At 51.6% G+C, this 55,641-nt stretch carries 65 protein-coding genes (2 of these 65 cut by a window edge); 41 read left to right on the forward strand and 24 right to left on the reverse strand.

The features are described 5' to 3' along the window. The 9 genes from ABJM21_RS04460 to ABJM21_RS04500 form a co-directional block, all read left to right on the forward strand. On the forward strand, positions 1–626 hold the 3' portion of the coding sequence (locus ABJM21_RS04460; RefSeq protein ID WP_348300184.1) for a hypothetical protein. It extends 211 nt beyond the left edge of the window; the window shows 626 of its 837 coding nt (coding positions 212–837); its start codon lies beyond the left edge, outside the window; the stop codon is at positions 624–626. A gap of 27 nt (positions 627–653) precedes the next feature. Next, positions 654–1,661, forward strand: coding sequence for an NAD(P)-dependent alcohol dehydrogenase (locus ABJM21_RS04465; protein WP_348300183.1), 1,008 nt, complete (start codon positions 654–656; stop codon positions 1,659–1,661). A gap of 78 nt (positions 1,662–1,739) precedes the next feature. Further along, complete coding sequence (locus ABJM21_RS04470) at positions 1,740–2,456, forward strand: endonuclease III (RefSeq protein WP_348300182.1); 717 nt, start codon at positions 1,740–1,742, stop codon at positions 2,454–2,456. 2 nt (positions 2,457–2,458) lie between these two features. Further along, the gene (locus ABJM21_RS04475; RefSeq protein ID WP_348300181.1) at positions 2,459–2,875 is read left to right on the forward strand and encodes a GNAT family acetyltransferase; all 417 of its coding nucleotides are present in this window, start codon (positions 2,459–2,461) and stop codon (positions 2,873–2,875) included. 78 nt (positions 2,876–2,953) lie between these two features. Beyond that, positions 2,954–3,442, forward strand: coding sequence for an AAC(3)-I family aminoglycoside N-acetyltransferase (locus tag ABJM21_RS04480; RefSeq protein ID WP_348300180.1), 489 nt, complete (start codon positions 2,954–2,956; stop codon positions 3,440–3,442). A 111-nt stretch (positions 3,443–3,553) separates the two neighbouring features. Next, positions 3,554–3,922: an ArsC family reductase gene (locus tag ABJM21_RS04485; protein WP_348300179.1), complete on the forward strand. Its 369-nt coding sequence runs from the start codon at positions 3,554–3,556 to the stop codon at positions 3,920–3,922. A 24-nt stretch (positions 3,923–3,946) separates the two neighbouring features. Then, a complete protein-coding gene (locus tag ABJM21_RS04490; protein WP_348300178.1) occupies positions 3,947–4,486 on the forward strand; it encodes a metal-dependent hydrolase in 540 nt (179 codons plus the stop codon). Next, positions 4,456–4,740 (forward strand): DUF427 domain-containing protein, encoded by a 285-nt coding sequence (locus ABJM21_RS04495; protein ID WP_348300177.1) that lies wholly within the window; start codon positions 4,456–4,458, stop codon positions 4,738–4,740. The genes ABJM21_RS04490 and ABJM21_RS04495 overlap by 31 nt, the downstream gene beginning before the upstream one ends. Further along, positions 4,740–5,843 carry a glycerophosphodiester phosphodiesterase gene (locus ABJM21_RS04500; protein ID WP_348300176.1) on the forward strand — a complete coding sequence of 368 codons (1,104 nt, stop codon included), beginning with the start codon at positions 4,740–4,742 and terminating at the stop codon, positions 5,841–5,843. Before ABJM21_RS04495 ends, ABJM21_RS04500 begins: the two co-directional genes overlap by 1 nt. Here the strand turns inward: ABJM21_RS04500 and ABJM21_RS04505 are convergent. Further along, positions 5,825–7,051: a TCR/Tet family MFS transporter gene (locus ABJM21_RS04505; RefSeq protein ID WP_348300175.1), complete on the reverse strand. Its 1,227-nt coding sequence runs from the start codon at positions 7,049–7,051 to the stop codon at positions 5,825–5,827. The genes ABJM21_RS04500 and ABJM21_RS04505 overlap by 19 nt on opposite strands. A 124-nt stretch (positions 7,052–7,175) precedes the next feature. Here ABJM21_RS04505 and panB point away from each other — a divergent pair, with 124 nt between their 5' ends. The 5 genes from panB (at position 7,176) to ABJM21_RS04530 (ending at position 12,326) form a co-directional block, all read left to right on the forward strand. After that, the gene (gene panB, locus ABJM21_RS04510) at positions 7,176–8,048 is read left to right on the forward strand and encodes a 3-methyl-2-oxobutanoate hydroxymethyltransferase (protein ID WP_348300174.1); all 873 of its coding nucleotides are present in this window, start codon (positions 7,176–7,178) and stop codon (positions 8,046–8,048) included. Between the two features lie 153 nt (positions 8,049–8,201). After that, positions 8,202–8,990 (forward strand): tetratricopeptide repeat protein, encoded by a 789-nt coding sequence (locus ABJM21_RS04515; protein WP_348300173.1) that lies wholly within the window; start codon positions 8,202–8,204, stop codon positions 8,988–8,990. After that, positions 8,987–10,333 (forward strand): PQQ-binding-like beta-propeller repeat protein, encoded by a 1,347-nt coding sequence (locus tag ABJM21_RS04520; RefSeq protein ID WP_348300172.1) that lies wholly within the window; start codon positions 8,987–8,989, stop codon positions 10,331–10,333. Before ABJM21_RS04515 ends, ABJM21_RS04520 begins: the two co-directional genes overlap by 4 nt. Positions 10,334–10,363: 30 nt before the next feature. Beyond that, a complete protein-coding gene (gene der / locus ABJM21_RS04525) occupies positions 10,364–11,755 on the forward strand; it encodes a ribosome biogenesis GTPase Der (RefSeq protein WP_348300171.1) in 1,392 nt (463 codons plus the stop codon). Between the two features lie 133 nt (positions 11,756–11,888). Continuing rightward, complete coding sequence (locus tag ABJM21_RS04530; RefSeq protein WP_348300170.1) at positions 11,889–12,326, forward strand: Hpt domain-containing protein; 438 nt, start codon at positions 11,889–11,891, stop codon at positions 12,324–12,326. 5 nt (positions 12,327–12,331) lie between these two features. Here the strand turns inward: ABJM21_RS04530 and bfr are convergent, their stop codons facing one another. From bfr to ABJM21_RS04550, 4 genes are all read right to left on the reverse strand, one after another. After that, positions 12,332–12,808, reverse strand: a complete 477-nt coding sequence (gene bfr / locus ABJM21_RS04535) for a bacterioferritin (RefSeq protein ID WP_348300169.1) — start codon at positions 12,806–12,808, stop codon at positions 12,332–12,334. Between the two features lie 117 nt (positions 12,809–12,925). Continuing rightward, positions 12,926–13,096: a (2Fe-2S)-binding protein gene (locus ABJM21_RS04540; RefSeq protein ID WP_348300168.1), complete on the reverse strand. Its 171-nt coding sequence runs from the start codon at positions 13,094–13,096 to the stop codon at positions 12,926–12,928. A 70-nt stretch (positions 13,097–13,166) separates the two neighbouring features. Further along, on the reverse strand, positions 13,167–14,414 hold the full coding sequence (locus tag ABJM21_RS04545) for a DUF418 domain-containing protein (protein ID WP_348300167.1): 1,248 nt from the start codon (positions 14,412–14,414) through the stop codon (positions 13,167–13,169). A gap of 39 nt (positions 14,415–14,453) precedes the next feature. After that, a complete protein-coding gene (locus ABJM21_RS04550; protein WP_348300166.1) occupies positions 14,454–15,128 on the reverse strand; it encodes a nitroreductase family protein in 675 nt (224 codons plus the stop codon). Positions 15,129–15,363: 235 nt separating this feature from the next. On the opposite strand from ABJM21_RS04550, the gene ABJM21_RS04555 reads away from it, so the two are divergent. After that, entirely contained in the window at positions 15,364–16,167 is an 804-nt protein-coding gene (locus tag ABJM21_RS04555) for a Coq4 family protein (RefSeq protein WP_348300165.1), read from the forward strand. A gap of 14 nt (positions 16,168–16,181) precedes the next feature. Here ABJM21_RS04555 and ABJM21_RS04560 read toward each other — a convergent pair whose 3' ends face one another. Beyond that, on the reverse strand, positions 16,182–16,604 hold the full coding sequence (locus ABJM21_RS04560; protein WP_348300164.1) for a hypothetical protein: 423 nt from the start codon (positions 16,602–16,604) through the stop codon (positions 16,182–16,184). A gap of 51 nt (positions 16,605–16,655) precedes the next feature. After that, on the reverse strand, positions 16,656–17,075 hold the full coding sequence (locus ABJM21_RS04565) for a hypothetical protein (protein WP_348300163.1): 420 nt from the start codon (positions 17,073–17,075) through the stop codon (positions 16,656–16,658). Between the two features lie 178 nt (positions 17,076–17,253). Between ABJM21_RS04565 and ABJM21_RS04570 the strand changes: the two genes are divergently transcribed. Further along, positions 17,254–17,565 (forward strand): hypothetical protein, encoded by a 312-nt coding sequence (locus ABJM21_RS04570; RefSeq protein ID WP_348300162.1) that lies wholly within the window; start codon positions 17,254–17,256, stop codon positions 17,563–17,565. A gap of 29 nt (positions 17,566–17,594) precedes the next feature. Beyond that, complete coding sequence (locus ABJM21_RS04575; protein WP_348300161.1) at positions 17,595–19,124, forward strand: hypothetical protein; 1,530 nt, start codon at positions 17,595–17,597, stop codon at positions 19,122–19,124. A 4-nt stretch (positions 19,125–19,128) separates the two neighbouring features. Here the strand turns inward: ABJM21_RS04575 and purL are convergent, their stop codons facing one another. Next, the gene (gene purL / locus ABJM21_RS04580; RefSeq protein WP_348300160.1) at positions 19,129–21,372 is read right to left on the reverse strand and encodes a phosphoribosylformylglycinamidine synthase subunit PurL; all 2,244 of its coding nucleotides are present in this window, start codon (positions 21,370–21,372) and stop codon (positions 19,129–19,131) included. Positions 21,373–21,503: 131 nt separating this feature from the next. Between purL and ABJM21_RS04585 the strand changes: the two genes are divergently transcribed. Both ABJM21_RS04585 and ABJM21_RS04590 read left to right on the forward strand, forming a co-directional pair. Continuing rightward, positions 21,504–22,226, forward strand: a complete 723-nt coding sequence (locus ABJM21_RS04585; RefSeq protein ID WP_348300159.1) for an SDR family oxidoreductase — start codon at positions 21,504–21,506, stop codon at positions 22,224–22,226. A 42-nt stretch (positions 22,227–22,268) separates the two neighbouring features. Continuing rightward, positions 22,269–22,868 (forward strand): 2-hydroxychromene-2-carboxylate isomerase, encoded by a 600-nt coding sequence (locus tag ABJM21_RS04590; protein WP_348300158.1) that lies wholly within the window; start codon positions 22,269–22,271, stop codon positions 22,866–22,868. 28 nt (positions 22,869–22,896) lie between these two features. Here the strand turns inward: ABJM21_RS04590 and ABJM21_RS04595 are convergent, their stop codons facing one another. Further along, positions 22,897–23,931 (reverse strand): NADP-dependent oxidoreductase, encoded by a 1,035-nt coding sequence (locus tag ABJM21_RS04595; RefSeq protein WP_348300157.1) that lies wholly within the window; start codon positions 23,929–23,931, stop codon positions 22,897–22,899. Positions 23,932–24,074: 143 nt separating this feature from the next. On the opposite strand from ABJM21_RS04595, the gene ABJM21_RS04600 reads away from it, so the two are divergent. After that, positions 24,075–24,284, forward strand: a complete 210-nt coding sequence (locus ABJM21_RS04600) for a DUF1289 domain-containing protein (RefSeq protein WP_348300156.1) — start codon at positions 24,075–24,077, stop codon at positions 24,282–24,284. On the opposite strand, the gene ABJM21_RS04605 is transcribed toward ABJM21_RS04600, so the two are convergent. Continuing rightward, the gene (locus ABJM21_RS04605; protein ID WP_348300155.1) at positions 24,259–25,161 is read right to left on the reverse strand and encodes a LysR family transcriptional regulator; all 903 of its coding nucleotides are present in this window, start codon (positions 25,159–25,161) and stop codon (positions 24,259–24,261) included. The genes ABJM21_RS04600 and ABJM21_RS04605 overlap by 26 nt on opposite strands. Positions 25,162–25,438: 277 nt before the next feature. Here ABJM21_RS04605 and ABJM21_RS04610 point away from each other — a divergent pair, with 277 nt between their 5' ends. After that, complete coding sequence (locus tag ABJM21_RS04610; protein WP_348300154.1) at positions 25,439–25,810, forward strand: DUF983 domain-containing protein; 372 nt, start codon at positions 25,439–25,441, stop codon at positions 25,808–25,810. A gap of 43 nt (positions 25,811–25,853) precedes the next feature. On the opposite strand, the gene ABJM21_RS04615 is transcribed toward ABJM21_RS04610, so the two are convergent. Both ABJM21_RS04615 and ABJM21_RS04620 read right to left on the reverse strand, forming a co-directional pair. After that, positions 25,854–26,261, reverse strand: coding sequence for a DUF2177 family protein (locus ABJM21_RS04615; protein WP_348300153.1), 408 nt, complete (start codon positions 26,259–26,261; stop codon positions 25,854–25,856). A gap of 28 nt (positions 26,262–26,289) precedes the next feature. After that, on the reverse strand, positions 26,290–26,949 hold the full coding sequence (locus ABJM21_RS04620; protein ID WP_348300152.1) for a hypothetical protein: 660 nt from the start codon (positions 26,947–26,949) through the stop codon (positions 26,290–26,292). 135 nt (positions 26,950–27,084) lie between these two features. Here ABJM21_RS04620 and ABJM21_RS04625 point away from each other — a divergent pair, with 135 nt between their 5' ends. The 6 genes from ABJM21_RS04625 (at position 27,085) to ABJM21_RS04650 (ending at position 31,292) form a co-directional block, all read left to right on the forward strand. Continuing rightward, positions 27,085–27,345 carry an exodeoxyribonuclease VII small subunit gene (locus tag ABJM21_RS04625; RefSeq protein ID WP_348300151.1) on the forward strand — a complete coding sequence of 87 codons (261 nt, stop codon included), beginning with the start codon at positions 27,085–27,087 and terminating at the stop codon, positions 27,343–27,345. Positions 27,346–27,365: 20 nt separating this feature from the next. Next, entirely contained in the window at positions 27,366–28,250 is an 885-nt protein-coding gene (locus ABJM21_RS04630; protein WP_348300189.1) for a polyprenyl synthetase family protein, read from the forward strand. 36 nt (positions 28,251–28,286) lie between these two features. Further along, positions 28,287–28,790, forward strand: coding sequence for a pantetheine-phosphate adenylyltransferase (gene coaD, locus ABJM21_RS04635; protein WP_348300150.1), 504 nt, complete (start codon positions 28,287–28,289; stop codon positions 28,788–28,790). A 121-nt stretch (positions 28,791–28,911) separates the two neighbouring features. Then, on the forward strand, positions 28,912–29,565 hold the full coding sequence (locus ABJM21_RS04640) for a peptidylprolyl isomerase (RefSeq protein ID WP_348300149.1): 654 nt from the start codon (positions 28,912–28,914) through the stop codon (positions 29,563–29,565). Between the two features lie 9 nt (positions 29,566–29,574). After that, positions 29,575–30,603, forward strand: a complete 1,029-nt coding sequence (gene queA / locus ABJM21_RS04645) for a tRNA preQ1(34) S-adenosylmethionine ribosyltransferase-isomerase QueA (protein ID WP_348300148.1) — start codon at positions 29,575–29,577, stop codon at positions 30,601–30,603. Between the two features lie 53 nt (positions 30,604–30,656). Next, positions 30,657–31,292, forward strand: coding sequence for a hemolysin III family protein (locus ABJM21_RS04650; RefSeq protein WP_348300147.1), 636 nt, complete (start codon positions 30,657–30,659; stop codon positions 31,290–31,292). Positions 31,293–31,382: 90 nt separating this feature from the next. Here ABJM21_RS04650 and ABJM21_RS04655 read toward each other — a convergent pair whose 3' ends face one another. Further along, complete coding sequence (locus ABJM21_RS04655; RefSeq protein WP_348300146.1) at positions 31,383–31,730, reverse strand: DUF2282 domain-containing protein; 348 nt, start codon at positions 31,728–31,730, stop codon at positions 31,383–31,385. A 152-nt stretch (positions 31,731–31,882) separates the two neighbouring features. Between ABJM21_RS04655 and tgt the strand changes: the two genes are divergently transcribed. The 8 genes from tgt (at position 31,883) to ABJM21_RS04695 (ending at position 39,963) form a co-directional block, all read left to right on the forward strand. Continuing rightward, the gene (gene tgt, locus ABJM21_RS04660) at positions 31,883–33,013 is read left to right on the forward strand and encodes a tRNA guanosine(34) transglycosylase Tgt (protein ID WP_348300145.1); all 1,131 of its coding nucleotides are present in this window, start codon (positions 31,883–31,885) and stop codon (positions 33,011–33,013) included. Further along, positions 33,010–35,736: a bifunctional [glutamate--ammonia ligase]-adenylyl-L-tyrosine phosphorylase/[glutamate--ammonia-ligase] adenylyltransferase gene (glnE, locus tag ABJM21_RS04665; RefSeq protein ID WP_348300144.1), complete on the forward strand. Its 2,727-nt coding sequence runs from the start codon at positions 33,010–33,012 to the stop codon at positions 35,734–35,736. Before tgt ends, glnE begins: the two co-directional genes overlap by 4 nt. After that, on the forward strand, positions 35,733–36,194 hold the full coding sequence (locus ABJM21_RS04670; RefSeq protein WP_348300143.1) for a peroxiredoxin: 462 nt from the start codon (positions 35,733–35,735) through the stop codon (positions 36,192–36,194). Before glnE ends, ABJM21_RS04670 begins: the two co-directional genes overlap by 4 nt. Positions 36,195–36,263: 69 nt before the next feature. Next, positions 36,264–37,016, forward strand: a complete 753-nt coding sequence (locus ABJM21_RS04675; RefSeq protein WP_348300142.1) for a ferritin-like domain-containing protein — start codon at positions 36,264–36,266, stop codon at positions 37,014–37,016. Positions 37,017–37,126: 110 nt separating this feature from the next. Then, positions 37,127–37,825, forward strand: coding sequence for a M23 family metallopeptidase (locus ABJM21_RS04680; protein WP_348300141.1), 699 nt, complete (start codon positions 37,127–37,129; stop codon positions 37,823–37,825). A 157-nt stretch (positions 37,826–37,982) separates the two neighbouring features. Further along, on the forward strand, positions 37,983–38,345 hold the full coding sequence (erpA, locus tag ABJM21_RS04685; RefSeq protein WP_348300140.1) for an iron-sulfur cluster insertion protein ErpA: 363 nt from the start codon (positions 37,983–37,985) through the stop codon (positions 38,343–38,345). 11 nt (positions 38,346–38,356) lie between these two features. After that, the gene (xth, locus tag ABJM21_RS04690) at positions 38,357–39,145 is read left to right on the forward strand and encodes an exodeoxyribonuclease III (protein WP_348300139.1); all 789 of its coding nucleotides are present in this window, start codon (positions 38,357–38,359) and stop codon (positions 39,143–39,145) included. Next, the gene (locus ABJM21_RS04695) at positions 39,145–39,963 is read left to right on the forward strand and encodes an alpha/beta hydrolase (RefSeq protein ID WP_348300138.1); all 819 of its coding nucleotides are present in this window, start codon (positions 39,145–39,147) and stop codon (positions 39,961–39,963) included. The genes xth and ABJM21_RS04695 overlap by 1 nt, the downstream gene beginning before the upstream one ends. Before the next feature lie 6 nt (positions 39,964–39,969). Here the strand turns inward: ABJM21_RS04695 and ABJM21_RS04700 are convergent, their stop codons facing one another. Then, positions 39,970–41,022, reverse strand: coding sequence for a serine hydrolase domain-containing protein (locus ABJM21_RS04700; RefSeq protein WP_348377231.1), 1,053 nt, complete (start codon positions 41,020–41,022; stop codon positions 39,970–39,972). A gap of 185 nt (positions 41,023–41,207) precedes the next feature. Then, positions 41,208–42,362: an N-acetyltransferase gene (locus ABJM21_RS04705; protein WP_348300136.1), complete on the reverse strand. Its 1,155-nt coding sequence runs from the start codon at positions 42,360–42,362 to the stop codon at positions 41,208–41,210. A gap of 190 nt (positions 42,363–42,552) precedes the next feature. On the opposite strand from ABJM21_RS04705, the gene ABJM21_RS04710 reads away from it, so the two are divergent. Next, positions 42,553–43,680 (forward strand): fatty acid desaturase, encoded by a 1,128-nt coding sequence (locus ABJM21_RS04710; protein ID WP_348300135.1) that lies wholly within the window; start codon positions 42,553–42,555, stop codon positions 43,678–43,680. Between the two features lie 2 nt (positions 43,681–43,682). On the opposite strand, the gene lptG is transcribed toward ABJM21_RS04710, so the two are convergent. Then, positions 43,683–44,771, reverse strand: a complete 1,089-nt coding sequence (gene lptG, locus ABJM21_RS04715; protein ID WP_348300134.1) for an LPS export ABC transporter permease LptG — start codon at positions 44,769–44,771, stop codon at positions 43,683–43,685. Positions 44,772–44,810: 39 nt separating this feature from the next. Then, positions 44,811–46,022, reverse strand: coding sequence for an LPS export ABC transporter permease LptF (gene lptF, locus ABJM21_RS04720; RefSeq protein ID WP_348300133.1), 1,212 nt, complete (start codon positions 46,020–46,022; stop codon positions 44,811–44,813). Positions 46,023–46,145: 123 nt separating this feature from the next. Here lptF and ABJM21_RS04725 point away from each other — a divergent pair, with 123 nt between their 5' ends. The 4 genes from ABJM21_RS04725 to ABJM21_RS04740 are packed head-to-tail and all read left to right on the forward strand — an operon-like array spanning position 46,146 to position 48,989. Beyond that, on the forward strand, positions 46,146–46,628 hold the full coding sequence (locus ABJM21_RS04725; RefSeq protein ID WP_348300132.1) for a DUF2141 domain-containing protein: 483 nt from the start codon (positions 46,146–46,148) through the stop codon (positions 46,626–46,628). A gap of 35 nt (positions 46,629–46,663) precedes the next feature. After that, positions 46,664–47,638 (forward strand): diacylglycerol kinase family protein, encoded by a 975-nt coding sequence (locus ABJM21_RS04730; protein ID WP_348300131.1) that lies wholly within the window; start codon positions 46,664–46,666, stop codon positions 47,636–47,638. A 15-nt stretch (positions 47,639–47,653) separates the two neighbouring features. Continuing rightward, positions 47,654–48,556, forward strand: coding sequence for a hypothetical protein (locus ABJM21_RS04735; protein WP_348300130.1), 903 nt, complete (start codon positions 47,654–47,656; stop codon positions 48,554–48,556). 37 nt (positions 48,557–48,593) lie between these two features. Next, complete coding sequence (locus ABJM21_RS04740; RefSeq protein ID WP_348300129.1) at positions 48,594–48,989, forward strand: cupin domain-containing protein; 396 nt, start codon at positions 48,594–48,596, stop codon at positions 48,987–48,989. A gap of 9 nt (positions 48,990–48,998) precedes the next feature. Here the strand turns inward: ABJM21_RS04740 and ABJM21_RS04745 are convergent, their stop codons facing one another. The 3 genes from ABJM21_RS04745 to ABJM21_RS04755 form a co-directional block, all read right to left on the reverse strand. Further along, positions 48,999–49,793 (reverse strand): enoyl-CoA hydratase-related protein, encoded by a 795-nt coding sequence (locus ABJM21_RS04745; protein ID WP_348300128.1) that lies wholly within the window; start codon positions 49,791–49,793, stop codon positions 48,999–49,001. A 21-nt stretch (positions 49,794–49,814) separates the two neighbouring features. Then, positions 49,815–51,014 carry an aminotransferase class I/II-fold pyridoxal phosphate-dependent enzyme gene (locus ABJM21_RS04750; protein ID WP_348300127.1) on the reverse strand — a complete coding sequence of 400 codons (1,200 nt, stop codon included), beginning with the start codon at positions 51,012–51,014 and terminating at the stop codon, positions 49,815–49,817. A gap of 63 nt (positions 51,015–51,077) precedes the next feature. Then, positions 51,078–51,323: an acyl carrier protein gene (locus tag ABJM21_RS04755; protein ID WP_348300126.1), complete on the reverse strand. Its 246-nt coding sequence runs from the start codon at positions 51,321–51,323 to the stop codon at positions 51,078–51,080. Positions 51,324–51,510: 187 nt separating this feature from the next. Here ABJM21_RS04755 and ABJM21_RS04760 point away from each other — a divergent pair, with 187 nt between their 5' ends. Beyond that, positions 51,511–52,029 carry a Pycsar system effector family protein gene (locus tag ABJM21_RS04760; protein WP_348300125.1) on the forward strand — a complete coding sequence of 173 codons (519 nt, stop codon included), beginning with the start codon at positions 51,511–51,513 and terminating at the stop codon, positions 52,027–52,029. A gap of 8 nt (positions 52,030–52,037) precedes the next feature. Here ABJM21_RS04760 and ABJM21_RS04765 read toward each other — a convergent pair whose 3' ends face one another. From ABJM21_RS04765 to obgE, 4 genes are all read right to left on the reverse strand, one after another. Further along, positions 52,038–53,228: a cytochrome P450 gene (locus tag ABJM21_RS04765; protein WP_348300124.1), complete on the reverse strand. Its 1,191-nt coding sequence runs from the start codon at positions 53,226–53,228 to the stop codon at positions 52,038–52,040. A gap of 69 nt (positions 53,229–53,297) precedes the next feature. Beyond that, a complete protein-coding gene (locus ABJM21_RS04770; RefSeq protein WP_348300123.1) occupies positions 53,298–54,224 on the reverse strand; it encodes an NAD(P)H-binding protein in 927 nt (308 codons plus the stop codon). Between the two features lie 24 nt (positions 54,225–54,248). Next, positions 54,249–55,358 (reverse strand): glutamate 5-kinase, encoded by a 1,110-nt coding sequence (gene proB / locus ABJM21_RS04775; protein WP_348300122.1) that lies wholly within the window; start codon positions 55,356–55,358, stop codon positions 54,249–54,251. After that, positions 55,355–55,641: the 3' end of a GTPase ObgE gene (obgE, locus tag ABJM21_RS04780; RefSeq protein ID WP_348300121.1), read on the reverse strand. It continues 787 nt past the right edge of the window; only the last 287 of its 1,074 coding nucleotides appear in the window; the start codon falls outside the window, past its right edge — the gene reads right to left on this strand; its stop codon occupies positions 55,355–55,357. Before obgE ends, proB begins: the two co-directional genes overlap by 4 nt.

The following is a 55,641-nucleotide window of genomic DNA, read 5'->3' on the forward strand; positions in this document are numbered from 1 at the left end:
CCAAAGCTGATGGTTCTGGGGAGATCACGATATGTCTCCATGGTTGGTTCATAGTTGCGGAGGCCGGGGACGCTGAAAGTCTTCAGCCCAATGTTGTTGGACAACAAATCAAACCCGCTTCGATCCGGCGTGACGCTGAGAGCGCATGTGCTGGAGGTTTAACAGTACCCTATGCTTTCCAGATGGCCGACGTAGCGCTAAAATTGCTTCCGGAATGTCAATCCATAGAAAAAGAAAGCGTCCGCAATGTACCGAAGCTTCTGGCGCGCTGTAATTTAATGCGTGGTGATCGACTGGCGGCTGCCGATGCGATGCAGATAGTAGCAAAAATCGAAGCGGTAGATGAAAATCGCTCTGACCAACAACTGAAGTGGTTATTGGCGGCGAGTGCAAGAGAACTTGCCCCAGACTTTATTAAGATGCTGAAAAGCGGCAAACTATATCTCGGAGTGCCTGTCGGGAAAGGCCCTGACCATGCATCGGTCGATGGCGTGATTGTTCAACGAGAAAGAAGCAATGATGAATCGAGTATGGTCGCGGATATTTCGATTGAGTTTATTCGCCAGACTGGTGAGTTTTTGGTTCAGTCCTATAAACTTTCAGAATTTCGTGAGAATGAAGAATAAGAACGAGGCACAATTAGGAAAGAAACCATGAAAGCCATTCAACTCCAAGCACCAGCATCACTCGACAATCTTAAGTTTGTCGATCTGCCCGACCCAACAGCCCCCGGCCCCGGTGAAATCGCGGTCCGGCTGCGTGCGTCGTCGCTCAACTATCACGACTATGCGGTGGTCAAAGGCATGCTGCCAACCGCTGAAAATCGGATACCGATGTCCGATGGCGCTGGCGAAGTATTGGCCGTGGGCGAGGGTGTCACCGTGTTTGAAACCGGCGACGCAGTGGTTTCGACCTTCTTCCCTGACTGGATTGACGGTGCGCCGCCCGAAGGCGGTTTTCAGCGCGTGCCCGGTGACGGAATTGACGGCTATGCCTGTGAACAGGCGGTTGGACTAGCGACGTCTTGGACCCATGCACCAAAAGGCTACAGCGCGGCGGAAGCGGCGACCCTGACTTGCGCGGGCCTGACCGCTTGGCGGGCGCTGTTTGTCGATGGTTGCGTAAAGCCCGGTGATACGGTGCTAGTGCAAGGTACGGGCGGCGTGTCGATATTCGCATTGCAATTTGCCAAGGCGGCTGGTGCGACAGTCATCGCAACCTCCTCCTCCAACGACAAGCTGGATCGGCTCAAGACAATGGGCGCGGACCATTTGATCAACTATAAAGAGATCGAAGCCTGGGGACCGAAAGTGCTTGAGTTGACCGGAGGAGCGGGTGTCGATTGCGTAGTGGAAATTGGCGGCCCCGGAACGCTCGATCAGTCGATGATGGCGACGCGTATTGGCGGACATATTGCACTTATTGGCGTGCTCACCGGTTTCGCTGGACCGGTTCAAACCGCGATGCTGATGGCGAAAAACTTGCGTGTCCAGGGTTTGACCGTCGGCAGCCGCGCGCAGCAGATCGAGATGATCGCGGCGATTGAGGCTAATGGTATCAAGCCTGTGCTCGACAAACATTTCCCGCTCGCAGAACTGGCTGACGCCTTTCGTCATCAGGAATCCGGTGCGCATTTCGGCAAGATTATCGTCGATATTTGACCGCTATCTCGGGATGTCCATGATTTATTGGGCGCAATGTTCTTGTCATGTTCGATATCTCAGGGCATCCTCCAAGCCATGCAAGTTACCTTTGATTTTGATTCCCGGTCGGTCTTGCTGGACCGGATCCAGCAGCAGCTGATTGCACATTTCGGGCGGATCGTGCGTCCTGCGAACAAGCGGCGTGATCCGGTCTGGACGCTGGTGCAAGGGGTCATCGGTGCACGATCGAAGACGGCGGTGTCCAATGCCTCGACGGACCGGTTATTGGCAGATTACGGCCGTTGGGAAGCGGTAGCAGAGGGGCCTCTGGAAGCGCTGATCAAATATCTCGCAAGTCAAACTTTTCCAGACCTTTCGGCAAGTCGTTTAAAGGACTGCCTGTCAGAAATTATCAATCGTCGCGGGGCCGTTGACCTTTCGCACCTCGAGGAAATAAGCACCGCAGAAGCAATGATATGGCTTGAATCGCTGCCGGGCGTCGCGCGCAAGATAAGTGCAGGTGTGATGAGCAACAGCACGCTCAAGCGCAAGGCGCTGGTGATCGACACGCATCATCGCAGGGTGGTACAACGCATCGGGCTAGTTCCGCCCAAAGCGGATACGACGCGTGCTTATGATATCCTGATGCCGGTCCTGCCGCCTGACTGGTCTGCGGCGGATATTGATGAGCATCATCTTCTGATGAAAAGGCTGGGCCAGACCCATTGTCGGCCATCTCGGCCCGATTGTGGATCCTGTCCGGTGCGCGGCGATTGTCAGATGGGGCGGGCGGCCGGGAAGCAGAGGTTGTGAATATGGGATCCGTAACGCGGCGAGCTGGCGTAGGCGATTGCGATGCGGTACTATCGCTTTGGGAGACTTGCGGTCTGACACGACCATGGAATGATGCATCCGCTGATTTCCGGCGCGCCATGGATGGTGCGACATCCGATGTTCTTTGTCTTGAAAGGGACGGGAATTTGGTGGCAACAATCATGGTTGGCGATGACGGCCATCGCGGTTGGGTATATTATCTCGGGGTCTTGCCGGATAGGCGCCGAGAGGGCCTTGGACGGATAATGATGGAAGCTGCCGAGCGCTGGCTGCGTGAACGAAACGCACCAAAAATCCAGTTGATGGTGCGCGATGATAACGAGCAAGCCATCGGATTTTATAAAGCACTGGGATATGATGTGCAGCCGGTTGTAACCATTGGCCGCCGGCTCGATTGAAGGTCTCTAGCCACGCGAACTGGAGTTGACGCGCTTCCTTCATTTTTGATCTTCAACGTTTGTGCTATAAAAATAGCTATGAATGACGATCCGCTATCCGCTGTTATCCAACAATTATGTCCCTCGGACAGAGCGCTTGCTTGCGATCTGCTCGATGTTTTTGGGGCGGCGTTTGAGGATGAAACGACCTATGATGGCAAGGCTTCCAGTGATGCTTACCTTGCAAAATTGTTGGCCCGAGAACATTTCATAGCTTTGGTTGCGCTGGTGAAAGGGAAGGTCGTTGGCGGGCTCGCCGCTTATGAAATGGAAAAACTGGAGCAGGAACGCTCTGAAATCTATATTTATGATCTGGCGGTATTAGAAAGCCATCGCAGACAGCAAATCGCGACAAAACTGATCAACGCCTTACGTAAAATTGCATCTGAGCGCGGCGCCTGGGTAGTGTTTGTGCAAGCGGACCACGGCGATGATCCAGCTATTGCATTATATACTGGCCTTGGAACCCGTGAGGATGTGCTCCATTTTGATATTGCTGTTGAAGATGATGGGGAGCGCACAGACTAATCCCGACGCGATTGGCTCTTGCGCGGCGTCGATTTCTGGCTAATCCCTTTTTGGGAACGCATTGTTGATCCAAAAATCGAGCAATGTCAGAAAAACAGGATGAGTAAAGTCATGGCTAACGAAACAAAAATGTATGGTATTTCCAATTGCGACACGATCAAGAAAGCGCGCAACTGGATGGAACGAAACGGCATAAATTATGTCTTCCACGACTATAAAAAATCCGGGATTACCAAAGATATGCTGGAGCTTTGGGTGATGCAGGTGGGCTGGGAACCGTTGCTCAATAAGCGTGGCACGACCTTCAAGAAGCTGCCTGACATGATGAAAGAAAATATAGACGAGAATACGGCCATCATGCTGATGGTGGAAAATCCGAGTATGATCAAACGACCGGTGCTGGAGCATGGTGAAGAGTTGGTTGTAGGCTTCAAAGCGTCCGATTATGAAGCGGCCGGACTAACAGCGCGCAACAGCTAGAGCGCAGCCGATATGCCGACAATCATGTCTCACGCAGCGGTTCCGATTGCCGGAGCGCTGTTGTTGGGTCGTAGTCGGTTGCCGGTTCCAGTGATCGCAACAGGCATTGTCTTTGCGATGCTGCCTGATGCGGATGTTATCGGCTTTGGCTTTGGGATTGACTATGCCGATAGCTGGGGTCATCGAGGCGCAAGCCATTCGCTTTTATTTGCGGCTATTGCTGCTTTGCTGGCGGTCGCGCTGATACGGCCGCAACGCTATGTCACCGCGGGCTTATTCCTGTTTGCCGCTATGGCTTCACACGGGTTGCTCGATACATTGACCAATGGGGGATTGGGCGCCGCCCTGTTCTGGCCATGGGACGAGACCCGCCATTTTGCACCCGCAACCCCGATTGCCGTATCGCCGATAGGTATATCGGATTTTATGTCGATGCGTGGCATGAAAGTGTTACAATCGGAAGCTATGTGGATCTGGACACCGCTGATTTTACTGGTTGGAATGATCCTCGGCTTAAAACAATGGAGAATGAGATGGTTACGGCAAAATGGAATGGCGCGATAATAGCTGAAAGCGACGATACTGTGATGGTGGAAGGCAATCATTATTTTCCGCGCGATGCCGTAATGGCGGATATTCTTACGAGTAGCGATAAAACCACTTTCTGTCCCTGGAAAGGGACAGCATCCTATCACACATTGATAGTTGATGGAGAGACCAACGCGGATGGGGCTTGGTATTATCCCGAGCCAAAGGATGCAGCCAGTGAGATTAAGGACCGGATCGCCTTTTGGAACGGTGTGGAAGTGTCGGATTGATGTTTGTCCGTGCTCTACTGACCCTATCATTGCTGGTTTTGGCCGGTGCTTGCAGTGCCCAAACAGAGGATGCCGAAATGGTCGTCAGGACAGCCCCAACATTGCATGGGGAATTACCCATAGTCATTGCGCATCGTGGATCCAGCGGAAATAGGGTCGAACATACGTTAGAGGCTTACCGCACTGGGATTAACTACGGCGCAGATTTCATCGAGCCTGATCTGGTGCTAACCAAGGATGGCATTCTGGTTGCCCGGCATGAAAATGAGATAAGCGGCACGACCGATGTCGCGGATAAACCAGAATTTGCCGATCGGAAAACGACAAAGATCATCGATGGCCAGGAATATAACGGCTGGTTTACTGAGGATTTTACGTTAGCTGAATTGAAGACATTACGAACCAAAGAAAGGCTGCCGGAGGTGCGGCCGGGAAATGCAGCTTGGGACGGACAGTGGGATATTCCGACCTTCGAAGAGGTGCTTCAACTGCTGAAAGAGCATGAAGCGAAAACGGGTGAACGCGTTGGCGTTTATCCTGAAACCAAGCATCCATCTTATTTCGCTTCTATTGGTCTGGCTCATGAAAAGCCGATGTTGGAATTGCTCGGAAAATATGGTTTTGATGGTGCGGACGATCCGGTATTTATCCAATCATTTGAAGTGGATAATTTGCAGAAACTGGCCAAGAAAACTAAAATCCGGCTGGTGCAATTGGTCGCCGATCAAGGTGGGCCGCCAGACCGGGGTGATTTGATATATGCAGATATGATCACGCCAACAGGATTGTCGGATATCGCCAAATATGCCAGCGGTTTGGGACCATCAAAATCGTTGATAATTGGCCGGGATGACCAAGGCCACCTCAAACAACCAACTAGCCTTGTCGCCGATGCTCATAAAGCAGGTCTTGTCGTACATCCGTGGACATTCCGCATCGAAAATGTCTTTCTGCCCACTGAGTTTCAGGGCGGTTATACAGCCTCTGCTATTGGCGATGTAAAGGCTGAGATGAAAGTCTATCTGGCGACTGGCATCGATGGACTATTCAGCGATAATCCGCGCGAAGCGACGATGGCGGTGGATCAGTTTGGAGCGGAATAATAGCGCCGGACAGTAACCGCATAGATGATCACCGATACGGCCATCAAGACGGTTCCGACTATGAACGGCGCACCCGGGAAGTAATATCCCTGCTTGTCTGCATAGGCACCAAATATGCCAGTCATCATGACCGGTCCGAATATTGATGTCAGGCTGATCATACTCGCTATGGCACCCTGTAACTCGCCCTGTGCATCCTCATCGATGCGTGTGCTCATCATTTGCTGCATAGCGGGAAAGGCAAAACCACTTGCTGCGCCAATCGCGATACCAAGATAGACAAACCCGCTCGATGGCGCAAAGGCGAAGCAGAGATAGGCCGGCATGCCGAACATGAGGCTGATCAAAGCAGTTCGTCTTTCTCCGAAACGAGATATAGCCGGACCGGTCAAAACCCCTTGGACGAGCGCCAGCAATATTCCGAAAAGTGCAACGCTGAGGCCAATCTGCAATTTGCTCCAGTCAAAACGTTCGATTAGCCAGTAAGCCCAAACCGCGATCTGGGCTTGCGCGGCCAGTTGCAGCACGAATATCGTAGACAGAAAACCAATGACCAGCGGCGTTTTGGACATTTGCATGATGCTACCCATTGGATTGGCGCGTGTTATCGAGAAACTTCTCCGCTTCTCAGGAGGCAATGTTTCTTTCAGGATCACGATGCCAATCACCGTGCCAATTAACGCCAATATTGATGCAGCAATAAATGGCAGGCGGTCTCCATATTCACCTAATACTCCGCCAAGGCCTGGCCCAATGACAAAGCCAAAAGCGCCTGCTCCTCCCAATATACCAAAAAATTTACCGCGTTCTTCCGGCTTTGCAACATCCGCCACACAGCTATTTGCCGCTGCCCAGCTCGCACCCATGATGCCGGAAATTATTCGGCCGATGAACAACCAGACAAGATCAGGCGCCCAAGCCATGATCGCATAGTCGAATCCCAGAAGAAACAATGTCGTCAGCAGGACGGGACGCCGACCGAAACGATCGCTCAAACCGCCGATCACCGGGGCAAACAGAAATTGCATCATCGCATAGGCGAATAACAACCATCCACCAATTTCGGCAGCGCGATCGATGGATGCACCAGTCAGATCGGTGATTAACGACGGCATGACCGGAAGTATCAAGCCAATGCCCATCATGTCGATAAACACAATGAACGCGACGAACAGCAATATGGACTGCGGCTTTCGGACCGATGTCATACAGAATTCCAATGAATTGGAGATAGAAATGTGAGGTTGAGTCGTGAGAGGCCTATTTGATGCCGCATTTTCCAATTAAACGCAACGCTAGCCTTATTGCTTTGTGGGAGTTATGTAATCCGTTATGTCTACAACATTCACACTCGACACTTCAACCAGCCGCGCTAATCCTACGCCAAAGCCTTTGAAAAGGTTGACCGTTCCGGCCATCCAGCGGCGTAAATTTGAAGGCAAAACGGAAGAGCCATTGGTGATGCTGACTGCCTATACGGCCCGCACCGCCCAATTGCTTGATGCGCATTGCGATATGCTGCTTGTGGGGGATTCTCTCGGTCAGGTCATATATGGTTTGCCTTCTACATTGCCGGTTACGCTGGATATGATGTGTAATCACGGGGCTGCGGTAGTGCGGGGCAGCTATCATAGTCTTGTGGTCGTCGATATGCCTTTTGGTTCCTATGAGAAATCTCCGGAACAAGCGTTTGAGTCGGCTAGCAGAATCATGGCTGAAACGGGATGTGCAGCGGTGAAACTGGAAGGTGGGCAGTCGATGGCCTCAACCATTTCTTTCCTATCGCAGCGCGGTATTCCTGTGATGGCGCACATCGGGCTAACGCCGCAGGCTGTTAATGCATTGGGTGGTTATGCTGCGCGAGGCCGTAGCCAGGAAGAGCATGAAAAGATTCTAGCGGATGCCAAAGCTGTGGCGGATGCTGGCGCTTTTGCAATGGTTGCTGAAGGGGTATTGGAACCCATCGCCATTTCTGTCACCAAGAGTGTAGATGTGCCGGTTATCGGTATTGGGGCATCGGCTCAATGCGATGGCCAAGTGCTGGTAACAGAAGACATGCTGGGTATGTTTGAACGCACAGCGCGATTTGTGAAGCGATACTATAATATTTCCGAAAATATTGAACAAGCCGTTACGAGTTATGCCGGTGAGGTTCGCAGCCGCAGTTTTCCGGGGCCAGAGCAGCTTTATCAACCAAAAAAATAGCGCTTTCATTCAACAAAAATAACTAACTGTTCAGCATCTGGAAATGGACGATATACTTGGACTTTTCAGATACGATCGGTAAAGGACAATCAATGAATCTTTGGGGCCAACATTCATGATCCCGAACACGTATATATTTTGAAGGAGGCCAGGTTGGCCAAAGACGATAAAGATACACCAGAAGAACAATCGGATCGGCAAGAACAGGTGTTCATGCGCGAGGTTGATGATGCTGTGCGTGAAGATGACATGAAAAATTTTGGGCGTCGTTATGGCGTCTGGATCGGATTAGCTATCGTTGTCGGTTTGGCATCACTGGCGGGGTGGATATTCTACAATAATAGCCTCGATGAAGAAGCCGGTGTCCGTAGTGAGGAATATGTTGCTGCTATTGACAGCGTGAAACGGAATAATCTGGATGGCGCTTCGACAGCGCTGGAATCGCTCGAAGGCGCCAATCAGAAGGGCTATCAGGCAGCAGCAAAGTTGATGCAAGCCAATATCGCATTGGAAAAGCAAGACGCGAAGGCTGCCATTGCAGGCTATCAGGCCATTGTTTCTGATACTGATCTGCCGCAACCTTTTCGGGATCTGGCTCTCATCCGCCAGACAACAGCAGAATTTGATACTTTGGAACCGCAAGAGGTCATTGATCGATTGAAGTCGCTCGCCGTACCTGGCAATTCCTGGTTCGGCAGTGCTGGTGAAATGGTTGCACTGTCTTATTTGAATTTGGATAAAGCAGATCTTGCCGGACCGCTATTTGCGCAGCTGGCAAAGGATGAGTCCGTTCCACCAACAATTCGTTCCCGCGCTTTGCAGATGGCGGGTGTACAAGGAATAGATGCCGTCGAACTCGACACTGACGGAGAAATAAATACTACCGCGACGGCTGCAGATGCACCTGCCTCAGCGGCTAGTGAGGGAGAATCAGAGGAATGATTTCGGTTAAAAATAAAGGTTTCGCGAAGATTTGTGCGGGCCTGATAACTGTCTCTATATTGTCTGGTTGCGCCGTATTGGGTGGCGGCGGCGATAATGAAAAAGCCACACCGACCTTAGGTAAGCGCACCAATATCCTGACCGGCGAAAGTGGCGCGGCGGTTGACCCCGCTCTTGCCGGTATTCAGGTTATTGTTCCTGCTCCCCGTGCAAATCCAGATTGGGCGCAATCCGGTGGCAATGCGGGTAAATCGGTTGGGCATGTTGCCTTGGGCTCGGCATCGACCCGGGTTTGGACAGCGGATATTAGCGGCACGACAAAACGCGAACGACTGGCTGCTGCTCCGGTTGTAGCCGGCGGACGGCTCTATGCGGTGGATACGCAGGCCACTGTACATGCTTTCGATGCGGCTACTGGCGCCAAAAGCTGGTCCACGCAAATAGAAGTACAAAGCGATGGCAAACCGTCGCGATTTGGCGGCGGTGTCAGCGCACAGGGTACAATGGTTTATGCCACCAATGGTGTGGGTGATGTTGTCGCGTTGAACGCAGCCGATGGCAGCCAGCTCTGGAAAGTGCGACCAGCAGGTCCATTGCGCGGCGCGCCGACAATTTCGAATGGCAATGTTTATGTCATGACTCAAGATAACCAGATTTATGCTTTGAGTCAGAGTGATGGATCAGTCCAATGGAATGAAGCAGGCACTGTCGGGCTTGCTGGTATTTTTGGCGTGGCTGCTCCCGCAGCAGCGCAAGGTACGGTCATTGCTGGCTATTCATCGGGCGAGCTCACCGCTTATCGCTATGAAAATGGCCGTAACCTGTGGAATGATGCTTTGGCACGGACCAGTATCTCAACATCGGTTGCAACTCTGTCGGACATTGATGCAGATCCAGTAATTGATCGTGGTCGTGTCTTTGCGCTCGGGCAGGGTGGCCGGATGGCTGCTTATGAGCTGGTTACAGGTCAGCGTATCTGGGAATTGAACATAGCCGGTATTGCAACGCCGGTTGTTGCTGGCGAGTGGGTTTTTGTTCTTACCGATGATGCGAAGTTGCTCTGTATTGCACGGCCCACTGGAAAAGTACGGTGGATCAGCCAACTGGCGGCTTTCCGCAATGAAGAGAAGAAGAAAAACCCGATCAATTGGACAGGACCAGTGCTTGCAGGAAATCGCTTGATAGTGGCGAGTACGGAAGGTGAAGTTGTATCTATTTCCCTTGCTGAAGGCAGCAGCACAACCCTGTTTGACGTCAAGCAAGGCGTGTCACTGCCACCAATTGTGGCGGGCGAGATGCTTTACGTATTGGATAATAGCGGCCGCATTTCTGCGTTCCGATAAGGTCATTAAGTAAGGAACGGGAATAGCCATATGCTGCCCAATATTGCAATTATCGGGCGGCCCAATGTTGGTAAGTCCACTCTGTTCAATCGGCTGGTCGGCAAGAAACTGGCGCTGGTGGATGATCGTCCCGGTGTGACCCGCGACCGGCGCGAAGGCGCGGCCAATCTGCTGGGTCTTGAATTCAACATTATCGACACGGCCGGTTATGAAGATGAGGATGCCAAAAGCCTTCCAGGTCGGATGCGTCATCAGACGGAAATGGCGGTTGCCGGAGCTGAACTGGCGCTGTTTGTAATCGATGGCCGGGCAGGCTTGACGCCGCTCGACGAAGAAATTGCACGATGGTTGCGGGGTTCCAAAACGCCGGTGGTTTTGCTTGTCAACAAAGCAGAAGGAAAGGCAGCGGAATCCGGTATATTGGAGAGTTATGCCCTTGGCTTTGGCGATCCGATAGCGCTGAGTGCAGAGCATGGTGATGGTATTGCTGATCTGTTTCAGGCTGTACGTCCCTATGTCGAGGCATTTGAGGCGGCGGCGCAGGACGAGCCAGTAGATGAGAGAGCTCCGCTTAAACTGGCGATTGTTGGTCGGCCCAATGCAGGTAAATCGACTCTGATCAACAAAATGCTTGATGAAGATCGTTTGATTACCGGTCCGGAAGCCGGCATTACACGTGACAGCATCGCGGTGGAATGGGTCTGGTATGATGAAGCGCTGACCGAGGATGAAAAGCTTGATGGCATCGAGCCCGATCGCAAAGTCCGGCTCATCGATACGGCGGGCATGCGCAAACGTGCCAAGGTGAATGACAAACTTGAAAAACTGTCAGTCGCCGATGCCAAACGCGCGATTGATTTTGCCGAAGTCGTTGTGTTGTTGCTTGATGCGACCAAGGGACTTGAGGCACAGGATTTGCGGATTGCGGATCAAACCATCCAGGAAGGGCGCTGCCTGGTCATTGCGATCAACAAATGGGATGTAGCAGAAGGGCCCAGTAAGCTGTTCAATGGGATCCGCGCTGCTCTGGATGATGGTCTCGCACAGGTCCGGGATGTTCCTCTGATTGCGGTTTCTGCCTTTACTGGTAAGGGCATTGACCAGCTGATGAAAGCAGCATTCAACACGCGGCGGGTTTGGTCGCAGCGCGTAGCTACCGGCAAATTGAATCGTTGGTTCGAAGATGCGATTGAAGATAATCCGCCACCAGCACCAGGTGGTAAACGGATCAAGCTCCGTTATATCACCCAGGCCAAAACCCGGCCGCCATCTTTTGTGATTTTTGGTACGCGGGTTGATGATCTCCCGGAAAGCTATCGCCGATATCTGATCAACGGCATAAGACGTCAACTCGGCTTCGGCGGTGTGCCGGTGCGTCTGATTATCCGGTCTCCGAAAAACCCTTATCACGAAAAAGATTGATCGCTTCGGTCATTCCATCAATTCCATTTGATAGTTAATTATTTTTCCACGCTGATAACCAAGTCTTTACAGTTTGGATTCTAAACTCTGCCCTAGGAATATGTTTTACTTGTTTCTCTTAGGGATATGATCTTTGACGCAGCTTGATAGCGAATTGATTGACTGGGCGGTCTATAGCGAAACACGATCTTCGCTGGGCCCCGATTTTGTCCGCATACTGGGTTATTTCCGCGAAGATGGTGCGCAATCGATCGTTAAGATCGAGGCAGGAATTCGTGCGAAGGACGCAACGCAAATCATCATGCCAGCGCACAAGCTAAAAGGTGAGTCGCTGCAATTTGGAGCCATCCGGTTGGCGGGTGTGGCCGAACTCATCGAGATGACAGCGCGCAAATGCGTTGAACATCAAGAAACTCCCGATGAGATAATCGAACAAGTGGTCGGCTTGCGGCCGCTATTTGACGAAACAATGCCGATATTGGAATATGAATCGAGTCCAGTGGTCCAGCGCCAGCCAATGGGCTTTGGGCGCCGGTCCTCCGGTCTTGGCAATCACGTCACCAATAGCTGATTGCCTTATTCAGCTGGTCCCGACTGTAGCTGGACATAATTTTCAATGCCCATACGCTCAATCATGTCGAACTGCTGTTCCAGCGTATCGACATGCTCTTCCTCGCTTTCGAGGATTTCTGCAAACAAGTCGCGTGTGACATAGTCACGTACTTTTTCGCAATGCTCGATACCATCTTTCAACGGCGGTAGCGCTTCATTCTCGAGAGCAAGATCAGCTTTCAGTATCTCTTCCACCGATTCGCCAATTTTCAAACGGCCAAGCAATTGGAAATTGGGCAAGCCGTCGAGGAATAATATCCGCTCGGCCAGCTTGTCGGCATGTTTCATCTCATCGATGGATTCTTCATATTCGAATTTGGCGAGCTTGCTGACGCCCCAATTGTCGAGCATCTTGCTGTGCAGAAAATATTGGTTGATCGCTGTCAGTTCATTTTTCAGCGCTTCATTCAGATAATCAATGACTTTTGCGTCACCTTTCATGGCGTAATCCTTTTAATGGGGGATAAGTTGCTGAAACCTATACACGAGCAGAACCTTGTAGGAAAGCTCTTGTTCCCAGAAAAAGTTAACTATTTCAATGATTTGATAAAGAGAATGCTAAGCGGTCGCAACTTCATTTTCGATAATGGTTCGCGCAAACGATAGGCACTGCCCGCATTTAGGCTTGCGTCCGAGTTGGGCATAGACCTCGCTCGGCTTGTCTGACCCGTTGCGCACGGCGGCACGCAGGTCTTTTTCCTTTATCGCATTACAGACACAAACAACCATTTGAGCTCCTTATGCGACTCGTATATAGCTAATGAGAATAGATCGCAATAGCAAATTAGTCGATTTTAGGTCAGCCGCTTATTTTCATAGGTTGCACCTCGCGCCGCGCCAAAGACCGCCAGAGCCATTCCAGTGGTCCGTAGCGGAAACGCATGAGCCATGGTTTGGACCAGAGTAGCATTGTCGTCCACGTGCTGAGCACGAATAATATCATTTCGGCTCGTCCGATTGTTCCGAAAAGCCCGAGGCCCCAGCCATAGAAGATGAAGGCCATCACGATACTGGTCCCAAGATAGTTGGAGAAAGCAACACGGCCCGCCGCCGCAACGCGGTGGAGCAGGGGATGATGCGCAAAACGCTGGATCAGCAAAATTAAGATGGAGACATATCCTGCCGCCATCAACAGACGAGGCAAGCTCGACCAAGCCTGTGTGATATTCATCATCAGGATGATTTCAAAACCTCCGCTGGCTGCTAGCCAGGCAAAGGCACTAAATATGATGCCGCCGATCAGAGTGCCCCAGACGGCTAAGCGGCGATAGAGATCGGGATTCCCTTGACCAAGCAGGAAGCCAGACTTGTAAAGGCCCATGCCGATCATCATCAGTGGAATAGTTTCTAGGGGCCCCAAAATCAGGTTTTTGAATGGATCGAACACTTGATTGGTAAGTTTGTCGGTTAGCAACTGGACGAATGATCCACGATATAGAGCGCTTTCCGTTGCAAGCTGTTCTTTGGAAGTTCCTAATCCCTCCATCATCAATGCAAATTCATCGATAATTTCTTGGCTGGCACCCGGCTGTGCCGCCTCGCTCTGTAAAATGAACATGGTCCCCATACCGATGATGAGCAAAACGGAACTGATTATGTAAATCAATACACCGCGCTTGATCAGGTTCTCGGCAGACCAACTGCGGAATAAATATACGGCTGCACCCGATGCAGCATAGAGAAACAATATGTCTCCCCACCACAACAGATAGAAATGGGCGAGCCCGAATATCGCGAGCCAGAACATACGCGAAAAATGGACCTTTGCTGGTGATTGACCGGTCGCGCTTGCGCGTTCAATCACCAGCATCATGCTGGCACCAAAGAGCAAAGAGAATATCGCCCGCATCTTACCATCGAACAAGATGAAGGAGGCCATCCAGGATGCGATATCAGAAACGCTGCCCGATGTGCTGATACTGGGGCTGATATAGGCCATTTCCGGAAAGCCAAAAACGGTTATATTGACCCACAATATCCCCATAACCGCAAAACCGCGCAGCGCATCAAGGGAGATATGTCGGGTTTGCGTGGTCGTAGCGTTCATCAACAGATCCTAGCTGTACTATAGGTGCAATACAGGCTGTTAGAGCCAGCTTGCGATGGCGTCTAGCGGTTTCTTAATCGTGGCATGGACCGGGATGGTTGCATCAGGAGCCGGCTTTCCGACGACGAGCACCATCATCGGTTTTTCATTGGCAGGCCGATCGCACAGCTCGTTGAGAAATTTCATCGGATTGGGTGTGTGGGTTAAGGTAGCGAGCCCAGCATCATGTAGCGCGGTGATCAACATGCCGGTGGCAATGCCGACGCTCTCGTTAACATAATAATTCTGCTTCATCTCGCCGGGTAACATGCCGCCCTTGCGCTGACCGAATATGACAATCAGATAAGGCGCGGTTTCGAGAAACGGCTTGTCCGCATCCGTGCCGAGCGGACCCAACGCTTCGAGCCATTCGTCACTGGCCTTGTTGTCATAAAATTCTCGTTCTTCTGTCTCTGCTGCTTCGCGCAGCGCCTTCTTTTTGTTGGCGGATTCGATGACTGCAAAATGCCAAGGCTGATGATTTGCCCCATTGGGCGCTGTGCCAGCGGCCAGCAAGGCGTTTTCGATGACGGCGCGCGGTATCGGTTCATCGATAAAATAGCGGCAGGTGCGGCGCACTTTTAACGCATCATAAAAGGCTTTCGATCGCGCGACCCTCTCGTCATCAGAGTAATTGGGAAGCTGGGTATAGGGCAGGGTGTCATGCGGCTTCATCGTGGTTTCCTTGGCGCTTGTCATATTTAGGGCACCAAATGAGGCGCGTAATTCAACTTCAAAGTTCACACAAATCACACGCGCCTTTGGCTGGTTGTCGGCGAGCGGTTTATGTGATCTCTCGATCAAATGCATAGCTATCGAGCAACATGTAGGGAAGCAAATATCTACTATTGACATTGATGTTAGTAATAGATATCAATGACCTCATAGCAAACAATCAAGTGATTCCTTTATGACCACCTCTCCCCAAGTGATTTCCCCGGCGGATATGCCTCTCCTCAATACAGACCATGTCACACCAGTGATCCGTCCGATAAAGGCTTTCCGTCATTTCCGAAAATTGATTGCGGATAAGGAAGATACAGCGGAAGTGTTCCACATTATCGAGGCGCTCGCGGGGAAAGCCTTTATCCGCAATGCCAAGCGCTTTCTTAAAACTCCGCATGCGCAGGATTTGATGGAGCGTAATGTCGATCTGCCAACCATGCTCGATGATCACGACAAGTTGCGCAAGCTTCCAGCCGATAGCTTAGGGCAGTCTTATGTGCGGTTTATGGAAAAAGAAGGCCTGACCGCCGCTGGTCTGGTGGCCGAATTTGATCGTTATGGATCTGACTATCAGAAGCGCAATGATGTCACGGAATGGTTTGGCGACCGGATGCGGGACACGCATGATTTGCTGCATGTTCTGACAGGCTATGGCCGTGATGCATTGGGTGAGCAATGTGTGCTTGGCTTTACCTATGGTCAAAACCCCAATCTCGGGATTTTGTTCATTGCCTATGCGGGGGCACTGGAAATGAAGAAACAGTCTCCGTCCAATGCTCCGGTTCTGAGGGCTGTTCGTGAAGGGCAACGGCTTGGCAAGGCAGCCAAGCGTCTCGCTTATTATGATATCGAGAAAATACTCGCTATGCCGCTCGATGAAGCGCGTGCGTTTTTGAATATCGGTGAGCCGGTATATTATAAGCAGGCTCATGCCGCCTATGAGGCGCAAGGGATTGATCCCTACAATCTGTTGGGCCAACCAGCTTAGAAGTACAAGAAGCGCTACTGTGCAGCTTGGATTTTTCTGACGAGAACATCATAGCCTGTGATGGAGCGATCGATTTCGCTCTTTGCGCTGGACAAATTTTGTGACGACTGCTCCACTTTTTGCTCCAGCTGGCTAGCACGCGGCCTTATTTGCGGATTGGAGCGTGACCACATCTTGAGATCAGACAGCGTTTGATCGACTGCCTCCTGTGCAGCTGCCACTTCAGTTCTTGCCGCTTCTGCCTGATCACGCATCTCTTTGGCTTGTAATTCAACCTCAACGCCAAATGCGCTGAAGCGGCCAATATTTGTTTTGCCGAGCTGTTCTCCAAACTGGATTGGGAAAAACAGGAAAAAAATAACTATGCCCAAAACGAACAAGTCGCGGATCAACACAAGCGCATTCTTACAAATCTCTGTCCAATGTAGCTCCGTCATGCCGCTGTCCTGATATTGAGAAAACCGTCAGCATTCTTGCTATACGCTATTTCATCGCAGTTCTTTGCGAATTGTCAGTTTTAGGCCAGACCAGATTGTGTCGACTGCGCAGACTTTGATATCGACAAAGCCCATAGGCAAGCAGACGCTGCGGATCGTATCTTCGGTAATATCGGTTTCCACTTTCGACGCCTTTTTCGGCCAGCTGACCCAAACTTGACCAGCCGGATTGATCAATGTCCGAAGCGCGGTCAGATGTTGCTCCAACACCGCGCGTTCTTTGACAAAAATATGGGCAGCATTGAGCCCCTGAATGGGCGCGTCATGCTCTTGAAAAGTCAATCCATAGGAATCAATCTCGGAGCGGACGCTTTTTGGCATCCCATCAAACCACACCTGCATGCCGTCTTTCAGGGTCAGTTTTTTCGCAAGCGGCGTACCCGAATAGCCGGCATTTTGTTTGGTGTTCATGGAATATGGGTATCATTTAAAGGGCTTTACGTCATCTTTCGGAATTGTGACTGCCCATATCTGGCAGAAAACCCCCATTGCGATTATCCGTCGTTTCAGCGATAAACCAACCGGGTCGTCCAAAATTTCAAGCCTTGAATTCAAAAATGAATCGTCAGGTGCGAAGGAGGACAATGTCATGAAAATGCGATTTGGACTGGTTCTGGTCAGTGCTGTGCTCCTGTCGAGCTGCGCCGAACATCGGCTGGTGGTAGAGCGACCTAATCCCGACGGCGAGCATGCGATTGTTAATAGCAAGGCCTATCTGCTGCCAAAGGGTCAGCCGCGCAATGTTGCCGATTGTCAAACGAACTTGATAGACGAAGTACGCGTAAAAACGAATTTCGGTCAGTCATTGATTACTGTGCTGACGCTGGGCTTCTATCAGCCGGCTACCATCGAATATTTCTGTGCCAAAGTGCCTTCGGATGAAGGCAGCACCGACGAATAGTCCGCGACACTTATGTAGATGGGAGAGATATGATGCCCCCCAATCAGATTCAGGTGAACAATAATATTGAATGGGTGAACCATCACTTCAATATCAAGGTACCGATCGCAAAGCGGCTGAGGGTTCACAATGAGAATCCGACGCGCGCGACCATGTCGGGGATGCGCGCCACCGCGGTGCGGTTGCAAGGGATTATTGCTGATGCGCTGGCGGCTGGAGCGCAAATCCGCGCTTGTGGATCGCGATGGTCGTTTTCGGATATTCCGGTCGTCAAGGATGGTTGGGTTGTCGAAACCGCCAATCTCGACTGGACGTTTAATGTCGGTGCTACCGATGTTGATCTGGCGAGTGCGACGTCGCGGGATGATCTTTATCTGGTTCAGTGCGGCACGAATATTTCGAAAATAAACGAGCGGTTGGAAACCAAGACGCGTCGTCGCGCGTTGCGGACGTCCGGCGCGAGCAATGGCCAGACAATCGCTGGCGCCATCGGGACCGGCGTGCATGGTTCGGCTATCGATGTTGGTGCTATGGAGAGCGAAGTCGCAGGTATCCAGCTTCTCACGGCCACGCAAAATCTGTGGATCGAACCCGCCAGAGCACCGGTGATGACCGCCAATTTTGCGGCTAAGCTTGGCGCAACACTAGTGCGCGATGATGCAAAGTTTGATGCGGCCATTGTCAGTCTAGGCGCGCTTGGCATTGTCCATTCGGTCATGCTGCGCGGAACGGGCCGCTATTTGCTCAATTCGTCGCTGCTCCATATTCCCTTTGGCCAGTTGCAGGGCGCGCTCAACATGCTCGACTTTAGGGGCTCCGGATTGCCGGATCAGACCCGCAGGCCCTATTTCTTTCAGGTGATCCTTGATCCCAGTAAAATGGATATTGGCTATACGACGGTGCGCTACAAGGAATTGTGCCCGCCCGGATATAACGCCGATTATAATCTGAAGTCCGAAGCGGAGCCGGGCACCGATCTGCCGCGCCTGATTGCCTCGGCGATAAAGATGTTTCCCGACTTACGAGATACGGCGACTAGTTTGCTGATCCAAAGCGAGTTGAAAGTGCGCGCCGACCGACCGCATGAATGGCGACTGCCCGGCGAGACATATAGTTTTACCAGCGCAAGAGAGGGGATTGCGAGTTCCGGGTTTGCTGTCCCGATTGCACAGGTCACGAGAGCATTGGAAATCATGCGTCAGGCGTTTCTGGTCCATAAGAACGCGCCGGTTGTTTTTACCTGCCGCTACGCGCAAAAATCACCGGGTATCCTGTCGTTTAATCGCTATGATCCTAGCTGCGTTATCGACATTGACGGCATCGATACACCAGCGACGCGCAAGTTGATTACGTTGGCCGGTCAGCGGCTGGAGGCAGCGGGCATGCCGTTCACCCAGCATTGGGGCAAGATGCATGATCTCACCAAGGCGCGTGTGCAGCGCGGCTATGGCGGCAGCGTGGATCGCTGGAATCAGGTGCGCAAATTGCTGCTGCCCGATGCAGCAGAGCGTGATGCGTTTTCCTCGCCTTTTCTGGATAGCGTTGGGTTGAACGCCTGAGAGGCTAGTCTTTCATCCAGTCGCGGAAGAAACTGTCGCTGGCTTCGCGGAGGTCGGCGAGAGGGATATTGTTCTTCTGCGAATTACCAATCCAGAGACTATTCCCTCCGGTCGTTCCTCGATAGTTGCAAGATATTCCGACTTCTATCGCCATTGTTTTTAGCTGCTTCGATTGTGCGTCGTTAGCTGTGATAACATAACAACCTTGAGTTTCGCTAAAATATACCTGAGTTTCACTAACAGTCTCTTCTTCGAGATCAGCACCCAAGTTTCCTGCCAAGCACATCTCAGTTACCGCAACCAAAAATCCGCCGTCAGAAACATCATGAACCGCACTTACAAGTCCTTGATTTATGAGTGACTTCACAAAGTTTCCGGTTTGTAGTTCTGATTCAAGGTTTATGGAAGGTGGCGAACCGGTCTCATGGCCGTGTATTTCTCGGAGCCATAAAGATTGCCCAAGGTCTAAAGTGTGGTGACCAAGAATAAATATATTCTCCCCTTCCGCCTTAAACCCAACCGTCATCATTGTATCAAGATCATCAATCAGTCCGACGGCGCCAATAGCCGGCGTCGGCAGAATCGCATGGCTCACACCATCTGCACCAGTCGTCTCATTATACAGGCTCACATTGCCCGATACGATCGGCATGTCGAGTGCCTCACAGGCTTCCGCCATGCCTTCGATACAGCCGACAAATTGCGCCATGATATGCGGTTTTTCGGGATTGCCGAAATTCATGCAATCGGTTGTCGCCAGTGGTTTTGCGCCGACTGCGGTGAGGTTGCGATAAGCTTCGGCAATCGCTTGCTTGCCGCCTTCAACCGGATCGGCTTTGCAATATCGCGGGGTGCAGTCGGTGGTGATAGCGAGGCCTTTATTGGTGCCGTGGACACGGACAACGGCTGCATCTCCGCCAGAGCGTTGCGCTGTATCTGCGCCGACCTGGCTGTCATATTGCTCCCAGATCCAGCGGCGGGAGGCGAGGGCGGGGCTTGCCATCATCTTGAGCAGGTCTGCGCCAATATCAGTGCTTTCGGGAATATCGCCGAGCGGTTTGGTCGCGACATGCGCCTTATATTCTTCCTGGGTCAGATGCGGCCGGTCATAAAGCGGGGCATCATCAGCGAGCGGGCCTAGCGGAATATCGCAAACCGTCTCGCCTTTATGCGTCAAAACCATGCGGCGAGTGTCGGTCACTTCGCCAATGACGGCAAAGTCCAATTCCCATTTCGTAAAAATCGCCTCGGCCATTTCTTCGCGGCCGGGTTTCAGGACCATCAGCATGCGTTCCTGACTTTCGGACAGCATCATCTCATAGGCAGTCATCTCGGTTTCCCGGCATGGTACCTTGTCCATGTCGAGAATGATGCCGACTTCGCCATTGGTTGCCATTTCGACACTGGAGCTCGTTAGGCCAGCCGCGCCCATATCCTGAATGGCGACAATCGCGTCAGACGCCATCAGTTCCAGACAGGCCTCGATGAGCAGCTTCTCGGTAAACGGATCGCCAACCTGCACGGTGGGGCGCTTTTCATCACTGTCGTCATCAAATTCCGCGCTGGCCATGGTTGCGCCATGAATGCCGTCGCGGCCGGTTTTCGAACCGACATAGACAATCGGGTTGCCAACACCGCTGGCCGCAGAATAGAAAATCTTATCTGCATCCGCCACGCCAACGGTCATCGCGTTGACAATGATATTGCCGTCATAGGCTTCATGGAAATTGGTTTCGCCACCAACCGTGGGTACGCCAACACAATTTCCATAACCGCCAATACCCGCAACCACGCCTTTGACGAGATGCTTCATCTTCGGATGCTCAGGGCGTCCAAAACGAAGCGCGTTCAAATTCGCCACAGGCCGCGCGCCCATCGTGAACACGTCCCGCAATATGCCGCCAACACCAGTTGCTGCGCCCTGATAGGGCTCAATATAAGACGGATGGTTGTGGCTCTCCATCTTGAAAATCGCTGCCTGACCGTCGCCAATGTCGATAACCCCAGCATTTTCACCAGGACCACAAATGACCTGTGGTCCAGTTGTTGGTAGTTTTTTCAAATGCAGGCGCGAGCTTTTGTAAGAGCAATGCTCGGACCACATGACTGAAAATATGCCTAGTTCCGTAATATTCGGTTCGCGCTCTAGCGCGTTTAGGATGCGCTGATACTCCTCTTCATTGAGGCCATGTTCGGCGACAATTTCAGGGGTGATTTTGGTGGCGGTGCGCGATGATATCTGTGTCATGGAAACCCTTTAACGAGCCGTCCCGATTCCGCCTAGTGTGAATTATCAGTTTTGCAGGACCCATTGCATTCTGCGAAGGACTATGGTTTCATATTGAAACTGAAAAACCGTTCGATGGCTGGAATATCAATATGGAAAAAGTGGTTTTAGTCATTGGGGCAGGCGATGCCATCGGCAGTGCAATCATGCGGGCTTTTGCGGATAAAGACTATGTGGTCTGCGGTGCACGTCGTGGCGGAGAAAAGCTCGATCCATTGGTTGAAGAGTTGCGAAGCGCCGGGAAGCAAGCACATGGATTTTCATGCGATGCTCGCAAGGAAGAGCAAGTTGAGGCGTTGTTCGCCAAAATCGAAGCTGATATCGGGCCACTGGATTGCGTGATATTCAACGTAGGGGCAAATGTTCCAATGACTATTCTCGATACAGATACGCGGAAATTCTCGAAAATCTGGGAAATGGCAACCTTTGCCGGGTTCCTTGCGGGACGCGAAGCCGCTCGTGTGATGACCAAACGTGGGCATGGTTCTATCATCTTCACTGGCGCAACAGCTTCGATGCGAGGCGCCGCAGGTTTTGGAGCTTTTTCAAGCGCTAAGGGTGCCTTACGCAATATGGTGCAAAGCCTTGCCCGCGAAATGGGTCCAAAAAATATCCATGTTGCGCATGTCGTGATTGATGCTGCGGTGGATACGGACTGGATCAAAGGGATGCTACCTGATTATGAAGAGCGCAAAGCCAATGACGGCGTTGTGAACCCCGATGATCTGGCACAAAATTACGTGATGTTGCATGAACAACCACGCAGCGCATGGACGTTCGAAATGGATGTCCGGCCGTGGAATGAAAAATGGTGAATCTAATGTTCCCATGCAAAGGGCAATGAAAAGGAAATCTGGATGACTAAGACGATTGAACTTGTTTTCGATTTTGTAAGTCCGAATGCCTATCTGATCTGGCAACCGCTAAAGGCAGTGGCCGAAAAACACGCTGCGACGATCGAGGTGATTCCAGCATTTCTCGGTGGAATGCACAAGCTAACGGGCAATGCGCCACCTTTCATCCGCGACGCCGAAGTGAAGGGCAAAAATGCGTATGCGATGCTGGAGATGAATCGCTTCATTGCCAAACATGGCTTGACCAAATTTCAGATGAACCCGCATTTTCCTTTCAAAACGATAAGTTTGCAGCGAATGCTTGTCGCGCTGGAACCGGAAAAACGTGCCAAATTTATCGAAACCTTGCTGCCTGCAATATGGGAGCAGCAATTGGACGTGACGGATACGGAAGTGCTCTGCAAAATCCTTGAAGACGCTGGTTTTGATGCGCAGGAGCTATTTGCAAAGACGCAGGATCCGGCGGTCAAACAGGAACTGATGGACAATGTGGAAAATGTGGTCGAGCGCGGCGCCTTTGGTATTCCGACTATGTATATCGATGGTGAGATGTATTTTGGCAAAGAGCGTTTGGGGCAAATTGACGAACAATTGGGCTCTTAGCTTATCCGTGTCATCTGTACTCTTTTGATCAGGGGCGCACGACCAAATTACCCAGATGTTTCCCGTTGAACAGCATGAACAAAGCTTCGGGAAAGCGATCAATACCTTCGACAACATGTTCGGGAAGAACAAGTTTACCAGACCGCATCAAATCGGAAATTTCTGCTATGGCTTCAGGATATTTGGAATCATAGTGGCTGACGACAAAGCCTCGCATGGATGCATTACGTTCCGCCAGTCGCAGATATAATTTTGGCCCGCGCACATCTTCCAGATGTTGATACTGGGAAATGGCACCGCAGATCACAACGCGCGCGCCTGATGGTGCCAGATTGTCGAGTATATTGTCGAGAATTTCACCGCCAACATTATCAAAAAAAACGTTTACGCCATTGGGGGCAGCCTTAGCCAATGCCTCGGCAACATCAGAGTTTTTGTAATCAATCGCAACGTCGGCACCCAAAATCTCGGTGAGATAACTGCATTTTTCTGCACCCCCGGCGATGCCAATGACAAAGGCTCCGCGTGCTTTGGCCAATTGCACGACAACCGATCCCACGGCACCGGCTGCGCCTGAGATGACCACGACATCACGCTCCTGAACTTCTCCGACAGCGATCAATCCAACCCAGGCGGTGAGCCCCGTGGTAATTCCTAGCTGCCCGGCAAAAGCAGATGGCTTTATCCCGTCCTCAGGTGCAATTTTGGTTGCTGCACCGTCCGGCAACAGCGCGTGGGTTTGCGCGGACATCAGGCCATATACCCAATCGCCGATAGCCAACGTGTCGCTAGTGGTTTCAACAACCTGGCCTACGCCTAACGCCCGGATGGTTGTTCCAATATCGCCGGTTCTATGCATCCCTTCGTCATTCAACGTTGTTCGGATCCACGCATCCATCGAAAGAGTGTCGACCTTTGCGACAACATGACCTGTTGGAATATCCTCTATGCTGACATCTTCAATGCCGAAGTCATCTATGGTCGGCATACCATTTGGGCGTTGCTTAATAAAAACTCTGCGGTTCTGAATAGCGATGGCCGAACTCCTGTCTCTGGTGACCAAGAGCCATTGCCCTTGTGGAAATGTTTTCTTGCGGCAAGTAGCATTTTGACTAGCTGGCCCACCGAGAATGAAGTTCTGTCTCCCATCTTAAAGGTAGAGAAATAGGCTTGCTCGGCCTCTATCAATGTGCTGATGGAGAACTTATGAAATCCCCCTGCACAAATATCTGCGTAATAGACCGCCCGACAGGTCTTTGCGTTGGGTGTGGTCGCAGCTTGTCGGAAATCGGAGAATGGGCGTCCGCTATTCCGGAACGCAAGCAGCAAATATTATCCGCATTGCCCGAAAGAATGTTGGCTGTTCGCAAAAGCCAACAAGTGATGGCGGCTAAGGGGAAGTCAAAGTCGCGTTGATATGTTGATTTAGCGCATCAACAAAAACACGGGTTTTGAAGGGAAGATGCTGCCGGTTTGGGTACACGGCATAAATCGCCCGGTCCTCGTTTTTAATCCTGTCCGTCAGAATGGTTTGCAGCTTTCCCGTCGCTATTTCGGAAGAAACGAGAAAATGTGCCAGACGGGCTATGCCCATATTTTGCAGAGCAGCGGCTTTAACGGTTAGACCAATTCCCGAAAATACGCTGTTGATGCGGATGGCCTGTGCTTCATCGCCATCATCGAATGTCCACTGATCGATCGTTTGACCTTTGGCATGGATCGTCAAGCAACGGTGATCGAGAAGGTCAGATGGAGTGGCGGGCGTGCCATGCTGTTCGAGATATTCGGGTGAAGCACAAATTACCCAAGGATCATCAATAAGCTTGCGGGCGATGAATGATGTTTCCACCGGCCGGTCAAATAGCAGCGCTACATCGACCCGTTCGTTCAACAGGTTGATCCCGCCATCGCCTTGTAAAAGCAGAACCGACACGTCCGGATAGTCCTGAGAAAATATCTTGAGAAATGGCACCAGAACTTGGAGGGAGAGCGCATCTGAGGCCGCGATACGCAAAACACCTTTTGGCACCGTACTCATGTTCCGTGCGGTGTCTTCGGCATCTTCTATGGCAGCTAGAATATTCTCACACTTTTCAAAAAGAGCATTTCCCGCTTCGGTCAGGGATAAGGTGCGCGTTGTTCGATTAAATAACCTGACACCGAGCCGGTCCTCAAACCGACTTATCTTTTTGCTGACGCCAGAAGATGTCAGTCCAAGCCTGCGGCCTGCCTCAATGAAACTTCCCGACTGCACGACTTCGGTAAAAACGGACATTTCATTAATGGGGTGCATGATTGGCAGTAACATTCATTGGTGAAATTTTGTCAATAATAATATTCCATAAAGTCCATTTATTCATGGCTTAAATGATCCTATTTGACTGGCGATGATAGCGCCAGATCGCCCGTAATGAACGTGATCGAATCATATTCATGGATAAGAATGCCATGATCTTCGCAGCAGCTTTTTCGGTTGCAGTGAACGGCTCGGCCTTACGCCCCCTCCCGGTCGAGCCAATTCACTGCTGACGTAAGCCAGCCAAAATCCAATATTTACGTGGGAACAAAGCATGGAAGACGAAGTGATTGCCCTGATAAAATCTGGCATGAAGTTGAGGTGCGGGCATTGCGGACAGGGCAAGCTTTTCAGAGGCTATCTGAAATTTCATGATAATTGCCCAAATTGCAGTCAGGACTTAACCGTTGCTGATACCGCCGATGGACCTGCCTTCTTCGTCGGTTTTTTCACAATGATTGTTTTTGCACCGATAATATTGGTGCTGGTCCAGTCTGTGGAAACGATACTTGCCAAGATCTTAGCGTTTATTGCGGGCATAGTACTTTGTTCGGTAGTCTGTCTAATCCTTCTGCCACCTGTCAAAGCGATATTGCTTAACCTGCAGATCAATTATGATTCGGGTGAGGGCACGGCTGATAAATAGCTTGGAGCCTGATCACTAGCGCATGATAATGAGTTTCCTGGTCTTAGGTTTTAATGAACCTCAGCACTAAATAGGCCGTTAGCGCGGCCGTCACACCTGTTGCGAAGGTACCCCATGCGATATCATAGAGGGTGATTTTGGTGGACCAGACCTTAAGCACTGCTTGGCTAGTCAAATCATAGGTTGCATAAGCAATACCACCAAATAGAGCACCGTTTAGAAGTGCAGTTGTCCATTGACCATTGGCAAGCGCCGGTTTGACTCCAAACCAGATGATCCCAAACAGATAAATGAGATAGAAAGCCAGTGCTGGTAGTTTCCGAAACTCATCTGCCATGATTTCACCAATCACGGGGCGGTAAAGGCTATTCGCCATATTACTGAGCCATAGGAAATCAAGGATACCGAAAATGATGGCGGCGATAATATAGGCGATGACAAATTGGGACATAATGCTTCCTGGTTTTGAGCGCGGCTACTCAGGCATGTTTCAATGTTCGTGTCCTGCTGACAAACGCCGCAGCAACCGATGCAACGGTGAAAGCGATCAATGCCGTTATCATCATCGCTTTGTCAGCGATTTCCGGCTCGGGAGCAAACCAATTAAATGCCTGAAAAATGATTAGCAATATGACCAGAAGAACTAAGGCCAGTTTGGAGTAGGGCGCGGTTGATCGCGTTCGCAATACGAAAAAAGCAAGTGCCCCGAAGGTAAGGAGAAGCTCCAGCGGCATGGCTATGGCTGGATAGTTCCAGAGTCCAAAGCCGAGATTAGGCGGCGATCCGATGAGCGTCAGGTCCGGTGCATGAACGAGCAGATCGAGCAGCCAGTGGGATAAGACGACAAAGCCGCCGATGACTGCGCCAGTTTTGTTGCGAGTAATCAGCCAGATGAGTAACGCAAAGCCCAAAGCCCAAACACCGCTGCCAAGCAGGCTGTGTGTATAAGGCATATCATAGAGATCCAGCGGGTTCATCGCAGTCATTCCGGGCGTGATTCGGAAATTTTCGATGCCAAAAATGGCAAGTCCAAAAAAACCGAAATCCACCAATTGTCCCGCCACGAATAAGGTACCGAGACCGGGAGCCTTGGGATGGGTTGCTGCGACCATTGCTGGTGCGAAATGCCCGATGAACATAATATCCTCCCCTATTGTGTTCGATCCTAACCGCCATAACGAAAAATAGCCAGATCGAGGCCAAGATGCTGAAACTAATTAATTAGCGCTTTCGAGGCCTTGACCGAAACCCAAAGCAGCGTCATTGGAATGTGCATGAGTGAAACAGCCCAAGATGTGTCAGACGACACCGCCAACTTGAATTTCGAGGATGCACTCAGGCGTCTGGAAGATATCGTCAGAAAGCTGGAAAGTGGCGATGTACCGTTGGATCAATCGATCGCGCTCTATGAGCAAGGCGAAAAGCTCCGCGGACTTTGTCAGAAGCGCCTGGAAGACGCACAGGCAAAGATTGAGAAAATCACGCTCGACCGCGACGGCAAGGCCCAAGGCGTCACTGCCTTTGATACGGATTAGAAGTGCCTGCCAATAATAATATGGACCTGCAGCAGGAAATGCTCCGCGTTGCTGGCGCGGTTGATAAGCAGTTTGATCTGATGCTCGCCGTGCCCGATGACGCACGCGCGCAGCTCTTTGAAACGATGCGCCACGCAGCCATCGGCGGCGGCAAAAGACTGCGGCCCTTGTTGGTTATGGCAACATCCCGCTTGTTCAACGTTGATGAAAATTGTGCCTTGCGTGCCGCTACGGCTTTGGAAGCCTTGCATGTCTATTCGTTGGTTCATGATGACCTGCCTTGCATGGATGACGATGATGTCCGGCGCGGCAAACCGACAGCCCACAAGGCTTATGGCGAGGCACAAGCGGTTCTCGCCGGCGATGCTCTTCATGCGCTGGCATTTGAATTGCTGGCTGACGAAAACACCCATCGCGATCCGTTTGTTCGTGCCGAGATGGTGGCTTGTCTGGCCAAAGCGGCTGGGCCATCGGGTATGGCTGGCGGTCAAATGATGGATCTTGTGGCTGAAACCACGACATTTGATTTGCCGACCGTGACGCGGTTACAGCAACTTAAAACCGGAGCCTTGATAAGTGCTTGTGTCGAAATCGGCTCTATATTGGGCCGTGTCCCGGTAGAAGGTCGGACAGGGTTGCGCGGATACGCCCATGATCTCGGTCTGGCCTTTCAAATTGCTGATGACATTTTGGATGTAGAAGGTGATGAAGCGTTAGCTGGTAAAGCGCTTCATAAAGATGAACAGGCGGGCAAGCAGACATTTTTGAGCCTGATGGGGTTAGATCGCGCCAAAGAACAGGCGCAAATGCTGGTCGATCAGGCTAAATCACATTTGAACGGCTATGGTGAAGAAGCTAATCTGCTTCGCGCCATTGCTGAATTTACGGTCCAACGGGACCGCTAATACTGTCCGGAATCGGACCCATTGGGGGGAGATGTTATGAGAGTTGGTGTTTATCCTGGAACTTTTGATCCCGTCACGCTGGGGCATATGGATATTATTCAGCGCGGCACGCGGCTGGTCGACAAATTGGTAATTGGCGTCACCACCAATCCGTCGAAATCCCCGATGTTTTCTTTGGAAGAGCGGCTCGAAATGGTCCGCCGCGAAACAGCCGATCTTGGCGATGCAGTGGAGGTGGTTGCCTTTAACGCGCTGCTTATGAAATTTGCCCAGAAACAGGGTGCCAATGTAATCGTTCGCGGACTACGGGCTGTGGCCGACTTCGAATATGAATATCAGATGGCAGGGATGAATCAGCAACTGAATGACCAGATTGAAACGGTGTTCCTTATGGCGGATGTGTCGCTGCAACCAATTGCTTCCAGATTGGTAAAGGAAATCGCGGTTTATGGCGGAGAGATACACAAGTTTGTGTCGCCCAAAGTATGCGAAGAAGTGGTCGCTCGCGTTTCGGAAACTGGCTTGAAGGGAGAGCAGTAATCAGGTTTTAACAAGCAGTTCATTGCGGCGAAAGCATATCTCGTCCAATAGGCAGCAATATTGAGATATTGTGATCAAGGCGATGCGCCATGATGACCAACGAACAGGTGAGTAGTTATATATGCTTAGCAAATTTATTGTTTCCTTCTTTGCTCTCGCGATGATGAGCAGCGGCGCAATAGCGCAGGAACAAACCGCTCCCGCAGAACCCGCTCCGGCCTCTGTTCCGGCGGAAGAAAATATTCTGCATCTCGATCTCTCCACCGGCGGACGAGTTACGATACAACTCTATCCCCAAATGGCTCCGAGTCATGTGGAGCGTATCAAGACGCTCACGCGACAGGGCTTTTACGATGGTATAATATTCCACCGGGTGATTGAAGGTTTCATGGCGCAAACCGGTGATCCCACAGGCACCGGTACCGGAGGTTCTGAACTACCGGACTTGAAGGCAGAATTTCATACCTTCCCGCATTTGCGCGGTGTGGTTTCGATGGCTCGCGCACAGGGGGACGATAGCGCGAATAGTCAGTTCTTCATTGTCTTTTATCCGCGCTTTTCGCTGGATAAGAAATATACAGTTTTCGGCCGCGTCTCGGCGGGAATGCAATTTGTCGATGCGATTAATCGCGGCGAGCCACCTGCGAGCCCAAGCCGGATATTGCAGGCTTCGATCGCTGCGGATGGAAAAGCGCCGCCGACAGCAGGTGCCTTTTCGCCGATGCCCGAAAAAGAAATTACGGTCGACGATCTGAACGCTCCGATTAATCCCTAGGTTTCTTCCGTGCGCGTTGATCTCTTTGATTTTGCGCTGCCGCAAGAGAATATCGCGCTAAGACCCGCTACGCCAAGAGATAGTGCACGGTTGCTTGGCGTTACCGGTTCAGGGCAATTGTCCGATCATATTGTTACAGATCTCCCGCAGCTATTGTCGCCGAATGACATATTGGTTTTCAACGACACCAAGGTAATTCCGGCACAGCTGGAAGGCCGCCGCGGAGAAGCGAAAATTGGCGCGACCCTGCACAAACGTGTCGACCTCAGGCGCTGGCAAGCCTTTATTCGCAATGCAAAAAGATTGAAAGTTGATGATCTCGTCGATTTCGGCGAGGGCGTTTCGGCCAGGGCTGAGGAAAAATATGATGATGGTAGCTTCTTGCTCCATTTCCTGGGTGAGGAACCAGTAGAGGTTCTGCTCGGAAGGGCAGGGACAATGCCGCTACCGCCCTATATTGCCAGCAAGCGTGATATAGATGAGCGCGATGTGGAAGATTATCAAACGATGTTTGCGCGCGAGAAGGGTGCTGTGGCTGCACCAACGGCTGCACTACATTTCACCGATATGCTGATGACTGCCCTGTCTGGTGCCGGCATTGGCCAAGAAACGCTGACCCTGCACGTTGGTGCGGGTACTTTCCTGCCGGTGAAGGTGGACGAAACCGACAATCATCAGATGCACAGTGAATGGGGTAAAATTGAACCCGAAGTAGCGAACCGTCTCAATGAAGTGCGCCGAAATGGCGGCCGGGTCATAGCAGTCGGGACGACGAGTCTACGCCTGTTGGAAAGTGCGACTGGCGCGGATGGCATTATCAAGCCATTTGAAGGTGACACGGATATTTTTATCACGCCGGGCTATAAATTCCGCGGAATTGATGGGTTGATGACCAATTTCCATTTGCCGAAATCGACGCTTTTCATGTTAGTTAGTGCACTAATGGGGCTTGAAAATATGCAGTCGGCCTATGCTCATGCCATTGCAAAGAAATATCGCTTCTATAGCTATGGTGATTCCAGTCTTTTGTTGCCTTGATGTTGATTTGAGGGTCGGAATATCGATCTATAGAAGTGCAGAAAGTGATCTGAATGTATCCTAGCGAAATTACTCGCGAACGTGTCGCCGATGGAGTGATCCACATATCCGGCCTGCTTGCGGTTCTTACCGGTTGCTTAGCCCTTGTGATTTATGCTGTGGCCAAATTTGACGCACCGTTGATTATTGCTTGCTCGATTTATGCTATCTGTATGATCGCTTCCTTTGGGGCGTCCGCATCATACCATCTTCTACCCCAACATCATTGGCGTAGCGGTCTGCGCCGATTTGATCATGCGGCCATTTACGCGCTCATAGCCGGAACCTTTACGCCGCTTCTTGTTCATATTGGTACCACGTTGCTCTATTTCGTTTTGGGAGCAGTCTGGACACTCGCCATTCCAGCCATGCTTTTTAAGGTTTTAGGCGAAAATATCGAGCCGCGCTGGTCTTTGGCTTCCTATATGGGGCTCGGATGGATCGGCTCCGTTGCAATGCCCGATTTTTGGTCAACACTTCCAACACCCGCTTTGGTCGCCATTATCGCTGGCGCCTTCTTTTATTCTTTCGGAACAATATTCTATGGGCGAAAGACACAGGCCTACCGATACGCTGTTTGGCATCTATTTGTCCTGCTTGGAACTGCGGCGTTTTTCATCGCAATATGGTTTGCGCTGTTTCCTGCATAATTGGTTCAAAACATTTGTCTGGCCGGTTCTCTATCATAAAAAAGGGTGGCTCAATCGAACCACCCTTTCAGATTTATCTATGTCAGAGGCTTAGCCTTCAGCAGCGACGGGCACTGGCGGATCATTGTCAGCCACTTCGGTCAGCGAACCACCCTGTGGTTCACATTCGCCTGCTTCGGTATAGGTCCAGGCATTGCCCTGATAATCTACAACAGACGTACCGGCACAGCTTGTGCCTTCGCCAGCGGCACAATCATTTTCGCCTGCCTTTGCGATGCCGAAGCATTTTTCTTTTTCAGCGGCAGCCACTTCGGTGACCTCTTCACTGGTGGCTTCAGCGCCTTCGGTTGCTTCACTTGCGCCGCCTGAACATGCGGAAAGTGCTGCGGCTGCAATCAGTGCGGTCGCGGCTGAACCTAATTTCGTTGTCTTCGTCATAAAATACTCCCGATTTTGGTCTTTGAAAAACTGTTACCATCCTGCACAGTTCATGAGGGATTCGTGCAGAACGGACCTTTGACTACACCATAAGGCAAAAAACACAAAATTCTTTGTTTTTGTGAGCCTTACTTCGTTGATTGGGATAAAATTTGATGGCTGAACGTTTTTCTTTTTCGATTGCCGCCACTGACGGAAAGGCGCGCACGGGAAAAATTACGATGCAGCGAGGAGATATTCGCACGCCAGCCTTTATGCCAGTGGGAACAGCTGCGACTGTTAAGGCGATGAAGCCGGAAACAGTCCGTGCAACGGGGGCGGATATCATTTTGGGTAACACCTATCACTTGATGCTCCGCCCGGGCGCCGAACGCGTAGCAAAACTAGGCGGACTCCATAAATTTATGAATTGGGAGCGGCCCATCCTGACGGATAGCGGTGGCTATCAGGTGATGAGCCTCTCCGACCTAACCAAAATGAGCGAGAATGGTGTTGAGTTCCAGAGTCATCTCGACGGATCGCGCCACATGCTGACACCGGAACGCTCCATGGAGATACAACGTCTACTTGGCAGCGATATCGTGATGGCCTTTGATGAGTGTACCAAAAACGGAGCGACCCGCGAGGAGGCGGTGCTGTCGATGGAACGCTCAATGCGCTGGGCCAAACGGTCTCGTGACGGATTTGACAGCGGTGAAGAGCACGCTGCGAAGGCTGCGCTCTTTGGCATTCAGCAAGGGTCGTTAGATAAGGACATTCGCTCGGATTCGGCGGAAGCGCTGATTGAAATTGGTTTTGATGGCTATGCGATTGGTGGTCTGGCTGTGGGGGAAGGGCAGGAGGCGATGTTCGGCGTGCTCGATTATGCGCCGGATCAATTGCCAGCAGATAAGCCCCGCTATCTTATGGGTGTTGGAAAGCCTAATGATCTGGTGGGGGCAGTGGAGCGCGGTGTCGACATGTTCGATTGTGTGTTGCCCAGCCGCTCCGGCCGCAATGGTCAGGCTTTTACAGCGACGGGCCCGATCAATATTCGCAACGCAAAATTTGCCGAAGACTTGGAGCCGTTGGACTCAACCTGCGCATGTTCTGTCTGTCAGACCTATAGCCGCGCCTATCTCCATCACTTGATTCGTTCCAAGGAGATATTGGGGGCGATGTTGATGACGGAGCATAATATTGCTTATTACCAATCACTTATGGCCGGTATGCGAGATGCAATTGCAAGTGGTACCTTTGCTGCATTTGCCAGTGATTTTCGCGGGAAATATCTGCAGCAATGATAAACGGTCTGCCTGAACCTACCAGCCTGAAAGATGCGATAAAACGGGCGCAGGATCACGCACCTTATCTGTGCCAGGCCATGGAGGTTCAGCCGGAGTTGACGGCGTTGCTGGCAAACGAGGATTTGGACGCGGCTTTTGAATTTGTGGATCAAGCAGGCGTTGATGCCGAAAATGTCCGTCAGAAGTTGAGGCGGGAAAAGCGAGCGCTGGCGCTTGCATTGGCTATTGGGGATTTGGCCGGTCAATTGAGTTTGACGGAGGTAGTGACACAACTGTCGGACTTTGCCGATCGCTCGCTCAATGAAGCTTTGGCGGATATTTATGCGACCCGTTATCCTGAGGCTGATCCCGCTGGTTTTGCAGTCATTGGGTTGGGTAAGCATGGCAGCCGGGAACTGAACTATTCTTCCGATATTGATCCCATCTTTCTTTATGATCCGGAAAAAATCCCGATGCGTGGTCGTGAAGAACCGAGCGATGCATCTCGGCGCATCGGTCAACAATTGGTTGATGCATTGAATGCGCGAGATGCCGATGGCTATGTTTTTCGGGTCGATATGCGGCTGCGCCCCTCGCCGGAAGTGAGTCCGGTGGCCCTGCCGGTGGAAGCGGCGATAAGCTATTATGAATCCAGTGCGCTTGCATGGGAACAGGCGGCATTTATCCGTTCCCGGTTTGCGGCTGGTGATGCTGACCTTGGTCGCTATTTTCTGGAAGCTATCAACCCGTTTATTTGGCGACGGTCTCTGGATTATGGTGCAATCCGCAATATTGGCGCAGTTTCCGTTCAAATCCGCGATCACTATGCCGCTGGCCAGAAATTTGAGCCCGGCTATGACTTGAAGCGTGGACGAGGCGGTATCAGGGAAGCGGAATTTTATGCGCAGATGCACCAGTTAATCTTTGGCGGGCGCGAACCGGCATTGCGTGTGCCAGCAACAAGAGAGGCGTTGCGCGAACTAGCGGATGCGGGTCGTATAGATGAGGGCAAGGCAAAGACTCTAGCTGAATCCTATGAACTATATCGGGTGATTGAACATCGCCTGCAGATGGTGAATGACCAGCAAACCCACAGTTTGCCAGATGAACAGGACACATTGGACCGGGTCGCTCGGCTACACGGCTTAAATGATGGGACTGACCTGCTGGCTTTGTTAGAAGGACCGGTTGAGGCAGTTGGCACCATCTATGACGAACTGATCGATTTCGATGACAGCGACACGTTGCCGCAAACCGGCCAGGCGCTTGAGGAAGCGTTAAAAAATCGGGGGGTGACGCAAACCGGTATATTCGCCGAAAAGGTCAAACGTTGGCGGAGCGGCAAAGTGACAGCGCTCAGAAGCGCTGCAGCCGTCGAATCCTTTGAGGCTGTGCTACCAGACATGATCGAAGCCATTGCTGCGTCACCAGACCCGCAACAGGCGCTTGTTCGACTGGATAGTCTGATCGACAAGCTGCCGACAGCGATCAACTTTTTCCGAATGTTGGAGGCGCGTCCGGGGCTGAGGGAAATGCTCATCCGGATATTGAGCCATGCACCGGTACTGGCTGATGAACTTTCCCGCAGAACGGAGCTGTTTGAAGGGTTGATTGATACAACCGCCCTCGATTTGCCGCCTTCGGTAGATGAACTGGCTGAGCAATTTGCGCGACGCGAAGATGGTGATGATTATCAGATGCTGCTCGACCGGGTTCGCGCCCGAGTTGGTGAGAAGCGTTTCGCGCTTGGTACGCAATTGATTGAATCACGTCACGATCCGCTGGCCATAGCGGCTGGCTATGCGCGCGTTGCGCAAGCTGCAATCCGTGTGCTCACTGATGCGACAATCTCGGAATTTGAAGAGGTTCATGGCAAGGTGCCCGGCAGCGAAATACTCATCCTTGCGCTCGGACGATTGGGAGGGGAGGCTCTGACGCACGCCTCGGATCTTGACCTGATTTTCCTGTTCACCGGCGATCATAGTGCTGAATCGGATGGCCAGCGTTCCTTGGGCGGCACGCAATATTTTAATCGCCTTGCCCAGCGCATTGTCGCGGCCCTTTCTGTACCAACTGCGGCTGGGCCGCTCTATGAGGTGGACACACGGCTCCGTGCCTCTGGCACACAAGGTCCAATGGCTGTCACGACAGAAAGTTTCTATAAATATCAAAGTGAAAGCGCTTGGACTTGGGAGCATATGGCATTAACCAGAGCGCGGCCAGTCTATGGCAGCTCTAAAGCATGCGACCAATTGCAGGACCAGATCATAGCCATATTACAGAAAGAGCGCGAGCCCGAAACGTTGCGCAAAGCGGTCCGCAAAATGCGCTTGGATATTGTCGAACATAAACCACCCAAAGGTCCGTTGGATACCAAATTGATGGAAGGCGGTCTGGTGGACTGGGAGTTTATCATCCACTTCCTGCAACTGAAAACCGGACAAGCCTTGCACCCGCAATTGGGAGAGGCCGCTCGCGGGCTCGCAGCTGGCGGGCATCTGAACGAGCCGATGGTGGCTGCACATGAGCTGATGACCCGTTTGTTAGTCGCTTTGCGGCTAATGTCGCCGACCTGTGACTATCCTCCGGAGACAAGCCGAGAGTTGATTGCGAAGGCGGCGGGGCAAGAAAACTGGGATGCCCTTTTGAACGGGTATGATGAGGCTCGGCAATGCGTTATTGAAGAATGGAATCGGCACTTGCGGCCGGACCCCCATGAAATATTAGGAGACGTTATATGATCGAAGTTGGCGAACAAATGCCGGATATGGACCTGACAGCGCCTGATGGTAGCACCGTAAAATTGTCTAATTATCATGGCAAGAAATTGGTACTGTTTTTTTACCCTAAGGCCAGCACCCCTGGCTGCACGACGGAATCAAAAGACTATTCCGCCCTTTTGCCCGAATTTGAAAAGGCTGGAGCAGCGGTTCTCGGCATGTCAGCCGACAGTCCAAAACGGCAACAGAATTTCATCAACAAGCAAGAACTGACTGTTGATATTGCTTCTGACGAAAGCACAGAATTTCTCGAAAAAATCGGCGTCTGGGCCGAGAAGAAGATGTACGGTAAAACCTATATGGGCATTATCCGATCGACTTTCCTGATCGGACCTGATGGCAAGGTGATTCAGGCTTGGCCTAAAGTGAAGGTCAAAGGGCATGCAGAAGAGGTGTTGGCAGCTGTCCAGGCTGCCTAAGGCGTCCGGGGTTTGAATATCGCAACGACCATGAAGCCGTCTGCAGGTCAAATTGTAAGAGACGTTCTGATGACCCCGCAGCCGGCGGCCAAGGTGATGGCTGCGCGTCATGCAACTCGGGAATGGCGAAATGGTCGGCTTGAGGCTGATTTTAAAGCATCAATGCCAACGGTTCCTGCGCGACCAGAGCGCCCGGAGTTACTACGACCAGGACAGATGCCGCGGCGGGGAAAAGGCACGTCCGTGACCAAACGCATCGCGCTGATCCATGCTTTGGCGCACATTGAATTTGTCGCAATTGATCTAGCATATGATATGATCGGGCGGTTTGGGGCAGAATTTCCCCGAGAATTTGCCGATGACTGGTTTCGCGTTGGTGCCGAGGAAGCCATGCATTTTGTCCTTTTGGACCGGCGATTGCGCGAAATGGGTAGCTTTTATGGTGATCTATCTGCTCATGACGGCCTTTGGGATACAGCAAAAGAAACGGCTTATGATGCCTCTGCAAGGCTGGCGATTGTCCCGATGGTACTCGAAGCGCGGGGCTTAGATATCACTCTCGACACCGTCGAACGCTTCAAAGCGCAGGGTGATCCACTGACCGCCAAAGTGTTAAATCGCATCTATCATGATGAGATAAATCACGTGTTTTTTGGCACCAAATGGTTTGAATATTGCTGCGGAAAGGAAAAAAAGGACCCCCATCGCCATTGGAAAAATCTTGTAAAAACGCACTTTAGAGGCGGCTTAAAGCCTCCATTTAACGACTCAGCCCGCCATGCAGCCGGTTTAACTCAGGAATATTATCTTGGTATTGAATAATTAACCAAAATAAACCTACTTCTATATCTACAGAACGGGGGCAGAATTTCTGTCAAAATTTTTTGAGCCAATTTGTTCTTTGGTTCGCAGTAGCAGGACTCGATCAGTTTATGACCGATAGCGTAGTAGGTTTGTTTCAAGGGGTTGTGAAAAAAGTCACAACCGTTGCGATTTTAGGATCAGCAATATCTTTTTCCAGCACAGCAATGGCATCGGATGCGGATAGCAGCCTTCCTGTCGATGTTTTGAAAAGCAAATCATCTGGAACCGAGAATATTCTTGGTGAAGCTGACCCAGCTTTTCGGCTTCTCTTCAACAATTGGTCCGGACAGGGAAAGAAAACACCTGTCAAGCTGACCATACCCTCGCGCAAACCTGTTGAAAATTACAGACTGACCAGTTCCTACGGTTTCCGTTCCGATCCCTTTAAAGGCCGGCGCGCCCGTCATAAAGGTATCGATATGGCTGGTCCCGTCGGTACGCCCATTTATGCGACCGCAGACGGCATTGTCGGCCGGTCCCAGTGGGTTCGTGGTTACGGCAACTATATCGAAATCAACCATGGCAATGAGATTCAGACCCGCTATGGGCATATGTCTCGCCTGAATGTAAAAGCCAATACACGCGTTAAGAGCGGTGATCTGATTGGCTTCATGGGATCAACCGGCCGCTCAACTGGCAGTCACCTTCACTATGAAGTGCGTATTGCTGGCGAAGCAGTTAATCCTGTGCCATTCATGCAATCCAATGATTTTCTGCTAGCCCAAAAAGTGACCCCTGGCGTTGCATTGGGCGGCCCCGCTGAATAACGCGGATTAGAAAACGCAACACCTTTGGGAGAGGGTGCTAAATAGGGTTGGTAACGCTGAAACGCTTGCCAACCTTTTTTTATGCGCCATTCGATTTCCGGTGATTTTTCTCTCGGCTTCTTTTGACACTCTGCTGCACAGTCCCTATCTTAAGAGCATGACCCAGACAGCTCAAACAACCGATCAAGATTCAGGTGAAGATATTATTCTGACGGCCAACGCTGCGAAGCGCGTGGCTGCTATCGCTGAAAAGCAGAAAAAGCCTGCTATACTGCGCTTGGCGGTGGAAGGCGGCGGATGTTCTGGTTTCCAATATCGCTTTGGTTTGGCCGAAGATGTTGAATCCGATGATATTGCCGTGGAGGAATCCGGGGTTACTTTGGTTGTAGACGAAATTAGTCTGGACCTTGTCCGGGGCAGTGCCGTTGATTTCGTCGAATCCCTTGGCGGCAGCGCGTTTCAAGTGACCAATCCCAACGCCGCCTCTGGCTGCGGTTGCGGTTCCAGTTTTTCTGTCTGATTGCAGCGTCGGTGAAAATAGCCAGCTTTAACATTAACGGCATAAAAGCACGCCTTCCGCGTCTGCTGGAATGGCTTGATGAGACCAAGCCAGATGTTGCCTGTCTTCAGGAAATCAAAACCCAGGACGAAGGGTTCCCCGCTTCCGAATTTGAAAAAATTGGTTACGGTGCGATCTGGCACGGGCAAAAGAGCTTTAATGGTGTTGCAATCCTGACCCGGGATCAACAGCCTGAGGAGACTAAGCGCGGCCTGGATGGTGAGCCAGAGGATGAACATAGTCGTTATCTAGAGGCTAATGTCAAAACTGCGGATGGCACGACGGTGCGGGTGGCAAGTATTTATCTGCCCAACGGTAATCCTCAGCCAGGACCTAAATTTGATTTCAAACTGCGCTGGATGAAGCGTTTGCGCAACCGGGCGGCAGAAATCTGGCAAGAAGAAATTCCGGCCGTTCTCGCCGGCGATTATAATGTAATTCCGCGCGACAATGATGTTTTCTCGGTCAAGGCAATGCAAAATGATGCGTTGATGCAACCCGAAAGCCGGCAAGCCTATCAGCGGATATTGCATGACGGTTGGACCGATGCACTCGGTGTTACCTATCCAGCCGGTAAAATCTGGACCTATTGGGACTATCGCAGTGGTGGTTGGCAGCGTGATCAAGGGTTCCGTATCGATCATCTTTTGCTCAGTCCACTGGCTGCCGATCAGTTGCGCAGTTGCGGTGTGGATAAAGAGCATCGCGGACGGGAAAAGGCCAGCGATCATGCGCCAACGTGGGTTGAGCTTAACCTCTGATGCGCGCTATTTTGATAAGCCTAGCCGTGTCCGCTGGGCTCTATCTGCTATTTGTTGCGCTGGCTTATAGCTTTCAACGTAGCTTGCTGTATTTTCCTGATCAGAATGTTCTATCAGAGAGCGAACTGAGCCAAAGCGGCTTTGATGCCGTGAAAATATCTGTCGAAGAGGCCGACGCCCTAATGTCTTTATGGCGGCCGCCAAGCGATCAAACTAAGCCGGTCATCATTCATTTCCATGGAAATGCAGGGTCTCTGGCTTCACGCCTATTGATTTATCAAGCCATGGCCCTGGACGGGGCCGGTGTGCTTGCTGTTGGATATCCGGGCTACGGTGGCAATCCTGGAAAACCGAGTGAGGTTGCTTTCTATACGGCAGCACAGGCCAATTTTGATTGGCTGATTGCCGAAGGCTATAATCCCGACCGCATCGTGATCGCTGCACAATCGCTCGGCACGGGTGTCGCAACATGGCTGGCGTCAAAGAACGAGGCATCTGGGTTGATTTTGGAAGCAGCCTATACGGGTATGGATGATATGGCGCAGCGCCAGTTCCCTATTTTACCGGCTAGAATGCTCATCAAGGACCGTTATCGTTCGCTCGACCGAATTGATCAAATCAACATGCCATTAAGTTGGATCCACGGAACGAATGATGAGTTGATACCCTTTGCTATGGGGCAAAGGCTGTTTGATACGGCTGAGGAACCGAAAATGGCACATCCGGTGAAAAATGGCGGCCATAATGACCTCTGGATGCGCGGTATCGACGCTTTGGTGCGGCGCGACGCGCAACGCTTTATGTCTTCTGGTAAGTGAATTGGTCTAAGGTACTGAACTTTCCTGCCATTTACGCAGCATATTATAGGCAACAGCACTGGCTGGACCGTCGCCGGTTAGGGCAACCGACACATATTGGCGCGATACCGGGTCGATCATCACAAAAGCTTTGATTCCGGGCATACCGCCGGCGTGACCGATCCGAATGGTTGGTTTACCGTCGGGTCCCGGTACCTCCATGGCCATGATACCAAGGCCATAATAGGTTTTTTTGTCGAACATCGGATAAAGCCTTGTCAGCATTTGATCTCGTGTCGCTGGCTTGACCAATTCACCGTTTAGAAAAGCCCGCCAGAAACGAACCATATCAGAGGAGGTCGCCGCTATCGGGCCGGCGGGCCCCGGTGTCCGGATATCGGGTTTCTGATCGCTGCTTGGCTGAGGTTTTGCTACATTCGAGACATCATCCTGAATGGATAGCGTATGGCTGTCATTGAGCCCGATTTTAGTGAAAATCTGGTCTTTGATGATTTGCTGCAAAGGTTGCCCGTAAATCTGTTCCGCAACTTCACCCAGAAACAGATATCCGGTATTAGAATAACGCCAATATTGTCCTGGGCAGAAGAGGGGGCCGTGTTTGTTGAGGATATTGATATTATCTTGTAGACTCATTGGATGCTGCTGGTTTTTAACCGCCTCTGGGTCTTCGTTGGTGCTGTAAAGGCCCGACGTGTGATCCAATAACATTCGGATTGTGATCAAATCACCGTTTGGCACATTTTCGATCCAGTTTGATAATTTGTCCTCAAGCGACAACCGCTCATTTTCGACCAACTGCATGATTATTATAGCCGTGAAGCTCTTGCCAACACTGGCCCAATAGTGGAGCTTTTCGGAATCCTCCAAACCTTGCGTTTCTGTCCAGATCGGACCGTCCTGATCGGCAAGGGCAGCGGTTAAGCTGGTGGCTTTGGATTTTGTATGCATGTCTGCAAATAAGGTCGATAAAGCTTTCGCATCGGCTATTGGTCGCATTCCCGTGGATGTAGTGACGTCTGATATCGCAACCGAGATCGGTGCCGGTCCCACATATGACATATCTACCGGGCATTTTTTTGATACTGCCTCCGCCCCGTATATCGGCATTGCCAACAGCGCAAATCCAAGAAATAGGCGAAACAAGCTATTGCCACCAATCATGTCAGTCTCTCGCCAATCAACTCCGGGAATAGTTGATGCGATACTTAGTGCTATTTTCGTGAAAGGGATATGAACAGTTTTGTTCAGATAGTCTTTTCGTAAAGGGTATATATCCGATTGACCTTGGATTCGATCGCATTGGCAATTGCTACCATTCCTTGGTTATCATCCAATACCCAACCCAGTTCGCCGCGGGTGGCGCCATATTTTGAAACGGCTTCGCGGCGGATATACTCAATCATCATAAAAGCCATTTGGCTAGCCGCGCGGCTATTCTGTAGTTCCTTAACGACACCCATAAGCGGGACGCGCATGGTCGGAGATTTTGGAAATTTCAACCACCAGAGCAGCTTGGCCCAGTTAAACGGAAGCAAACTACCGTTCATATCCTTGGTCCGGTCATTAAGGTCGGGCAACGTCATCAAAAAGGCAACTGGCTTGCCGTCATATTCGGCAATCATGATCAAGTCTTCGTAGACAATCGGTTTCAATTTTACCCCAACATGATCAATTTCATGGTCGGTTAGCGGAACAAAGCCCCAATTGTCTGACCATGCGTCGTTGAGGATGTTCATAATGATTTTCGCATCACGATCAAAGTGCGCTTTTTCGACCTTGCGCAGCTTGAGCTTGCTGTTGCGCTCGCCCGATTTGATGATCCGATCAATCAAAGGCGGAAAGCCGTCCGTAATAGGTAAGTCATAAGTTATAAGTTCTTTGACGCTCTTATAGCCTTCACCCTCAATCCAGCCTTGATAGGCGGCATTGTGATGCCCCATCATCACGGTGGGACTATGATCATAACCGAATGTTAGCAGTCCCGGTTCATCCCAGACAGACAGGCTCATAGGCGCTATGACACGGTCAATATCTTTGCTTTTGAGCCATTTTTCTGCGGCGTCGATCAAGGAGCTGGCCGTGGCTTCGCTATCTGCTTCCAGCAGGCCCCAATTGCCGGTCCCGGGACCAAGTCCTTGTTCAACCGGCTGTTCCAGCGCCAGATGATCGATATGGGCACTGATCCGGCCAACAGCTTCGCCGTCTCGTTCTGCAAGGTATAGTTGAACCGTCGCATGTTCAAAGAAGGGGTTTTTCTTTGGGCTCAGTAGCGCATATGTTTCTGACTTTAGCGGCGGTACCCAATGAGGGTCATCAGCATTCAGGCGATAGGCCAATTCGACAAAAGCCTTGAGTTGAGCTTTGGTGGTGACAGGTTGTATGACTATATGCGACGACACTGTTGTTATTTGCACCTTTTGATCGATGATTTGCACTTAGCTTTGCCATGCTGTGGCGTTATTCAGGTCATTATGTCAAGCGCTTGGACCGGGCTCGATGGTGTCATAGGTCAGCGTGAGAAACCATAGCAATGCCATCATCTCGCCATGATGTCCTGCTGTAGGCACCAAAATAGTAAGACAGGTATTTATGAAACATTCTCTCCCCCAGGCCAAAGATGCCACGATGTCGCCGGCTGCTGTTGCTGCCGATGCTGCAAAACTACCGGCCTTTGATGATAATGAACTGATCCGCACGGCGGCAAAGGTCACGCGGGATTTGAACGCTGTACGTCCCGTTATTTATTGGTCGGACTTGCTAGTCTCCGCTGTGATTGGATATGGTGCAATGGTCGCTGCGATCATGGTTGAAAGTACAGGATTGGCGGTTTTGGCGGGCTTTATTTCAGTGCTAGCGCTTTATCGTGCTGGTAGCTTCATCCATGAGCTGACCCATATCCGGCGCGGTTCGATGCGGGGTTTCCATTTCGTGTGGAATGCGTTGATCGGTGTTCCGCTATTGCTGCCATCCTTCATGTATGAAGGCGTTCACAATCTTCATCACGCCCGGACGCGTTATGGAACTGTCGAAGATCCCGAATATTTGCCTTTGGCGCTTATGAAGCCTTACACCGTGCCACTTTTCGTGCTCGTGTCGGCATTGGCACCTATTGGTTTGTTCATCCGCTACGCTCTGCTGGCACCGCTATCAGCAGTCATTCCGCCGCTTCGGAAGTTGGTGGTTGAGCGTTATTCCGGCTTGGTCATCAACCCTGAATTTCGGCGCCGTTCGCCCGAAGGCGATTTCAAAAATCAATGGTATGCGCAGGAAATTGCTGCCAGCATTTGGGCCATAGCTTTGCTAACAGCAGTGGCGACAGGGTTTCTTCCAGTGAAAGCCTTTCTGATCGCGATTGCGATTGCGGCCGGGTCCGTCATACTCAACCAAGTTCGGACGTTAGTAGCCCATTTGTGGGAAAATGACGGCGACGTCATGACCGTGACCGAACAATATCTGGACAGCGTTAACGTCCCACCACCAGGCCTTCTGCCGGCCTTATGGGCTCCTGTTGGTTTGCGTTATCACGCATTGCACCATCTGTTACCCGGTGTGCCTTATCACGCCTTGGGTGAAGCGCATCGCCGGATAGCTGAAGCCTTGCCAAAAGGGTCAACATACTATCGTGCCAATCATAACAGCTTGTTCGGTTTGGTTGCTGGTCTGGTGCGAGGTAGCTCAGGCCATGCGGCCTCCACTCAGTCAGGAACGGCGAACTGAGCCTATTCTTCTGTTCGGATCAACACTGTTTCGCCGATCAGGAAGAATAGCATAAACGGTGCCCATGCAGCCAGGATCGGCGGATAGGCACCGATAGTGCCCATGGCGAGCGAGAAATTATCCGCTACAAAATAAGCGAAGCCCAGTGCCATACCGATTACAGCGCGGACGAAAAGTTGGCCGGATCGCGCAAGACCAAAAGCAGCCACAGCTCCAAGCAACGGCATAAGTACGGATGATAATGGTCCTGAAATTTTGTGCCAAAGGCTGGACTCGAGCCCCATTGTAGGCCGCCCAGCTTCCTTCAATTCGGCTATTGCTGACCTTAGCTGCAGGAAGGAGAGACCTTCCGCGTTGACGTTCGCCAGCGTGAATTGGTCGGGGCGCAGAGATTTACCCAAGGTGATACTGTCTTTTTGTTCCTCGGTGCCGGTCAGTACGTTAAATTGCGTAACACCCGTCATCGTCCAGTCAGAGCCGCTATAACGCGCTTCTTTACCCTGCATCAGGCTACGCAGACCGTTATTGGCGCGATCATAGATGACGATGTCCTGCAGCAATACATCATCTCCGCGTCCGATCACTGTTTTCGCATTGACGAGATTATTGCCGTCCCGGACCCATACGTTTGTACGGACGTTGCTGGCTTCTGGGATGGGGCCATATTCAACCTTTTCCCATGCGGAAAGCCGCGCTGTAGCGGGAGCCACAACAATCTCGTTAAACAGAAAAGAGATGACCGCTACCAACATGCTGGCAATGATCAATGGCGCCAGAATCTGGTGTGCTGACAGGCCTCCCGCCTTCATGGAAACCACTTCACTGTTTTGGTTTAGAGTCGCCGCCGTAATGATCGTTCCCAGTAAAACCGCGAACGGAAGAAAGCGTGCCACCAATTGCGGTGCGCGAAGGCTCACATAGGTCCAAAGCTCCCCTTGGCCATTGCCATCCTGCGCCATGATACGTCCACTTTCTCCCAGAAGATCGAGAGCCTGCAACACCAATACCAGCATAGCCAGTACAGCGAAGGTGCGTATCATCAGCATCTTGGCCATGTAGAAAGCCAAAGTCCGAGACGGAAAGAAATTCATCGCCCAGCATCCCCGTTTATGAAATCCGCGCTTATATTGCTATTCCCGAACATCGGCACGCTTTCGATTGAAATTAAGGATTCCTTTGAAAACACCACCAAATTTTGAAAAGGCTTTTTCAAGTGCGCCAATAGGCTGTCCGCCGGGGACATGAGCGACCATATGGTACATCCATATGATCAAGCCGCCGAAGAGAAAGAATGGCACCCATAGGGCAATGATCGGATCTACAATGCCCAGTGCACCAAGATCCTCACCATATTGGTTGATCTTATGATAGGTTACAATCATCACGATGGAGACAAAAACACCGAGCGCAGAATTCGATCTTTTGGGCGGAATCGCTAAAGCCAATGCTAACAGAGGCATAAGCAACATCATGACCACTTCGACCATTCTGTAGTGAAAATTCGCCCGGCTTTCATTGCGTTCCGCCACGGGGCGATCGGTGTCTAATCCAACTTTGACCAATTCTGGAATCGTGTATTCCAAATCCTCTCCACCCCTTGATCGAAAAGACTCGATATCGGGAAGGTCGATGGGCAGATCATGGCTGCTAAAACTCAATATGCGGGGTTTATCGTAATTGGGAGCATCATGGATCAACACGCCTTGCGATAGGCGTAATATGATGGTGTCGGGATCGTCAGTAGCCAAAAACTGACCACGCTCAGCGGTTACAGAGACGACTTGTCCTGATTTATTCTCTGCACGAACAAACATTCCGCCCAATCTTGTCCCATTATCGCGGCTTTCTTCGATCCGCATGGTCATTCTTGATCCTAAATTGGTAAATTCACCAACTTTTATTGATGCTCCCAGTGCGCCAGATCGCAGTTCAAATCGTAGTTCTTCGTAATAATAGCGCGATAAAGGCTGAATAAAGCCGACCAGGGCCAAATTGACCAGCATCAGGGCCACCGCGAACATATAGGGGACCTTCAACAATCTGGCATAGCCTTGGCCAACAGCCCGGAAAACATCCAATTCTGAGCTTAATGACAGCTTACGAAACGCCAGTAAAATACCCAGCAAAAGGCCAATGGGAATGCCGAGAGAGAGATATTCCGGGATCAGATTGGCGAGCATTCGCCATACGACGCTAACCGGGCCGCCTTCAGCAGCGACAAAGTCGAAAAGTCTAAGCATCTTCTCAAGAACGAGCAACATCGCCGCGATAACCAGTGTGCTGAACAGCGGAACGGCGATCAAACGGGCGATATAACGGTCAGTGGAACTCAATAATTTCAACTTATCGTCGCCCTCTCACCATGTTTCTGCCGCAAATCATTTTCATAACCATATTTATATCGGGGCTGATTCTCTATCCGCTGCAGTTTGAATGCGGGTATAACGACTAGGAGTATTTTCGTCATGTTGAAAATTGCAGCGTCTATTGCGCTTTCAACCACCCTTTTGGCTGTGCCTGTGTCTGCGGCAACCGCGGGACAAAAAATTTCCAATGATCTTAGTAAATGCCGGTCTGGCAATGGTCCCGCTGTTTTGGTGAAATTAAGCGGCGTCAAGGCGTCGTCCGGCAAAATTCGCGTGCAAAGCTATCGCGGAACAAAGGCGGAATGGCTGAAAAAAGGCGCTTGGATCAACCGCATTGAAACACCCGCCAGCGCTGGAAGCATGACCTTTTGCGTGCCTGTTCCCAAAAGTGGAACTTACGGTATCGCTGTGCGCCATGATGTAAACGGAAATGGCAAGACCGACATCAGCTCGGACGGTGGCGGTATGTCGAACAATCCGAGCATCAACATCTTTAATCTGGGTAAACCCAGCTACAAGAAGACTAAGCTTTCAGTCGGCAATGAAGTGAAATCGATCAGCATAAAAATGAAATATCTGTGATGGGCAGATATTGCAGGGGAATGGGCAGTTAAATAATGGCCAATGTAGCGCTACTTTCTAATCCAAATTCCACGGGGAACCGTGCGATCTTACCGGAAGTGCGCTCTTATTGCGTCAAGAACAGCGATGTTTTCCACTATGAAGTGGACGCTGTCGATGAGATTACGAAGGCATTGCAAACCATTGCGAAAGTGAAGCCTAAAGTTCTTGTTATTAATGGCGGCGATGGAACCGTGCAGGCGGCTCTTACCGAATTGCATCAGGGTGGGCATTTTGGTGATAGCCCTCCACCAGTTGCGGTACTGCCCAACGGCAAGACCAATCTGATCGCGCTTGATCTGGGTGCTGAAGGTAATCCTCTAAAAGCGCTCGAGCGTATTGTTGAAATGGCCAAACATGATTTGCATGAGCATTTGGTGGACCGTGAGCTGATTGCCTTGTCCGACGGTGGCAAGGACAGCAAGGTCGTGCTCGGCATGTTCCTTGGCGGTGCTGGCCTGTCAGAATTTATCCTTTATTGCCGCCACAAAATCTATCCGCTGGGTTTGCCCAATGCGGCGTCTCATGTGTTGACTGTCTTTGCGGCACTGGCTTCGGTATTATTTGGCATCAGGGCGAAATTTTTACCCAATAGGCCGTCTCCGATTAGCATTTCGCTGATCAAGAAGGGCCAATATCAGGGTAATTTCGCTATCCTGATCGTGACTACGCTGGAAAAATTATTGCTGATGCGGCGTTTTGCGCGTTCGCGGAGCAAACGGGGGCGATTGCAGCTTATGGCGATTGACCAGAAACCAGCGGCGCTGGTTCGTTTCATCCTGTCGGTATTATTTGGACGGCTCGGTAAAACCGCACAAAAGGGCATACATCTTGAACAAGGTGATATGATCCGGATTGAAGGCAAGAATAGCAATGTTGTGATGGACGGCGAATTGTTCCGCGCACAGGAAGGCCAGCCGATTGTTTTGAAATCAACTGAACCGGTATCTTTCCTTCGCCTCGCTGCTTAGGCTATCATCCGCCGGGTGAATCATCTGAAACCCCTTGTAGCAGAGGAACTGGCAGAGCCGGTTGATCCTCGCGTATCCGCATTCGCAGAGGCGGTCGCTGCGCAATATGGCGATGCGTCCCGTGCGGTTCTCTTCTATGGTTCTTGTCTGAGAACAACCGAGCTCGATGGACAGATGCTGGATTTCTATTTGATCGTTTCCAGCTATGAAGCGGCTTACGGAAAAAGCTGGCTAGTGCGCGCGAACAAGCTGCTGCCACCGAATGTGTTTCCGGCTGAGCATGATGGGCTGGTGGCCAAAGTTGCAGTGCTGAACGAAGAGGATTTTCACAAGTTAAATGGGCTTGATGCTAGCGCCGTTAGTGTATGGGCACGCTTTGCGCAGCCATCACGTCTGGTCTGGTGTGCCGACGATGCAGCGCGTGAAAAAGTGGTGGCGGCGATTGCCTCCGCGCCCGTGACCCTGTTTGAGTTTACCTTGCCGGTCCTGGGAATTCAGCCGCAGACGCCTATATTGATTTGGCATCGGGGTTTCGAACTGACTTATGCTGCAGAGTTACGAGCTGAACGGGCCAATCGCCCCGGCTCCGTCGTTGATGCTGATCCCGAGCGCTACCAACGATTTGGTCTTGCCACGATGGTAACCCTGCAAGATCAGGATCCGTCAGAATCTGGCGAACTGTCGACCGCAGAAGCAGAGAAACGCTGGAAGGCCTTGCGGCGCAATGGCAAGCTGCTCACTCTAGCGCGGCTTGCAAAAGCGTCTGGAACCTATGCTGGCGGGATTGATTATCTCGCTTGGAAGATAAACCGTCATGCTGGCACCAACTATGAGATTAAACCATGGCAGCGCAAATGGCCGATACTGGGTGCGCTCACGATGTTGCCGCGATTAATTGCCGGTGGCGCGATAAAATAGGATATTATAGATTTCTGAATTCTTGGGAGGAGTTAGAATGGCAGATAATTTATCCGATAAACCTATTCATCTGGGCTTGGGCGCTACGGCGTTTTCCGAGCCCCATTTTAGCGGCGATCCGTCCTGGTATCAGTCCTATGCTGAGCGGCATGCTGATGATGGTGCGGAAGGGCGATTGGTTTCTCTTCATCATTTCACTGAGCCATGGATAGTCTGGGAAATGCACCCTGTGGGCGCGGAGGTCGTGATGTGCCTGAAAGGAAAAATGTCTTTAATACAACAGTTAACCGACGGTTCGGAGAAACAAATTACGCTCGGTGAAGGGGAATATGCGATCAATCCACCGGGCGTCTGGCATACTGCCGACGTTACCGGTGAGGCGACCGCACTGTTCATTACGGCGGGGCAGGGTACCGAGAACCGAGATCGATGAGAGACGGGATTATCGGTCTTTATAATCCGGTTTTCGTTTACTGAAAAACGCCTTTGCCGCTTCCCGACTATCTTCGGTCAGGCTCAACATGGCCTGTTGTCGGTCTTCGATCGCCATCGCGGCCTCAAAGCTCTGGGCATCGATATTGCGGTTTAGCGCGTCTTTGGTCAGGCGCAGACCCATGGGCGCGGTATCGAGCATCTCTTCGGCTAGCGACAAGCCAGTGGTGAGCAATTTGTCTTCGTCAACCACTTCGCTGATCAAGCCCAGCTTCTCGGCGCGTTCGGCATGGATGAAACGGCCGGTCAAGAGCAGTTCCGATGCGAGCGATGATCCTACCAACCGGGGTAGAAAATAGCTCGATCCCATATCACAGCCGCCAAGGCCGATTTTGATATAGGCCGCATTCATTTTGAGACTCTGCGCACCATAGCGGACATCGCTGGCGAGCAACAGCGAGAAGCCGCCTCCACAAGCCGCACCTTGCCCGAGCGCGATAATTGGTTGTGGGCATTGCCGCATAAGCTGCATGACCGTCGCAATGCTCCGCTGGGTCCGCCAGATATGCTGGACTTGTCCGCGGGACCCGTCATTTTTCCAGGCACCGATATCCAGACCAGCACAAAATGCCCGTCCTTCTGCGCGGAACAGGATCACCCGGATGTCATGCCGATCTTGTAGTCCGCGAAAATAATCCTGCAGGGCGAAGATCATGTCTTCGTTCATCGTATTGAGCTTGTCCGGCCGATTGAGCGAGAGAATCTCGATCGCGCCGCGTTGCTCGATAAGCAGGCTGTTATTCATTCCTATCTCCCGCGTGGAGGATTAAATCGCTCCAACCGCTTTGCCGGCCGCTTCAAACATGCCCAAAATCTGATCAACTTGCTCGGTCGTATGCTCGGCACAGAGTGAGCAACGCAACAGGGTCATGTTGGCGGGTGTTGCCGGTGGCCGGGCCAGATTGACGTAAAGGCCTTCTGCGAGCAGCGCCTGCCACATCATTGCGCCGCGTTCCAGATCCGGCATGATCACCGCGATAATCGCGCTTTGCGCTTCAGGCGTGCCGAGCTCAAAGCCAAGTTCACGCAGACCTTTATGGAGCTTCTTGCTATTCTCCCACAAATGCGCGCGCTTGTTTCCGCTGTGCATCAGCTTGCGGATCGAGGTGCTGGCGGTTGCCATCACGCTGGGCGGCAGTGAGGCGGTAAACACATAGGGACGGCATACCAGCCGCATGATTTCAAATTTCGGATGGTTGGAGACGCAGAATCCGCCGACTGTTCCGACCGATTTGCTGAACGTACCGATGATGAAATCGACATCATCGATAACGCCTTGTTCTTCACAGACACCGCGGCCATTTTCGCCGATAAAGCCCATGCTGTGGGCTTCGTCGACCAAAGTCATAGCTCCGTTTTCCTTACAAACGCGGATCATTTCTTTGAGTGGTGCGACATCACCGAGCATCGAATAGACGCCTTCGAGTACGACCAGCTTTCCAGCTTCGGCAGGCAAGCGTTTGAGGCGCTTTTCCAACGCTTCGACATCATTGTGACGGAACGCGACAATTTCGGCATTGCCCATGGCGCAGCCGTCATAAATGGACGCGTGGCTGTCAATGTCGAGAATGACATAGTCACCCTTGCCAGCCAGTGCAGAGATGATACCCAGATTGGCCTGATAACCGGTGGAGAAGACCATTGCATGGTCCATCGCGTAAAATTCTTTGAGGGCTTCTTCGCAATCTTTGTGCGGGCTGTAGGTGCCGTTGAGAACGCGGCTTCCGGTTGTGCCAGAACCAAAGTCCTTGAGCGCCTGAAGACCGGCCTGCTGGACGTCATCGTCAAAGGTCATACCCATATAGTTATAGGTGCCGAGCAGGATCGTTTCCTTGCCATTGCATACAGCGACGGTGGGCGATTTTACTTCTTCCATGACCAGCGAAAACGGGTCTTTCACACCTGTGGCGAGCAGCGTTTCGCGTTCCTGAATCAGTGGATCATATTTACTCAGTAGATCGGTCATTTTACTCTCATCTTTCGCCACGGCTGATCTTGTTTCAGCATGACGAGTTCATGTTTGCGTGAACTAGTTGTCCATCAACTTGGCAACTGCGTCGGCGAGTTGGCCAACAGTCTCGATTTCGGCCTGCATATTCATGGTGATGATGATATCAAACTCATCTTCCACCGCAGCGACAAAATCCATTACCGTCAGGCTGTCCCATTCCAGATCACCTGCAAAGGTGGTGGCATCTTTCAGTTCAACGCCCTTGTTGTTGAATGGCCCGATCAAGGCCTCAACTTTGGCCATAATTTCTTCGCGACTTGCCATGTTTTAATTCCCCAGTATTTCGGCCTGCTTGTGTGTAGACAACCTTTGCCAATATGCAGTCCCCATTGGCAAGCGAATAAGGCCGAAACAGGGCACAAGGATGGGGATATGCGCCGTAACTTGCCCAATTGCACCGATTATGTCACTCTTGTATCGCATCGGGTCGCGCCTTTGCGGAGGGTGAAGCATGACCGAGGACCGAAAATGGCCGGATGAAGTCATCCAATTGTTGCGCACGACACAACAACATCATGTTCAACTCAGTTTGATGGCAGATCACAAGGCGAATATGCTGATTGGTGCAACGTTCGTCGTCTTTACGCTGGCGATTGGGCAAAGCCATGCCAGCACCTTCTCCTTGCCGCTGCTCATACTGGCGATATCAGCTTTTTGTGCAGCAGGCTTAGCCGCAATTGCGGTTATGCCAGCAACAAAGATACGGGCGGGTGCCAATCCTAATATGCTGTTCTTTGGAGCGTTCTCCAAAATATCGGAAGACGAGTTTAAAGATCAGCTTTTGTCAGAGAATTTCGTCGATCAGGAAACGGTCTATCGCACAATGTTGCGCGATATCTATCAAATGGGCGTGGTGTTGGAGCGTAAGAAATACCGCTATCTGGGCCTTGCCTACCGCGTCTTTCTGCTCGGTCTATCGCTGACTTTCGTTACATATCTCGCGGAGCAGTTTTCTGGTCCGTTGCTTTAAAGACAGGTCTATTTCCAGCTGAGCCAGAGTTCCTCAATCGCCCAGACTACGCCACCACGCATGGCGCCTTGCCGTTTGTCCGGGGCCAATTGAAACCGGCCAATTTCGCGGAACCAGGTCTCGTAAAAAATATGCAGCTCCATCCGCGCGAGATGCAGCCCTAGGCAGGTATGGATGCCAGACCCGAAAGCGCCATGGCGATAATGTTTGCGGTCAACCGAAACGGTCATCGGGTCTTCGTTGAGTTTGTCTTCCCAACCGATCATCGCGAGCGGACAGATGATCTTCTCACCCTTGGATAATTTCTGACCGCCTAATATCGTGTCTTCATTGATCTGGCGCGGCAGGTTGACGAAGCTGTAACGGCGCAGCAATTCTTCGGTGACATCGGGGATGCAGGCGGGGTCATCGATGATCCGCTGCTGGAGCGCTGCATTTGCGGCCAGATGCTTCATGCTGAAACTGAGTGCATTGACCACAGTATCAAGGCCCGCGAGGAAGAGTAAATGCGCGATGGAGAGCAGTTCTTCGAAGGAAAGGGTGCACCCGTCAATATCGGATTGGATGATATGACTCATCATGTCGTCTTTGGGATCAACCTGACGCAGCTTCACAAATTCTGCCAGCATCGCGACAATTTTCTGTTGAACCTGAGCTACCTCTGGTGTGCCGGCCAGTTCAAAATTTTCGTTCACCAGTGCGCGGAATTCATCAAACCGGTCCAGTGGTAATCCCAACATCTCCATGAAGACGGAGACCGGAAAGCGTGATCCAACCGCGTCGATAAATTCGCATTGTCCATCAGCCTTGACCGCACCAATAAGCCGGTCTGCCCATTGTTGAATCCGGTCTTGCAATGGCGCAATCGCCTTTTTCTCGAAAAACGGGCGCATCATCTGGCGGTAGGGTCGATGTTCCGGCGGATCGAGGGATAGCGGGATTGTTTTGGGTATGTTTTCGATATGGGGGATCGAGAAATTCTCGTTGGAAAAGATATTCGGTTTACGCAGCAAATCGATCATCATGTCGCCATCGGTGACGATCCAATGACCGCCATTTTTGGGTGTCCAGAAAAGGGGAGGGGCCTCTTTTTTTAAGGCCAGAAAAGCATCATGGACATCGACCTTGATCGCCGGTTCGGCGTAAATATCGAAATCATGAGTGGGCACGTCATCGCGCGTCGCCGCATTGTTTTGCATAACATCTTCTCCCAAACCGTAATTATGCGCCTGTTTAGCGGGGATGACAGCTAGTGATTTTAGGAGGCGTCAGAGCCAGTCGTTCTGACGGTACCATTTTGCGGTATCTTTCAGTCCCTGCCGCGTCTCAATTTGTGGTGTCCACAATTCGGGCGGCAGCCGCTTGGCGGGGTCGACAGTCCAGTCATCATGGCAGAAATAATTCACCCGATCTTCGGTCAGCTTGGCCTTGTCACGGCGGACAAGGCGATCGGCTTTGGCCCCGAGTTCCAGCAGAAGTTTCGGCGTGGCTATAGGTTTGACCCGTCTGCCGGTCGCCCAACCGATCGCCTTGGCGAAACTGGTCTGGGTCCAACCGCCGGTCTTGCCGTCGTCCACCTCAAAAATCTGAGCGGTTAGATCCTCATGCTCGGGGATAATCGTCATCAAGGCGCGGGACAGATCGTCGACGTGGATGGCGGAAAGCCGTCCGTCGGCATCGGGGGGCAGGGTTACAAAACCGGTTTTTGCCATCTTGAACAGCTCCAGCATTTCACCGTCTCCGGGTCCGTAAATGGCTGGCGGCCGGATGATCGTCCAGTCTAGTCCGCTGCTTGCGACTATCTTCTCTGCCTTAGCCTTGGTATCGCCATAGATGGACAGCTTGGGCAGGGTGGCAGCGAGCGATGAGACATGAATGAAGCGTTTGCATCCCGCCTTTTTCGCCGCCTCGACAACCGCCAACGTGCCAGCGACATTGCCTGCTTCAAATCCTTCGCGAGTAGGCGCATTCACGACACCGGCGATATGGATCACCACATCGGCCCCAGTGCACAACACGCTGAGGCTTGCCGGATTATCGAGTGCACCGCGCACCCATGTTACATTGGGGCGGTCATCCTGTGTCTGGCGGGTAAGGGCGCGTACTGGAAAACCGGCGCGGACGGCTAGGTTGAGCAAATGCCCGCCCACAAAACCAGTCGCGCCGGTGATTGCCAGAGTTTGTTTCGTCAGCATGCGACTAACTGCTCATGTCCCGTTTCATACCAGCACCATCTGGTTCCGATGAACCACGGCACTGCGAGGTGCGTAGCCTAGAAGGGCTTCGAGTTCCGAGCTGCGCCGCCCGATAATTTTTGCGCAGTCGAGCGCGTCATATTCAGCCAGTCCGCGTGCAATGAGCTGACCGTCGGGTCCGGTAATATCGATCACATCACTGCGGGCAAATCCATCTGTTACGGAGATAATCCCGGCGGCGAGGAGGCTACCGCCATCCTGAAGTGCTGTCGCAGCGCCGGAATCCACCATGATTGTGCCAGCCGAGGTGAGGCGGCCACCGAGCCAGCTTTTACGGGCGTTAGCGCCGCCGCTGGCTTTGAATAACGTGCCTTTGCCGCTGTTTTCATAGCGTCGCAACGGGTGATCTTCGCGGCCGGATATGATCGACAATGGAATGCCTGCCATATTGGCAATCTGAGCGGCTTCCAATTTTGAGGTCATTCCTCCCGAACCCAATCCAGACGAAGAACTGCCATCGGCCATCGCCAATATGCTCTCGTCCACTTGTTCAACCGTGCCGATCAACAGGTCTTTGTCATCGCTATCGGGACGACGATCATAAAGACCATCAATATCAGAGAGCAGCAGCACATGGTCCGCACAAGCCGCCTGCGCCACCCGAGCCGCCAGACGGTCATTATCGCCAAAGCGGATTTCATCAGTCGCCACGCTATCATTCTCGTTGATCACCGGCACTGCGTGCTTGTCAACCAGCCGATCAAGCGTTGCCGTGGCATTCAGATACCGCTTGCGGTCTTCCATGTCATCCAGTGTGAGCAACATTTGTGCAGCGGTAATCTCATGCTTTGCCAGCAATTCGGACCACAAGCTGCTGAGTGCAATTTGCCCAACCGATGCGGCTGCCTGAGCATCGGCCAAACTGGCTCGCCCGCCTTTTTCCAAACCAAGTTTGCGTGCGCCCAACGCGATGGAACCAGAGGAAACGATGATGACAGATGCACCGTCCTGATGGCGCTTTGCTATGTCGGATACCAGAGTTTCCAGCCAATCGCGCCGCTCGGTGCCGTCAGCGCCAATTAAAAGTGACGATCCAACCTTTATGACAATTTTCTTCTTATCCTGCAGGCTCACAGCGGTGACCAGTCCGTTTTTTCCTCCTCATCGCCGTCGACATCAATATCGCTAGCGAGCTGGTCTTTCTTCTCAATGGAGCTGTGGCCCCCGACCGCTTCAAGCACTTTGTTTAGCACAGCGTCCATACCCTTGCCGGTCGCGCCGGATAGCGGAAGGACGTCGGTCGCACCCGCTGCGCGAAGGTCATCGGCGATGGAATCCATCAACTCATCATCAAGTAGATCAGCCTTATTCAGCGCCAATATTTGCGGCTTCTCAGCCAGGCCGCCGCCATATTGCT

The organism is Parasphingorhabdus sp. (assembly GCF_039977335.1).
GTDB lineage: Bacteria > Pseudomonadota > Alphaproteobacteria > Sphingomonadales > Sphingomonadaceae > Parasphingorhabdus.

Coding starts and splice junctions, on each gene's coding strand:
- ABJM21_RS04475 (WP_348300181.1), top strand. CDS start 2,459: ATGGGATCCGTAACGCGGCGAGCTGGCGTAGGCGATTGCGATGCGGTA.
- ABJM21_RS04650 (WP_348300147.1), top strand. CDS start 30,657: ATGTATCCTAGCGAAATTACTCGCGAACGTGTCGCCGATGGAGTGATC.
- ABJM21_RS04555 (WP_348300165.1), top strand. CDS start 15,364: ATGACCACCTCTCCCCAAGTGATTTCCCCGGCGGATATGCCTCTCCTC.
- ABJM21_RS04770 (WP_348300123.1), bottom strand. CDS start 54,224: ATGCTGACGAAACAAACTCTGGCAATCACCGGCGCGACTGGTTTTGTG.
- ABJM21_RS04640 (WP_348300149.1), top strand. CDS start 28,912: ATGCTTAGCAAATTTATTGTTTCCTTCTTTGCTCTCGCGATGATGAGC.
- ABJM21_RS04500 (WP_348300176.1), top strand. CDS start 4,740: ATGTTTGTCCGTGCTCTACTGACCCTATCATTGCTGGTTTTGGCCGGT.
- ABJM21_RS04740 (WP_348300129.1), top strand. CDS start 48,594: ATGGCAGATAATTTATCCGATAAACCTATTCATCTGGGCTTGGGCGCT.
- ABJM21_RS04465 (WP_348300183.1), top strand. CDS start 654: ATGAAAGCCATTCAACTCCAAGCACCAGCATCACTCGACAATCTTAAG.
- der (WP_348300171.1), top strand. CDS start 10,364: ATGCTGCCCAATATTGCAATTATCGGGCGGCCCAATGTTGGTAAGTCC.
- ABJM21_RS04485 (WP_348300179.1), top strand. CDS start 3,554: ATGGCTAACGAAACAAAAATGTATGGTATTTCCAATTGCGACACGATC.
- ABJM21_RS04505 (WP_348300175.1), bottom strand. CDS start 7,051: ATGACATCGGTCCGAAAGCCGCAGTCCATATTGCTGTTCGTCGCGTTC.
- ABJM21_RS04675 (WP_348300142.1), top strand. CDS start 36,264: ATGACCCCGCAGCCGGCGGCCAAGGTGATGGCTGCGCGTCATGCAACT.
- ABJM21_RS04750 (WP_348300127.1), bottom strand. CDS start 51,014: ATGACCGATCTACTGAGTAAATATGATCCACTGATTCAGGAACGCGAA.
- ABJM21_RS04495 (WP_348300177.1), top strand. CDS start 4,456: ATGGTTACGGCAAAATGGAATGGCGCGATAATAGCTGAAAGCGACGAT.
- ABJM21_RS04560 (WP_348300164.1), bottom strand. CDS start 16,604: ATGACGGAGCTACATTGGACAGAGATTTGTAAGAATGCGCTTGTGTTG.
- ABJM21_RS04550 (WP_348300166.1), bottom strand. CDS start 15,128: ATGAAGCCGCATGACACCCTGCCCTATACCCAGCTTCCCAATTACTCT.
- ABJM21_RS04700 (WP_348377231.1), bottom strand. CDS start 41,022: ATGTCATATGTGGGACCGGCACCGATCTCGGTTGCGATATCAGACGTC.
- ABJM21_RS04575 (WP_348300161.1), top strand. CDS start 17,595: ATGATGCCCCCCAATCAGATTCAGGTGAACAATAATATTGAATGGGTG.
- ABJM21_RS04610 (WP_348300154.1), top strand. CDS start 25,439: ATGGAAGACGAAGTGATTGCCCTGATAAAATCTGGCATGAAGTTGAGG.
- ABJM21_RS04765 (WP_348300124.1), bottom strand. CDS start 53,228: ATGCAAAACAATGCGGCGACGCGCGATGACGTGCCCACTCATGATTTC.
- erpA (WP_348300140.1), top strand. CDS start 37,983: ATGACCCAGACAGCTCAAACAACCGATCAAGATTCAGGTGAAGATATT.
- ABJM21_RS04680 (WP_348300141.1), top strand. CDS start 37,127: ATGACCGATAGCGTAGTAGGTTTGTTTCAAGGGGTTGTGAAAAAAGTC.
- ABJM21_RS04620 (WP_348300152.1), bottom strand. CDS start 26,949: ATGTTCATCGGGCATTTCGCACCAGCAATGGTCGCAGCAACCCATCCC.
- ABJM21_RS04605 (WP_348300155.1), bottom strand. CDS start 25,161: ATGCACCCCATTAATGAAATGTCCGTTTTTACCGAAGTCGTGCAGTCG.
- ABJM21_RS04585 (WP_348300159.1), top strand. CDS start 21,504: ATGGAAAAAGTGGTTTTAGTCATTGGGGCAGGCGATGCCATCGGCAGT.
- ABJM21_RS04590 (WP_348300158.1), top strand. CDS start 22,269: ATGACTAAGACGATTGAACTTGTTTTCGATTTTGTAAGTCCGAATGCC.
- ABJM21_RS04490 (WP_348300178.1), top strand. CDS start 3,947: ATGTCTCACGCAGCGGTTCCGATTGCCGGAGCGCTGTTGTTGGGTCGT.
- purL (WP_348300160.1), bottom strand. CDS start 21,372: ATGACACAGATATCATCGCGCACCGCCACCAAAATCACCCCTGAAATT.
- ABJM21_RS04545 (WP_348300167.1), bottom strand. CDS start 14,414: ATGAACGCTACGACCACGCAAACCCGACATATCTCCCTTGATGCGCTG.
- lptG (WP_348300134.1), bottom strand. CDS start 44,771: ATGAATTTCTTTCCGTCTCGGACTTTGGCTTTCTACATGGCCAAGATG.
- ABJM21_RS04695 (WP_348300138.1), top strand. CDS start 39,145: ATGCGCGCTATTTTGATAAGCCTAGCCGTGTCCGCTGGGCTCTATCTG.
- ABJM21_RS04470 (WP_348300182.1), top strand. CDS start 1,740: ATGCAAGTTACCTTTGATTTTGATTCCCGGTCGGTCTTGCTGGACCGG.
- ABJM21_RS04730 (WP_348300131.1), top strand. CDS start 46,664: ATGGCCAATGTAGCGCTACTTTCTAATCCAAATTCCACGGGGAACCGT.
- panB (WP_348300174.1), top strand. CDS start 7,176: ATGTCTACAACATTCACACTCGACACTTCAACCAGCCGCGCTAATCCT.
- ABJM21_RS04565 (WP_348300163.1), bottom strand. CDS start 17,075: ATGAACACCAAACAAAATGCCGGCTATTCGGGTACGCCGCTTGCGAAA.
- ABJM21_RS04540 (WP_348300168.1), bottom strand. CDS start 13,096: ATGGTTGTTTGTGTCTGTAATGCGATAAAGGAAAAAGACCTGCGTGCC.
- ABJM21_RS04615 (WP_348300153.1), bottom strand. CDS start 26,261: ATGTCCCAATTTGTCATCGCCTATATTATCGCCGCCATCATTTTCGGT.
- bfr (WP_348300169.1), bottom strand. CDS start 12,808: ATGAAAGGTGACGCAAAAGTCATTGATTATCTGAATGAAGCGCTGAAA.
- ABJM21_RS04480 (WP_348300180.1), top strand. CDS start 2,954: ATGAATGACGATCCGCTATCCGCTGTTATCCAACAATTATGTCCCTCG.
- glnE (WP_348300144.1), top strand. CDS start 33,010: ATGATAAACGGTCTGCCTGAACCTACCAGCCTGAAAGATGCGATAAAA.
- ABJM21_RS04760 (WP_348300125.1), top strand. CDS start 51,511: ATGACCGAGGACCGAAAATGGCCGGATGAAGTCATCCAATTGTTGCGC.
- ABJM21_RS04755 (WP_348300126.1), bottom strand. CDS start 51,323: ATGGCAAGTCGCGAAGAAATTATGGCCAAAGTTGAGGCCTTGATCGGG.
- ABJM21_RS04570 (WP_348300162.1), top strand. CDS start 17,254: ATGAAAATGCGATTTGGACTGGTTCTGGTCAGTGCTGTGCTCCTGTCG.
- ABJM21_RS04725 (WP_348300132.1), top strand. CDS start 46,146: ATGTTGAAAATTGCAGCGTCTATTGCGCTTTCAACCACCCTTTTGGCT.
- ABJM21_RS04655 (WP_348300146.1), bottom strand. CDS start 31,730: ATGACGAAGACAACGAAATTAGGTTCAGCCGCGACCGCACTGATTGCA.
- ABJM21_RS04745 (WP_348300128.1), bottom strand. CDS start 49,793: ATGAATAACAGCCTGCTTATCGAGCAACGCGGCGCGATCGAGATTCTC.
- coaD (WP_348300150.1), top strand. CDS start 28,287: ATGAGAGTTGGTGTTTATCCTGGAACTTTTGATCCCGTCACGCTGGGG.
- ABJM21_RS04625 (WP_348300151.1), top strand. CDS start 27,085: ATGAGTGAAACAGCCCAAGATGTGTCAGACGACACCGCCAACTTGAAT.
- ABJM21_RS04630 (WP_348300189.1), top strand. CDS start 27,366: ATGGACCTGCAGCAGGAAATGCTCCGCGTTGCTGGCGCGGTTGATAAG.
- ABJM21_RS04710 (WP_348300135.1), top strand. CDS start 42,553: ATGAAACATTCTCTCCCCCAGGCCAAAGATGCCACGATGTCGCCGGCT.
- ABJM21_RS04670 (WP_348300143.1), top strand. CDS start 35,733: ATGATCGAAGTTGGCGAACAAATGCCGGATATGGACCTGACAGCGCCT.
- ABJM21_RS04600 (WP_348300156.1), top strand. CDS start 24,075: ATGAAATCCCCCTGCACAAATATCTGCGTAATAGACCGCCCGACAGGT.
- ABJM21_RS04520 (WP_348300172.1), top strand. CDS start 8,987: ATGATTTCGGTTAAAAATAAAGGTTTCGCGAAGATTTGTGCGGGCCTG.